This is a genomic window from Sphingomonas antarctica, assembly GCF_965137005.1.
In the GTDB taxonomy this organism is placed as follows: domain Bacteria; phylum Pseudomonadota; class Alphaproteobacteria; order Sphingomonadales; family Sphingomonadaceae; genus Sphingomonas_O; species Sphingomonas_O antarctica.
In genome coordinates this window covers 220,059-265,035 of record NZ_CBCRXM010000004.1, presented here as the reverse complement: position 1 = coordinate 265,035, position 44,977 = coordinate 220,059, and the positions used below count along the sequence as shown (strand labels likewise).

The following is a 44,977-nucleotide window of genomic DNA, read 5'->3' as shown; positions in this document are numbered from 1 at the left end:
CTCGGCCTCCTTCAGGATGCCAATGATCTGCTCTTCCGTGAAATGCTTCCGCTTCATCTGTCCGTCCCTTCGAGGGGCCGGTCTCTAGTTCCAACTGGATGAAGAAACGGGGGTCACGTCAGCTTCGATTCCCTATTTTGGAAGGGAAAAGTTACGCGCCTAGTTTGTCAGCGCGACCGAGGCGTCCGCCGACTGATGGAGCACGCGAACAATCGTGACGATCGCACCATCGTAATCGTAATAGAGCTTGTGGCTGCGGTACGAGATTGCGCGCAGCGGCGGGGCGACGTCGACATAGGGTGAGCCCAGTTCGGCGTAGAGTTCGAGCCGCCCCAAAAGTTCGTCGAGACCGGCAATATACCGGTCGGTTATGTCCCGACCAAAGCGCTCAACGCTGAAGCCGATAATGTCGTCGATGTCGCCGCGCGCGGCGGCGCTGACGTCAACCCGTGCCAAGATGCTTGGCGCGGATTTCGGCCAGCACTTCCCGCGCCGGACGCGGATCGACACCCGAAGCGCGGCCAATGTCGATTTCGGCTTGCAGCCGTGCAAGCTGCTCGCGCCGCTCGCGGTCGCGGCGCATCAGGTCGCGGACATAATCGCTCGCGCTGGCATAGCTGCCCTCGGCGACGCGGGCGTCGGCCCAATCCTTCAGGCCATCGGGGACGGAGATGTTAAGCTGAGGCATGACGCGAATATGCAATTCTGCGCGGATTTGTGCAAGGTTTTTGATGTTTATGCGACGCTAGCAAAAACCCTTTGAGCCGCCGCCTTGCAAGCACCGCGTGATCGCGCTTTATCGTTGGAAATTGATACTGATAGATGGGGAAAATGGGCATGCGCGGAGCTTGGCTGCTAGCTGGAAGCCTGATTGCAACGGCTGCGGAAGCAAAGAAAGACGACGCGCCGATCAATCCAGGCCCCGCTCCCATATCATTCGCCGCCTTTAAAGAATTGGCCGAGCCAGTGTTACTGGCAGGTTTTTTTGATCCGGGCGCTGCCCAAATTACTTGGGATCGAGGTTTAACCGGCGGCTATTGGAAACCAGTTCTTTCAAAGAAAATTCCCGGCTGGTTCACATGTGGCTTGGTCAACGGCAAAAACCGTACCCGATTATCCCCTTGACACACCCTGCACCATTCCCTAGTTAGAGGGCATGACGAAGCGCAGCCCTTCCGCCTCCCCCGAGTTCAACGTCCGCGAGTTCTTCGCGCGCTTCCCGAACGAGGACGCCTGCCTTGAGCACATCATGGCGGTTCGCTTTGGCGGCACGACAATGGATTGCCCTGATTGCGGCACGGTCGGCGTCACGTTCCACAAGCTGCGCGAGCGCCGCGTCTATGCCTGCCCCGAGTGCCGGTTTCAGATCGCGCCGACTGCCAACACCATCCTGCACGACACGCGGACGCCGCTCGTTTCGTGGTTCTATGCCATGTATCTGTTCTGCACGACGCGCCACGGTGTCTCGGGCAAGGAACTGCAACGCCAGCTTGGCGTGACGTATAAGACCGCGTGGCGCATCGGCGACCAAATCCGCAAGCTGACCGAAAAGGCGCAGACCTTTGACGCGCTGCTTTCGGGCCACGTCGAACTGGACGAAGCCTACATCGGCGGTCGCACGTCGGGCGGTAAGCGCGGTCGTGGTGCCCCGAACAAGACCATCGTTATGGGTCTCGTGGCGCGTGACGGTCGTATGGCTGCGCAAGTCATCCCGAACGTCAAGAAAGAGACCCTGCGCGCCGTGGTTCTGGACAAGGTTGAAGCCGGTTCAGTCGTGTCGACCGACGAACTCTACAGCTACAACTTACTCACTGGCGACGGGTATCAGCACGGCACCGTGAAGCACGGTCAGAAGGAATACGCCTACTACGACTACACGACCGGCGTGAACCATCACGTCAACAGCGTGGAGGGCTTCTGGCGGCTGTTCAAAGCGTCGATCCGTTCGACGCACGTTGCGGTCAGCCCAAAATATCTGCCGCGCTATCTGTCGGAGTTTACTTTCCGCGCGAACCACCGCGCGCGGGTGAACGGGATGTTCGATCTTCTGGTCGGCGCACTGTAGCGCCAATCAGTGCATCGAATGCAGCGCGTGGGGCAGGGCCGATGCCGTCCCCCTCAGCTTGGGCAGCAAAGTCTTCAACGCGACCCGCTGCGATAGCTTGGGCAAGTGTGAGGCGCGCGCTCATAAGGAAAGGCGCGCTGCCCGCGTGTAGGCGTCGTCATTCGCCGCCGCCTGTATGATGCTCCCCGTCTGCGCCAAGGCGGTCATCCACGTCCCGTAACCGGTTTTTGAGGCAAGCACCGCAGTTCGCGCAGGCGCGCTTTCCAGCAGCTTGATATCGCCGAATTTTGCCAAGGTGAACGCTACAGATTGAGCCCAGGGCGTGACTGTATCGAACAGCGCAATCATGTCGCCACGCTGCACCCGAACGTCGATCCGCCAATGAGAACTGGACGCTCCCACGAAGTCGATCTCTTTCGCCACGTTCTTATCGCCGAACAGACGTTCCAGCTTTTCAAACACGATAGTTCCAACGTCGGCGCGTTGCCGCTGAAACATGCGGTGAGCGAACTTGATGGCGACTTCCTGTGAGCAGTTTGCGACGGCCTTGATCGCCCCCTGAAGCTGCCCCTCGGTGACCATCACTTCGAATGCACCATCCGGCGTGAGATTAATGCCTGCGGCTTCGGCGATCGGCGCTGCCCGCTTTGAAAACTGGCGGCGGTCAGCGCCCATGATCGAACACTCTTGATATCCGAACCCGAAGTCCGAGACCAAAAAGTGCGGAGCCTCGCGCCGAATCCAAACGACGACCGAACCGCCGCTCGGATAGGTGTTCGACGTGGTGACGAACGACCCGCTCGCTTCATGGCGAACGAACGCGAGCCGCTGGACGGCGTTGGAAACCGCGTCTTCAAAGGCGCTTTTCGTCAAAGTTTCCATGTCAATTCCACACACCCAAATCTAGCACCCATTCGGGCGTTTTGACAACACCTATGCTCTTGATTCTGAACAGATTCCCAACGAACTCAAGGCATTCGGTAAACCCTTGAATATCATGCGAAATGGGTCGCGATATCGGCAAGTTGTCGCGCAATAGCGCGCCGTTGGCTTCGCACCAGTTGTCTTCGAAAGAGTGAAAATGGGAGCCAGTTTGTGTGAAGAACCTTAGCTCGACAGGCCCCCGGCCCTTGTTGTCGTGAGGCTTTTTCGGGTTCCATTCGAAGCGACAAAGCGGCCCGTTGCCGCCGGGTATGTTGGTGCCGTGATACTCAAGCTGAAAGGTCACTTGCTCATCGGGAAGCTGCGCGAGCGCCGTCGCACGGAAAAAGAACTGCTCTTCGACCAGCCCGGCGATCTCAAGGGGCAGCTTCAACTCAAGGCAACGGTTTACGCGAGACCACTCCGCTGGCGCGGCAATCATCTTATCGGCGGTCACCAATTCAGCGAGCGTTTCGGCCATCGACGGGATGCATAAGGGCTGTCGCGCTGCTATGCGAGTCAGGGACAATCAGGGGGCATCTATGATCGGGCTACTGGCAATGGCGGCGGCTTTGGCCGGCTATCCCGAATTGATGAACGTGCGGGGATCGAACGCCAGCGCAGCGGAGGCAACGCAAGCGGCACGACGCTGTCGGGCAAAGGACATTCGACACGATCCGCTGGACGACCGTGAAGCGATGCTTGTGATCGGTCGGCACAATACCAAAGCTGCGGTAGAGTGCACAATCAGCTGGCTCGCGAGAAACGCGCAACGGCTAAAACTGGAACTGGACTTTGTTGGAAATGCCGCCCGCCCCTAGGTGTGTGAAAGGGATAATCGGGAAACCGTATGGGTGGCTATGTCGGCGCGCGGCGTTTTGTGGTCGTCTATAATAACAGCCGTATCGTTTATTCTGAGGTTGGTTCCGGAGATTACGACTTTGTCGGCATAGGATGCGAGAAAGCGATCGCCCAAGGCTTATTGCCGCCAATGTCTGCTCAACAGGCAGCCGCCGTTCCTATCGATCCGTCCAAACCTCGACTTGGAATCGCATTTAAAGCGGTGCCCGATGGCGCATATATCGGGGCAGTGGAGCCAGGAAGTGCAGCATCATCTGCTGGTATCGTGTCAGGCATGGTGATTTCCCACATAAATGCCATTCCGATTAAGGGATTTGACGATGCAACGGTTGGAAAATTGCTACAAGCAGGCGAAGGGGTTACCCTGACCATTATAGGTAAGGGTGACGTGCATTTGAAAAAGGCGCCGATCTTACCTGCGGAAACCTTTTGAGCGGCGATTACCGCGTCAGCTTCTTATACGCCACCCGCGTCGGTCGATCCGCCGCATCACCCAGACGGCGCCGTTTGTCTTCTTCATAACTCTCGAAATTGCCTTCGAACCATTCGACGTGGCTGTTACCTTCGAACGCCAAAATGTGCGTCGCGAGGCGGTCGAGGAAGAAGCGGTCGTGGCTGATGACCACGGCGCAGCCGGCGAAGCTTTCTAGCGCCTCCTCCAATGCGCGGAGGGTTTCGACGTCGAGGTCGTTGGTCGGTTCGTCGAGCAGCAGGACGTTGCCGCCGGTCGCCAGCATCTTGGCCATGTGGACGCGGTTGCGTTCGCCGCCGGATAGCTGGCCGACTTTCTTCTGCTGGTCGGTGCCCTTGAAGTTAAACGCGCCGACGTACGCGCGGGTGTTCACCTCGGCCTTGCCGAAGGTGAAGCGGTCGGCGCCCTGGCTGACTTCTTCCCACACGTTCTTGCCCGGATCGAGCGCGTCACGTGACTGGTCGACATAGCCGAGATGGACGGTCGGGCCGATATCGACACTGCCGGTATCGGGGGTTTCCTGGCCGGTGATCAGCTTGAACAGCGTCGATTTGCCCGCGCCGTTCGCGCCGATGACGCCGACGATGCCGCCGGGCGGGAGCGTGAAGGACAGGTCCTCGAACAGGAGCTTGTCGTCATACGCCTTGCTGACGCCCTTCACCTCGATCACCTTGCCGCCGAGGCGTTCGGGGATCTGGATGAGGATCTGGTTGGCACCCGCACGGCGTTCGCCCTGCTTCTCGACCAGTTCGTCGAACGCGCGGATACGCGCCTTCGACTTGGTCTGGCGCGCCTTGGGCGATTGGCGAATCCAGTCGAGTTCGTCCTTGATCGCTTTCTGGCGACCCTCGTCCTCGCGGTCTTCCTGTTCGAGACGTTTTGCCTTCTTTTCCAGATAGGTGGAGTAGTTTCCTTCGTATGGATAGTAACGCCCGCGATCGAGTTCGAGGATCCAGTTGACGACATTGTCGAGGAAGTAGCGGTCGTGCGTGATCATCAGCACGTTGCCGGGATATTCCTTCAAATGGTTTTCGAGCCACTGGACGCTTTCGGCGTCGAGATGGTTGGTCGGTTCGTCGAGCAGCAGGATCGACGGCTTCTGGATCAGCAGCCGGGTGAGCGCGACGCGGCGGCGTTCACCGCCTGACAGGTTTTCGACCGGCGCGTCGGACGGCGGGCAGCGCAGCGCCTCCATCGCGATCTCGAGCTGGTTGTCGAGCGTCCAGCCATCGACCGCGTCGATCTTTTCCTGAAGCTCACCCATTTCGGCCATCAGCGCGTCGAAATCGGTATCGTCCTGCGGATCGCCCATCTCCGCCGAAATGGCGTTGAACCGATCGACCATGTCGGCCGTTTCGCGCGCGCCGTCCTTGACGTTTTCGAGGACGTTCTTGGTCGGATCGAGCTGCGGTTCCTGCGCCAGATAGCCGACGGTGATGTTCTCGCCGGGCCAGGCTTCACCGGTGAAATCGGTGTCGATGCCGGCCATGATCTTCATCAGTGTCGATTTGCCGACGCCGTTGGGGCCGACGATGCCGATCTTGGCGTCCTGATAGAATTGCAGCGAGATGTTGCTCAACACGGGCTTTTGCGCGCCCGGGAAAGTCTTGGTCATGTCCTTCATGACATAGGCGTATTGCGCGGCCATCGGGTCGGGTCTTTCGGTTCGGTGATGTGGGAAATCGCTTACCGCACATGTAGGGCGCGAGGCGCTTTTTGGCAAACGTCGAGGCGCCGTGGGCAGCAGGAAACCTGATTCACGCAAAGGCGCGAAACCGCGAAGGAATGCATCTTCTTCGCGGCTTCACGCCTTCGCGTGAACACGCCTTCCCTTTGCCTGCCGCGCTGGCTAGCGACTGCGGCATGAAGAGACTCGTCGCGCTTGCGCTTGCCGCCCTGCACTTTCCTTTGATGGCGCAGACCGCGCCCGATGCCGCCGCCGTCGCGCAGCTGCGTGATGGTGCTTTGAACGACACGGTGGCGTGGGATCTGGTCGAGGGGCTGACTTCCGAAATCGGAGCACGGCCCGCAGGATCGGTGGCCGAACGCCATGCGCGCGAGTGGGGAGTCGCAAAGCTCAAGGCACTGGGTTTTGCCAATGTGCATATCGACGAGTTCAAGATCGACGGCTGGGTGCGCGGCGAGGAAGCGGGCGAAATCGTCGGGCCGAATCCGCAGCGGCTGGCACTGGCCGCGCTGGGCCGCAGCGGCGCGACACCGGCGGGCGGGATTACCGCGGAGATAGTGCGGTTCGACAGCCTGGCGCAGCTCCAGGCGGCACCGGCGGGGAGCCTGAAGGGCAAGATCGCCTTCGTCACGCATCGCATGGCCCCAACGCAGGATGGATCGAGCTATGGCGCGTTCGGGCCAATCCGCTTTGCCGGGCCGGGGGTTGCCGCGTCGAAGGGTGCGGTGGCGATCCTGATCCGTTCGGTCGGCAGCGATCATCACCGCATGCCGCACACCGGGGTGACGAATTTCGCCAAGGGCGTTGCCCCCATCCCCGCCGCAGCACTGTCGGTGCCCGATGCGGAGCTGATCGAGCGGCTGACGACGCGCGGGCCAGTGCGAATCCATCTGACGCTGACCCCACGCAACGCTGGCGTGCTGACCTCGGGACAAGTCGTTGCGGAAATCCCGGGCAGCGATCCGGCGGCGGGCGTCGTCGTGATCGGCGGGCATCTCGACAGCTGGGATCTGGCGACCGGCGCGATCGACGATGGCGCGGGCGTGGCGATCACCACCGCCGCTGCCAAGCACATCCTCGATTCAGGGATCAAGCCGCGGCGGACGATCCGCGTCGTGTGGTTCGGCTCGGAAGAAATCGGCGGCGGGCGCGACGGCGATGGCTACCAACAGTCGCACGGTGCCGACAATAATGTGTTCGCCGCCGAATCGGATTTCGGCGCGGATCGCGTGTGGCAATTCAACACCAAGCTGCCGCCGGCGGCTGCAGGGATCAAGGCGCGCCTCGCCGAAGCGCTCGCGCCATTGGGTATCGCTGCGGGACCAGGCGAGGCGCATGGCGGTTCCGACGTCGAGGCCACGATCGCCAAGGGTGCCTGGGTCGTCGATCTGCGTCAGGACGGCACGCGTTATTTCGACACGCACCATTCTGCCGACGATACGCTCGACCGGATCGATCCGGTTCAGTTGCGCCAGAATGTCGCGGCGTGGACGGCGATGCTGGCGGTTGTGGCCAATGCGCCGGAAGCGCTGGCGCCCGCGCCAAAGCCGTAATGCGACTGCAACCATCCGTATTGACGCGCGTTTCTCCACCCGTCATTCAACCGACCGCGGCGGCAAGGGCCGAGCGCGCACTGCATAACCCACAGGGGAATACGCTATGAAGAAATTGGTCCTGATCCTCGGCGCCGCCGGCCTGATGACGCTCGGCGCGTGCGAGAAGAAGACCCCGGCTGAAAACGCCACGCTGGCTGCTGGTGACAACCAGGAAGCCGCGCTGGACAATGCCGGCGAGAACATGGAAGCGGTTGCCGACAACGCGACGACCACCGCCGGCGAAGCGGCTGCGGACAATGCTGCCGACAACCTTCACGACGCGGCCGACGCGGCGAAGGATGCTTCGGTCAACAAGGCCGATGCGATCCACGACGCAGCCAAGAAGTAAGCTTCTCGGTTTCGAATTCGAGGGCGTCGGGAGCACCCCCGGCGCCCTTTTTCGTGCGTGGTGCGCTGGCCATCCAAGCTTTACCGTGCCAAGGGCGTCGATCAGGTCGATCATGCCCCGCATGATCTAGACGATGCCGGGAGCATCGCCTACCTGTTCGATGTCGGGGAGTGGCGCAGCCTGGTAGCGCATCTGTTTTGGGAACAGAGGGTCGCAGGTTCGAATCCTGTCTCCCCGACCATCGCGCGGGCCGCAGCGCAGCAGCGGTCGAGGCGGCCAAGCGCGGCCGACGGCGTCATACGCTAATCGACGACGTGGCTCTGCCACGGCGCATTCAGACTCGGATTGCTCGCCGCGGCAAAGCCGCGTTGTCGGTCGTCGCATGGCGACGCCGTCCGGCATTGGGCGGCTCGCTCTTAGCTCCGCTAATCCGTGCGCGAACTGCGCGGTGGGCCCGGCAGGACTCGAACCCGCAACCAAGCCGTTATGAGCGGCCGGCTCTAACCAATTGAGCTACAGGCCCCACGCGCGTCGCACCTAAAGCCGAAGGCGACACGGGAGTAAATCCCGTGTCGCACATCCAACCGCAGCTACGCGGCGGGCGTTCCTGCTTTCTGATCGAGCCAGGTCATCCAGTAATTTGCGATCTCGGCACGCGGACCTTTGACGAGGCTGAAGACAGTCTTAGCTTCGGCCGCCTGTCCCTGACGCGCGAGGGCAATGCCCAGATGCGTATTGACCGCATCCACATCCACACCGCCCTTTTGCAGCGCGAGGCGATAAAGGGTCGCTGCTTTGGCATCGTCGCCATAGCCGAGATAGGCGTCACCGGTATTCGCGGCGACGCGACCATTGGCGCCTGCCGCCGCCGCTTTTTCGGCAGAGGCAAGCGACGCCCGGTCAGCCGCTACCTTGGAACTGGACGAGGCGTAGATGTCCGCCAAGGCCTTGCTGGTGCGCGGCGCTTTTCCCAGCGCATAGCCTTCGTCGATCACCGCCTTGGCTTCGCCAGGCAGGCCGCGTTGATCGACGTAGAGGGCGTATTCATAATAATCGCGCTCGCCATCGAGCGCCTTGGCTGCGCGCATCAGACGAAAAACGTCGGTTGCGGTGGCTGGGTCGAGTTTTGCGGAGTCACGATACAGAACCAACGCGTCGCGCCAGTTTGTCGGGGTCGGATAAGCCGAGATCAACTGCCGCATATAGCGATTGGTTGTGGGATAGTCCTTGGCCTTGTAGGTCTGCGACACGACGACGCGATACCAGGCTTCGGGTACTGGCTGACCAGCGGCCTTCTTTTCAGCGATCGCCTTGTCCGCAGCGGCAGTACCCTGCGCCGTCTGGCCGGTGCGAAAGCTCGCATCCGCCAGCATGATATTGAGGTCGTCCGCCTTGTAACCGGCATCCGACGCCGGCTTCAGGCGCATCGCCGCCTTGGCGTAATCATTGGCCTGATACGCCGATATACCGCTGTAATAATTGTATTTGCCGGGCGTCTCATTCACCGCGGCACTGCCGCTCGCGATCATGTCATCCAACGCCTTGGATTGTGCCGCCGTGTCCTTGGTCATCTGGGCCAGCGAAAGGCGGAACTGCGCGACGTAAAACTTTTCGTCAGGCGATGAGGCGACGGCTTCGAGCGCGTCGATCTGGGTCTTTGCACCCGCTGCATCCTGCGCCTTCAGCGCCGCCTGAACCGGTCCGGCGGCGGCGCGGAACGGCTTGCTGAATTGCGGTTGGAACGCCGCTGGTGCGGCAGCAGCTGGCGCGTCCTTCTTGGCGGCAAGCGCCGGGCTGCCGGCGGCAAGCGCGGCGACCGCCAGAGCGAGCGTCGATGCGAACTTCATTGTCTTCTCTCCTCAAAGCCTTTGCCCGTGCGCCTACCTTCGCGGGCGGGCCGAAACAAGCGTTGCCGCCATTGACGGGTCAGGTCCTTAACCGCCTTTGAACCGGCATGTTCCCCGGGGTGCTTTTGCTGGCTTCGCGCGCGTGTGCGCGCTAGGGCGCGGAGACCACTAAGAGAGTCTCATTTCACCTCCATGACCGACGCCCCCGTGATCACCGACCCGTCCGACATTTCACCCGTCAACATCGTCGACGAGATGAAGGCGAGCTACCTCGATTATGCGATGTCGGTGATCGTCGCGCGTGCGTTGCCCGACGTGCGCGACGGGTTGAAGCCGGTTCACCGCCGCATCCTGTGGTCGGCCTATGAAAGCGGCTTTGCGTCGAACAAGGCTTACCGCAAATGCGCCCGCATCGTCGGTGACGCGATGGGTAAATACCACCCGCACGGCGACAGCTCGATCTACGACGCCCTCGCCCGCATGACGCAGGATTGGGCGATGCGCGTGCCCCTGATCGACGGTCAGGGCAATTTCGGGTCGATGGATCCCGACACCCCCGCGGCGATGCGCTACACCGAGGCGCGCCTCGCCAAACCGGCCGAGGCGTTGCTCGCGGACATCGACGAAGACACTGTCACCTTCCAGCCCAATTACGACGCCAGCGAGCGCGAGCCGCAAGTGCTCCCTGCCCGCTTCCCGAACCTGCTGGTCAACGGCGCGGGCGGGATCGCGGTCGGCATGGCGACCAATATTCCACCGCATAACCTCGGCGAGGTGATCGACGCGTGTTTCGCCTATATCGACGATGGTGGAGTGACGGTCGAACAGCTTAACGAGATCGTCAAGGGGCCCGATTTCCCGACCGGCGGCATCATCCTCGGCCAAACCGGCATCCGTTCGGCTTATGCCAGCGGGCGTGGTTCGGTCGTGCTGCGCAGTCGTCACAAGCTGGAGGAAGGACGCGGCGACCGGCGTTCGATCATCCTGACCGAAATTCCGTATCAGCAAGGCAAGAATGCGCTGGTCGAAAAAATCGCCGAGGCCGCGAAGGACAAACGGGTCGAGGGCGTCAGCGATATCCGCGACGAATCGAACCGCGAAGGCGTGCGCATCGTCATCGACCTGAAGCGCGATGCGACCCCCGAAGTCGTGCTCAACCAATTGTGGCGGCACACTCCGGCGCAAGGCTTCTTCGCCTGCAACATGCTGGCGATCCGCGGCGGGCGGCCCGAACTCCTCAACCTGCGCGACATGATCGAGGCATTCGTCAAGTTCCGCGAAGAGGTGATCACGCGGCGGTCGAAATTCCGCCTCGCAAAGGCGCGCGACCGGGCGCACATCTTACTCGGGCTGGTGACCGCCGTTGCCAATCTCGACGAAGTGGTGCGGATCATCCGCGGCAGCGCCAGCCCAGCCGATGCGCGTGAAAAGCTGCTCGCGCGGAGCTGGCCGATCGGGGAAATCGCGCCGTATATCGCGTTGGTCGAAGCGATCGAGCCGCAAGCCGATCAGGCCGAATATCGCCTGTCGGAAACGCAGGTTCGCGCGATCCTCGAGCTGCGCCTCAACCGGCTGACCGGGCTGGGGCGCGAAGAAATCGGTGCTGAGCTGCGCACGTTGGCAGATAGTATTGCCGAACTGCTTAGCATACTCGCGGACCGGGTGAAGCTGTACGACGTCATGCGCGGCGAGTTGACCGAAGTGCGCGATGCCTTCGCCACCCCGCGGCGCACCGAAATCGCCGGTTCGGCCGACGGGATCGAGGACGAAGACCTGATCGAGCGCGAGGACATGGTCGTGACCGTGACTATGGGCGGCTATATCAAGCGCACCCCGCTCGAAACCTTCCGCGCGCAGAATAAGGGCGGCAAGGGTCGCGCGGGCATGTCGACCAAGGACGAGGATGCCGTGACGCATCTGTTCGTCACGTCGACCCACACCCCGGTGCTGTTCTTTTCGACCGAGGGTAAGGTCTATCGCATGAAGGTCTGGCGCCTGCCCGAAGGTGGTCCCGCGACCAAGGGCCGGCCGATGATCAACCTGCTGCCGCTCGCGGCGGGCGAGGCGATTTCGACTGTCCTGCCATTGCCCGAGGACGAGGCAAGCTGGGGCGATCTGCACGTGATGTTCGCCACCGCCAAGGGTTCGGTGCGGCGCAATTCGATGGATGCGTTCGCCAATATCCGCACCAGCGGCAAGATTGCGATGCGGTTCGAGGACGGTTCCGACGATCGCCTGATCGGCGTGTCGTTGCTGACCGAGGCTGACGACGTGTTGCTGGCGACCAAGCAGGGCAAGGCGATCCGCTTTGCGGCGACCGATGTGCGCGAATTCCAGAGCCGCGATTCGACCGGCGTACGCGGCGCGCGGCTCGCCCCCGGCGACGAAGTGATTTCGATGTCGGTGCTGCGTGGCTTTACGGCGACCCCGCAGGAGCGCGAGGATTACCTCAAAGCGGCGCCGTGGAAGGAAGGCGAACGCGAGGTCACATTGTCGCCCGAGCGCATGGCCGAGTTCGAGGCGGGCGAGGACTTCATCCTCACCGTCACCGCCAATGGTTATGGCAAGCGCACGTCGGCGTTCGAATATCGCCGCACCAATCGCGGTGGCCAGGGCATCACCAACATCGTCAGTTCGGACCGCAACGGCCCGGTCGTGGCCAGCTTCCCGGCGCATAATGGCGAGCAATTGATGCTGGTCACCGATCAGGCCAAGTTGATCCGCACTACGGTCGGTTCGGTGCGCGTGACGGGGCGCAATACGCAGGGCGTGATCCTGTTCCGCGTCGCCGAAAACGAACACGTCGTCTCAGCCGCGCGGATCGAGGAAGGCGAGGAAGAGGCCGAAGCGGTGCTGACCGATGGGACGCCCGAACTCGCACCCGATGACGGCGCGGTCGTCGGCGGCGACGAGGCCGAGGGCAGCGCAAATTAATTGAGTTTTCTGTCGTAGATCCCTCTCACCTTATTAAGCTCGTCGATCCCCTTCCCCGTGACCGACATAAGAGTTGACGAATATCTGTGCTTCAGCTATTTCTGTAATTACAGAAACGATAGGCTGAGTCGTGAAGCTGCTTTCCCAACCCGAAGTCGAGGCGTTTATCCTTCATTGGGGAGAGATGGGGACACACTGGGGTGTCAACCGCTCGGTCAGCCAGATCCACGCACTCCTATATCTGAGCGACCGCCCGTTGCCTGCCGACGAGATCGTCGATGCGCTCAAGCTGGCGCGGTCCAATGTTTCGACGGGGCTCAAGGAGTTGCAGGGCTATGGCATCGTCCGACGCGCGCATGTCACGGGCGACCGTCGCGATCATTTCGTGGCGGAGACCGATTTGTGGGAAATGCTCATGCGCATTGCCGCTGAACGGAAGCGTCGCGAGATCGACCCAACGATCGGTTTTCTGGGCGAACTGGCGGCGCGCGCCGGCGCGAATGACGACCTGCCCGTTCATGTCCGCGAACGGATCGCGCGGATGCATGAGTTTATTGGGACGCTGGGAGGCTGGTACGAACAGGTTCGGGTGCTGCCCAAGCCGACGTTGGTTTCCTTGATGAAACTCGGTGGCCGGGTGGCACGTTTTGTTGCGCCATTGCGCCGTAAAAAACGTCCAGATGGCTAAGTTTTTTTGCGCGGCAATTTCTGTTTTTACTGAAAGAGGAGAATATCATGACCGAGGTTGCTTATGCTTTGTATCTTGTCGTCACCATCGGTATCACGATCTGGGTCGCCCGTACCCTTTCGAAGAATGGCGAAGTTTTCCTGATCGAATGCTTCGGGCATAATCCGCAGGTTGCGCGTTCGACCAATCATTTACTGGTTGTCGGATTCTACCTCGTGAACATCGGCTTTATCACGCTCACTCTTTCGCTCGGCGCGGAACCGACGACTCCGACGGAGGCAATCCGGTTCCTCAGCTCGAAGATCGGGCTCGCCGTTATCGTGCTGGGTGCGATGCATTTCTTCAATATGGCGATGATTGCGCATTTCGGACGCAAGGTGAATGGATGGCTGACCGATCGTCAGCTGGCAGCGGCGTGAGAGCGGAACGGATCGGTTCGCCGGCAGGCGGCGTTATGCGCGCCGCCTTGCTGGCCGGTCCATTGTTCGTCTGCACCGCAGCATTGGCGTCGCTTTACGGCCAAGTCCCGCATCCGGTGACAGTTTCGGGGAGTAATTTGGGAGGCTTTATCGTGCTGCTGCCCATATCCATGTTTGTCGGTGGCATCATCGGTGGATTTATTTCGGTTGTTGGCGCGTCCGCGATGGTCTTTCTCGGAAATCACCTCGCAATCGCACGACCGCGCGCCTGTTGGGCGATCGTTGGAGGCGCAACAGCCGCGATATTCTGTGGCTTGTATGTGTGCGACGCGGGAAGTGAGCCAATAGCATTCGGGCTGATTGTAACGGGAGCAGCTTGCGGCTGGATGGCAAAGGGGTCGATGTTTTGGACATCCGAAGCGTAGAACCCACCGTCCGCGTTTTGGTCGATGCCGATGCTTGCCCGGTGAAGGACGAAATCTACAAGGTCGCCTGGCGTCATGAAGTGCCGGTCAGCGTGGTCAGCAATTCTCCCTTCCGCGTTCCCGTGCATTCTCTGATCGAGCGGATCATCGTCGGCGACAAATTCGATGAGGCGGATGACTGGATCGCCGAGCGCGCCGGTCCGCTGTCGGTGGTGGTTACCGGCGACATCCTGCTTGCCGACCGGTGCCTGAAAGCGGGAGCGACGGTGATTGCGCATAACGGCAAGCCGTTCACCACCGCCTCGATCGGCCCGGCGATCGCGACACGTGCGATTATGGCGGATTTGCGTGCAGGAATCGGGATTGGCGGTGGCGCGGCGCCGTTCGGCAAGGAGGACCGCTCGCGCTTTTTGCAGGCGTTCGACGGGGCACTGGTCCGGTTGAAACGAACGCGCTAGCAATGCGCATGGCCCTTCGCGGCGCGCTGGCGCTATTCCTGACTGCACTTGCCGCTGCCGCGACCTATTTCATTCTGACCATGCTTGGGCCCGACTGGACAATGTTCGCGCCCGCGACCTGTCTGGCGACGCATTGTTTTTGCGAAATACCGCGCACCGGACAATTGGTGCTGCAGCCTGCAAACAGCTGGTCGTCGCTGTCGTTCGTGTTTGTCGGGCTGTGGGTGATGCTCGCCGGTGGACCGCGTTCGAACCGGACGCCGTTTTGCGGATTTGCCGCGATCTGGTTCGGCCTGACCGCAATCGTTATCGGCATCGGCAGTTTCCTGCTCCACGCAACGCTGACCTTGTGGGGCCAGTTCGGCGACGTGCTGGGAATGTATTTGTTCAGCGCGTTCACGGTTACCTACGCCTTCAAGCGCTGGCGCGAGCTGGGCAGCGTCGCCAGTGCGGCGATCTACCTTGTCATGTGTGCGGTGCTGATCGGGCTGCTGATCGTCGTCCCCGAAACGCGGCGCTGGATGTTCGCAGTGGTCATCGTCGCCGACATCATCGTCGAATTGTGGCTCGCCCGGCCGCACCGTCCGCGCGTCGAGGTGCAATGGTATTTATGGGGCATTGCGTTGCAGGCGGTTGCCTTCACGATCTGGATTTTGGACCAGACCGGGCGGTGGTGCAGCGGGTCGAGTTTGGTGCAGGGCCATGCCATCTGGCATTTTCTCAACGCGGCGGCCTTGTTCACCAGCTACCTTTATTACCGCAGCGAGCGCCGCTTTCGCTGAGTGACGGGGACGCTATAGCGGGGCGATGCATGACATTCAGGTGATTGGCGGCGGGCTGGCCGGATCGGAAGCCGCTTGGCAACTGGCCGAGGCGGGGTTGAAAGTGCGCCTGTCCGAAATGCGCGGGGTCGAAGCCACGCCCGCACACCAGACCGACAAGCTCGCCGAACTGGTCTGTTCGAACAGTTTTCGCTCGGACGATGCGGAGAGCAACGCGGTCGGCTTACTGCACCAGGAATTGCGGACACTTGGTTCATTGATCATGCGCGAGGCGGACAGGCATCGCGTCCCCGCCGGATCGGCATTGGCGGTGGACCGCGACGGGTTTTGCGACGCGGTGACGGCGGCGGTGGCTGATCATGCCAATGTGACCTTGGTGCGCGAACGCGTCGATGCGCTGCCCGAGGGACCGGCGATCATCGCCACCGGACCGCTGACCGGTGCCTTGCTGGCGGAGTCGATCCGCGCGCAGACCGGCGAAGACGCCTTGGCATTTTTCGATGCCCTCGCCCCCATCGTTCATCATCACTCGATCGACATGGACGTTGCGTGGATGGCCGCGCGCTGGGACAAAGGGGGTGCCGATTACATCAATTGCCCGATGGACAAGGATCAGTATTTCGCGTTCGTCGACGCGCTGATCGCGGGGGAAAAGACCGAATATAAGGAATGGGAGGGCGTGCCCTATTTCGAAGGGTGCATGCCAATCGAGGTGATGGCGGCGCGCGGACCGGAGACGCTGCGTTACGGGCCGATGAAGGGGGTCGGGCTCGACAATCCGAAAACCGGGCGCTGGCCCTATGCGGTGGTGCAGCTGCGGCAGGATAATGCGCTGGGCACGCTGTGGAACATGGTCGGGTTCCAGACCAAGCTGAAACATGCCGAACAGGTGCGCGTGTTCCGCACCATCCCGGGACTCGAGAATGCCGAGTTCGCGCGGCTGGGCGGGCTGCACCGCAATACGTTCATCAAGTCGCCGGTACTACTCGACGGCGAGTTAAGGCTGAAATCCGCGCCACACATTCGTTTTGCCGGACAGATTACCGGTTGCGAGGGGTATATCGAGAGCTGCGCCGTGGGCCTTATGGCGGCACGGTTCGCGGCGGGCGAGTTCAGCGCGCCGCCCATGACGACGGCGCTCGGCGCGCTGCTGGGACATATCACGGGCGGCGCGGACGCGGCGACGTATCAGCCGATGAACGTCAACTTCGGACTGTTTCCCCCGCCCCCGCCCGAGGCCAAGAAGAAGGATCGCAAGCGCGCCTACACCGATCGCGCACGTGCCGATCTGGGCGCGTGGCTCAGCTCTCTTCCTCAGCAGGTTGCCGCGTAGGCGGGCAATCGTGCTTCGGCTTGGCTTTGCGGACGACGCGGATGCTGGCGAATTCCGCAGCGTTGAGCTTGCTGTTCTTGTCTTTATCGGCGGCGGCGAATTTCTGGACGCCCTTCACCGCATATTCCTCGAAGCTGAGGCGACCGTCATGGTTCAGGTCGAGCTTGTCGAACCCCTTGCGCCGCCCGGCGAGATATTCGCCTTGGGCGACCGCGCCGTCGCGGTCTTTGTCATAACGGGCAAAGCGTTTTTCCTCGCGGGTTTTTTCGCTCGCCTCGGGTGGCGGCGCGAGTTCGACGCCGCTGCCCGTTGCGGCCAGCGATTGCGGGGCCGCAGGAATGGGCGAGCGGCGGTCGGCGCGCGCATTCCACAGGAACAGTCCTGCGGTAACCAGCACAAGGGTTGCCGCCACACCCGCCAGAAATCGCCCCATCATTCTTCCCCTTCGACAATCAGCCTAGCGCCGCGCGCACCAGCGTCCAGCGGGTGATTGCTTCAGCGCGCGCCAGACGAGCCATCACGCGCAACGGTTTGGGCTGCCCTGACAGGCGTAGCGACAGCGCCGTGTCCGCCATCCGGCGCGCGCGGCTTCGCGTTTCCGTATCGGTGCAGTGACGTGCAAAGTCGGCCAGTGCCCACCCCGCTCCGGTGGCCGCGTGCCCCCCAAGCAGCGCGAATATCGTCGCGCCACGTCCGTTCGCGTAATCCTGCAAGACCGCTTCGTCCAACGGCAGCGGCGAGAGCAAGCGTTCCCAACCATCGATCAGCGGCATCAACTTCGCGCCGAACATGACGACCGCCTCATAGCCATCGCTCCCCGCCACCGGCGCGTCGAGTTGAGTCCGCCACCAAGCCAGCCTTAGCTGTGCCAGCGCAGGATCGCGCGCGCCCGATACGGTTGTGGCCAGCGTTCTGTCGAACCGCAGCAAGGCGGTGAAATCGTTGCGATCTTCACCGCGGACGTAATTCAGCGCCAGCGCTATATCGACGGGCCAAGTGATTGTGGTTGACGGAAAGTTCACTCCGTTCTTTTGCCCGCCCTTATCCATTCATCGTCCAATCGGCGTCCTGCGAATTCAGTCAGGACGCCGTCATGCGCGAATATCCCAAGGTCAACCGATATAGCGGCGTGCTCGGCCGGTTGCGCCGCGACAAGGCCGGATCGACGCTGGCAATCATGGCCGCAGCGATGATTCCAACCATCGTCCTCGCTGGATCGGCGATCGACGTGACACGGATGTACGTGACCAAGGTCCGCCTGCAACAGGCGTGCGACGCGGGTGTGCTCGCCGGGCGAAAGTTCCTGGCGGACAGCAACGCGACGACGCTGGACGCGAACGCGCAGACGCAGGCGCAAAAATTCTTTGGCAACAATTTCAAGCCGGGCTGGATGGGCACCACGTCGGTGCTGTTCACGCCGAGCAAAACGGCGGACAATCAGGTTTCCGGCATCGCCACGGCAACGGTGCCGATGACGGTTATGGCCAGCTTTGGTCAGACGCAGAAGACGCTTAGCACGACCTGCGAAGCGCGGTTCGACGTCGCGGACGCCGACATCATGTTCGTGCTCGACACGACGGGGTCGATGTCCTGCACCCCGGCGGACAATTCGAGCTGTTCGGGTGCCAACGTCAATTACACGCGCGCCGACGGCTCGGCGGGTTTCTACAGCGCGGAAAAGTCCGGATCGAAGATGCAGGCAACGCGCGACGCAGTGCTGGCATTTTACGACACGATGGTCGCCAATGCCGACCCGTCGACGCACATTCGCTACGGGTTCGTGCCCTATAATGCCCAGGTCAATGTCGGAAAGCTGCTGCCGACCAGCTCGCTGGTCACGCAGTGGCATTATCAGAGCCGCCGCGCGGTCGGCGACGTCAATTCCGGATCGCCGGTCGTCGTCACGACGACCGGCGTGGATAGCGTCACGTGCAACGCGCAGAACAACACGCGGTCGCTGCCGCGGCCGACCAACGACTATAAGTTCGACACCAGCAACACCGCTTACACCTACACCTTCAACAGCTGGACAGCGGCGAGCGGCGGCACCTGCAAACTGAATCGCCAGACGGTCACGCCGCGCTGGCGCTATGGCCAATGGGACTTCGACGTCTCCGCCTACGTCAATGGGGCCAGCGTGCAGGATCCGAGCATGTTCACGACATCGATGAACAAATGGCGCGGGTGCGTTGAGGAACGCGATACGACGGCCACAACGACTTTCAACAGCGCGAACCTGCCGCCCGATCTCGATCCCGACATTCCGGCAAGCGACACGACGACCAAGTGGCGTCCGGTGTGGCCCGAAGTTATGTGGTACCGCAACCAGAACGGACCCACGACGAGTGGAACCGCGACGCTCGACCCAAATCCCTATTCGGACAGCACGACGCCGAACGGGATCAGCGGCAGCTTTGACAGCTATAACGACGAAGTGACGTGCATGAAGTCGGCATCGCGGATCGCCACAATGTCCCGCAGTGACATCAGCAGTTTCGTCAACGATGCGGACTTCAAGCCCGCCGGCAGCACGTATCACGATATCGGGATGATCTGGGGACTGCGCCTGCTGTCACCGACCGGGATGTTCGGCGCCGATACCGCTGCCTGGCCAGGGCGCAACTCGCCGAACCGGCACATCATCTTCATGACCGACGGGTTCATGGCACCGACCACGACCGTGTACAGTGCTTATGGTGTCGAACAGCTCGATCGCCGGGTGACCGGCGGAAGTATCGGCAACCAGACCGCCAACCACAATGCGCGGTTCAAGGCCGTCTGTGCTGCCGCCAAAGCGCGCAACATTACGGTTTGGATGATCGCCTTCGGCCGCGGCGGCGGACTGACCCCCGAGATGCAGGCCTGCGCCTCTCCCGGCAAGGCGTTCTACGTCGATAGCGCGCCGCAGCTGACCGACAAGTTCAAGGAAATCGCGACCCAGATCGCACAATTGAGGCTTTCCAAATGAGCAAGCCAGACATCGTCCAGAACGAGGACGGCACGACCATCATCGAATTCGCCGCAGTGCTGCCACTGATGTGCATCGCATTGCTGGGCGGGATGGATTTGTGTCACCGCGAATATGCCCAGTCGATCCTGACCGGTTCGGTCCAGAAGATCGGCCGCGACACGACGCTGCAAGGGGGGGCGGACAATATCGCGATCAACGATGCCAAGGTCAGGGCTTCGGTCCTGCAGATCGCGCCCGACGCCGTCTTCAACTTCTCGCGCACCTTCCTCACACGCTATCGCGATGTTGAGGGGGAGCCGTTCACCGACACGAACGGCGACGGTATTCGACAGGCTGGCGAATGCTATGACGACGTCAATGGCAACAGCCAGTGGGATGCCAACGTCTCGTCAAATGGCAATGGCGGCGCGGACGATGTGGTGCTGTACAAGGTCACGGTTACCTATCCTCGACTGTTTCCGATCGCGAACTTCCTGGGTTGGGATCCCAACCAGACGATCAGCGCCGATACCGCGCTGAAGAACCAGCCTTATGCGACGCAGAATCAGCCGACGGTGGTTGCACGATGCGCCTGATCCGCAAGTTGACCCGGCGCTTTAGGCGCGACGAGCGCGGCATGGCCGCGATCGAGTTCGCCATGTCCCTTGGCGCGGTCGTAACGCTCGGCGTGTATGGCACCGAGATGTCGAATCTCGCGTTGGCACACCTCAAGGTCAGCCAAATGGCGCTGGGACTTGCCGACAACATCTCGCGCGTCGGGCTGAAGAGCGCGCTGGCGCAGCAGCAACTGCGCGAGGCGGACATCAACGACGCGCTGGTCGGCGTGCAGATGCAGGGCGCGGCGATGAGCATGGGCACGCGGGGACGGATCACCATCTCTAGCATCCAGGTCAATCCGCAGGGTGGCCAATGGATCAAGTGGCAGCGCTGCCTGGGTATACGCCAGGGCGCCGGCTGGGATTCGAGCTATGGCGTTCAGGATCAAGGCAGCACGGGCACGAGTTTCACCGGCATGGGGCCCCCGGGACAGGAAGTGACCGCCCCGCCGAATTCCGCGGTGATTTTTGTCGAAATCAATTACGATTACCAGCCAGTGATCAATTTCGGGCTCGATACTGCGCGCAAGCTGACTTATGTCGCCAGTCTGGTGGTGCGCGACAATCGCGACCTGACGACGGTGTACAACCCCAACCCGACCGCGACCTCGATGACCTGCGACAAGCATTTGTCGACAGTACCCAAGCGCGGTTAGCCCGGCAGAGTGAAACCGGGCGGCAGCGACATGCCGCGCGTCACTTCGCTCATCTTGTCGGCGGCGACATTGTCGGCCTTCGCGCGCGCATCGTTGATTGCGGCGGCGACGAGGTCTTCGAGCATGGTCTTCTCGGACGGTTGCATCAGCGAATTGTCAATACTCACGCCGATGATGCGGCCCTTGGCGCTGGCCTTGATCTTGACCAACCCGCCGCCGGACGCGCCTTCGACTTCGACATCGTCTAGTCCGGCCTGGAGGTCGGTCATCTGTTGCTGGACGTTGCTGGCCATTTTCATGATGTCGTCGAGGTTCATGCGGCGTCACTCCGGTTGAGGGTCCAGCCGGTCAGTTCGGCGGACGGAAAAGCTTCGAGCAGGCCGGCGACCAGCGGCTGCGCTTTGACGAACTCCTCGTTCGCCAGCCGCGCGGCATTTTCCTGTTCGAGGAGCGTTGCGGACGCGGGTTCGTCGGCAAGGCCGACCTGCCAGATCATGCCGTCAAATGATTTCAACGCCGCAGTCAGGTCGCGCGCGAAATCGACGGGGAGCGGCTTGGTCGCGCGCAGTGACAATTCGGGCGGGGCATAGCGCACCAAACCGGCATTATCGTGCAGCAACTGCGCCAAGGCGTAGCGCCCGCCCGCTTCGAGCCGCGCGACCAGCGCGCCGAAATCGGCGGGTGCGGTCGATGCGGGCGTCGGGCTGGCCGCAGGTGCGGCAACGCCACCTTCGGCAATACGCCGCGCCAGTTCGCCTGGATCGGGCAATGTCGCGGCATAGACCGCGCGGAGCACCGCCATGTCGGCGGCTTCGCGCGGGTCCGCGGCCTTCACGACCTCGTCATGGCCCTTGAGCAGCATCTGCCACAGGCGATGAAGCGTGCCGTGGCCGAGCTTCCCAGCCCATTCGGCGAGCGCGGCGCGTTCTTCGGCGGGCAGCGCGGGATCGTCGGTTGTGCCAACCTTGGTCACCGTGATGCCGTGAACCAGTTCGAGCAGCCCGCGCACGACGCCCGCAGGATCGACGCCCAGCGCATGCTGTTCACCGAGGATCGCCAGCGCATTCTTGCCGTCGCCATCAAGGATATGCGTCAGCAAGCGGCGCAACGCCCCGCGATCGCTGAGCCCCAACATCCCCTGAACCTGATCGGCAGTGACCTTGCCGCCCGAGTCCATGTCGGCATGCGCCACCGCTTGGTCGAGGATCGACAGACCGTCGCGCACCGACCCTTCGGCGGCGCGCGCGATCATCGCCAGCGCATCGGGTTCGGAGACGACATGTTCCTGCTCGAGGACGTAAGCGAAATGCGAGGCGAGCAAGTCCGCCGGGATGCGGCGCAGATCGAACCGCTGGCAACGCGACAGGACGGTGACCGGCACCTTGTCGATCTCGGTCGTCGCGAAGATGAATTTGACGTGCGGCGGCGGCTCCTCAAGCGTCTTGAGCAGCGCGTTGAACGCGTTCTTCGACAGCATGTGCACTTCGTCGACGATGTAAACCTTGTACCGCGCCGACACCGCCGAATAGCGCACCGCCTCGATGATCTCGCGAATGTTGTCGACCGAGGTGTTCGACGCCGCGTCCATCTCGATCACGTCGATGTGCCGCCCTTCGGCGATCGAGATGCACGGCTCGCAGACGTTGCAAGGATCAATCGTCGGGCCGCCATTTCCCGCCGGGCCGATGCAATTGAGCGCCTTGGCAATCAGTCGCGCAGTCGACGTCTTGCCGACGCCTCGGACGCCGGTGAGTAGGAAGGCATGGGCGATGCGGTCGCGCTTGATGGCGTTACCCAGCGTGCGGACCATCGCTTCCTGCCCGATCAGCTCGGCGAAAGTCTGTGGCCGGTATTTGCGCGCCAGGACGCGATAGCCCGCGTCGCGCGGCTGCATCGGCATGTCGAGGCCGAGGGCGGGGGATTCTTCGGTCACTATGGGGCAGACCTTAGAGTGAGGATGCGGCGTGGCAAAGCCACGTCGTCAGTCAAAGCTGCGCTTTGCTGGCCGCGCTTGCGCGAGGTCGAAATAACGCGGTTATTTCGTGCCCGCGCGACGCGGTGGAAGCCGGAACGACCCGGGACGAAATCGTTGTGGCTGCTTCCTTCCGGATCTGACCAGGTTGGCGACAATCCCGTCCGCCCGACTTCCGGAGGCGCATATGGCGCAACCTCGTCCCGGTTTCAACGCCGTGCGTCGTTGGCACCCGACGGAATACGGACAATCAGCCCGTCGAGGCCATCGTTCAGAACGATCTGACACGCCAGGCGGCTGGTGCGCGTCGCATAGGCGGCGAGGTCGAGCAGGTCTTCCTCATCCTCGCTCGCGGGCGACAACCGATCGAACCATTCGTGCGCGACGATGACGTGGCAGGTCGAACACGCCATCTGCCCTTCGCATGTCCCTTCGAGCGGTTGCCCGGCCGCTTGCGCAACGGTGAGGAGAATTTCCCCCGCAGCAGCATCGACGCGCTGTTCCTGACCGTTCGCGCCGACGAAGGTGATTGCGACCATCAGTTGATCCCCTGTGCTGCTGTGGCCGACAGTATTGCGCCAAGGCCCGTGCGGAGATCGTCCTCGCTGGTATAGCGGCCCCAGCCAAGGCGGATCGAGCTGCGGGCCTGTTGTTCGGTCAAGCCCAAAGCCCGCAATACGTGGCTGGTACGCCCTGATCCGCTGCCGCACGCGCTGCCCAGCGAGAAGGCGACATCGCGGACGTCGGACAGCAGGCGCGTGGCGTTCACGCCATCGCGGCGGATGTTGAGATTGCCCTTGTAGCGATGCGCTGTCGATCCGTTGATCGTCCAGCCGGCAAACATTTCGGTGGCGACGTCCCACAGAAGCGCAACGTGCGCGGCGTCCGCGTTCATCCGGTCCGCCGCAAGATTGGCCGCTGCGCCGAACCCGGCACACAAGGCCGGCGAAACGGTGCCCGAGCGCAGTCCGCCTTCCTGCGCGCCGCCCAAAATCAAGGGCGGCAAATCGATGCCATCACGAATCCACAGCGCGCCGATGCCTTTGGGTCCATGAATCTTGTGCGCGGAGACCGCGATCATGTCCGGCCCCTCCGGGATCCAGAGCCGCCCGAACCCCTGAACCGCATCGCATACCAACCAGCTGCCACAGTCGTGCGCGGCTTCGGCGAACGCTTCGACCGGCTGGATCGTGCCGATCTCGTTATTGACCAGCATCATCGAGACGATGCCGCTTTCGGGCAGCCATGCAGGCGCATCTGCCACGCCGTCTTCGCCGACGGGGATCGATTCGGCGTGGAGCGCTTCGAGGCATTGCAGCCCGGCGGCATGTTCGATCTCGGTGCCGATGGTGCCGCCCGGGCGCAGTTGCGCGCTCTTGAACAAGGCCCAGTTGAGCGCCTCGGTCGCGCCGGAGGTGAAAACGACTCGCCCGCCTTTGGGCAGCAGGGCGGCCACCGCTTCACGCGCCAGTTCAACCGCTACTGCCGCGGTCCGCCCACTGCGATACTGGCTCGACGGGTTGGCATAGCCGCCCGCCGCGTCGTCGGTGCCGGATAGCCAGGGCAGCATCGCATCGCGCGCTTGCGGAGCCAGCGGCGTGGTCGCCTGATAATCGAGGTAAATCACGTCAGTTGCGAACCATTCGCAAAAGTTGCGGATTGCAACCGACGGACCTATAGGATGCCGTAACGAAATTCTCCACAGATTGAGACATCATGCCCGAAGTGATTATTCCGGGGCCGGAAGGCCGCCTCGAAGGCCGTTACCACCCCGCCCCCAAGCGCGCGCCGGTGGCGATCATACTCCATCCGCATCCGCAGGGCGGCGGGACGATGAACAACCGTATCGTCCAGGCGCTGTATCAGGATTTTGTGCGTCGCGGCTTTGCCGTGCTGCGCTTCAACTTTCGCGGCGTTGGCAAAAGTCAGGGCGTGTTCGACAATGGCGTCGGCGAGCTGAGCGATGCGGCTTCGGCGCTCGATTGGGTGCAGCAGGTTCATCCCGAAGCGCAGACGACCTGGGTGGCCGGATTCAGTTTTGGCGCGCTCATCGGCATGCAATTGCTGATGCGCCGCCCGGAGATTCGCGGGTTCATCTCGATCGCGCCACCGGCGAACATGTATGATTTCACGTTTCTCGCGCCCTGCCCTGCCTCGGGCATCATGATCCAGGGGCTGGCGGACGAAGTCGTCACGCCGATCGCGGTGCAAAAGCTGGTCGACAAGTTGCGGACGCAGAAGCACATCACGATCCACCATGACGAGATCAAGGGCGCCAACCACTTCTTCGAGAACGAGATGACCGAACTGATGGGTTCGGTGGACAAATATCTCGATTTCCGCCTGTCGCCCGGATGCACCATCCGGTGAGCGCGGAAGGGGATATCGATCTTCAGGCCGATCCGGCGCTGAAACAACTGACGCTCGACCTGTTTACCGAGATTGCGATCCTCGAGCATCTGATCCGCAACCGCGAGCAGGAGGTCAACGACCTGACCGGTGCGCAGTTCGGCATCCTCAACTATTTTTGCCGTCTGGATCACCCCGAAGCGCGAATTTCGCTGCTGGCGTGGAGTTTTCAGGAAACCGAATCGCGGATTCGCGAACTGGTCGACAGCTTGCGTGCGCACCAATTGGTGGCGGTCAGCGACGAAGCCGATGGTTGCGTGCGGGTCACGCCGGCGGGGCGCGCGAAACATGACGAGACGATCATGCTGATGGCGCCCGAATTCCTGCCGATCGTGCAGGATATCCCGCGGGAGGATCTGGAAGTGACCGTGCGCACGTTGATGGATTTGCGCCGGACGCTGGACAATCTGCCCGACCGCTAGAGCGTCCAAAGCAGCACGTTGGCGAGGATGACGACAGCGCAGACGACCATCAGCACCGCGCGCTTACGGTCGCGCTTCCAACCGACTGCGCCACCCCAGAGCAACCCGAATACGGCGAGCATCGCAATGCCCGGCGCGGCCTTGGCAACGGCCAGCAAGAATGCGTTCATCGGGCGAGCACGCGCGCGAACTGCCCGGCATCGACATTGCCGCCGGAGATCAGCAGCAAGGTCGCATCGTCGGCCTCAACTTTGCCCGCTACCAGCGCCGCCAATCCAACCGCGCCGCCGGGTTCGACGACCAAGCGCAGGCGATCATAAGCGTGGCGCATCGCGGCTTCGATTTCCGCCTCGCTGACGACAACGCCGGTCGCGCCGCGATCCTTGAGGATGCTGAACGTCAGATCGGCGACGCGCTTGGTCTGAAGCGCATCACACGCAGTCCACGGCGCATCGGCGGCGACTTCGACGATTTCGCCCTTGGACAGCGAACGCGCCATGTCGTCCCAGTTTTCAGGCTCTACGATGACAATCCGCGCATCAGGGCAGGCCAGCGACAGTCCCGCCGCCAAGCCGCCGCCACCGCAAGGCGTGATCACCATGGTCGGCTGACGCCCCATTTGCGCCGCGGCCTCGATGCCGGCGCTCCCCTGCCCTTCGACCACCCAGGGATCATCGAAGCTGGGGACCAGCACCGCGCCGCGTTCCTCGGCCAGAGCGGCGGCGATGGCTTCGCGGCTTTCGGTCTGGCGATTGTAGAACACGATGTCCGCACCGAGTTCGCGCGTGCCCGCGATCTTTGCCTTGGGTGCGTCCGACGGCATCGCAATCGTGGCCGCAATACCGAGCCGCTTTGCAGCCCACGCCACGCCTTGGGCATGATTGCCCGACGAGAACGCAACGACACCGTTCGCACGCTCGGCTTCGGTCAGGTTGCTCAACCGCCACCATCCGCCGCGCAGTTTGAACGCTCCCATCGGCTGCAGCGATTCGGCTTTGACGAAGATCGTCCGTCCGTGGAGTTCGAGACGCAGCAACGGCGTTTTCGGCACGACCTTCGCCACGGCTTCGGCTGCGGCGCAAACCCCGGAAAAGCTCGGAATTCTCACGCTTTGGCGCAGCTTTGCGACAAGATCTTTACACGACCCCCGGCGGTTCTTATGTGCGCCTTCCGCTGCCCCATGGGACTTCCACCGCAAGGCAGTGTTTTTGTCACCGGCCGAAAGGCCATTGGAGGTCCCTTGATTTGTACCAGCATCATAGCGCGCTGGGGCTAGCGTCGTCCCTAAAGCCGGTCCAGCCGGTTACGCTCATTCGCCCGCACGCCGCACAGCGTGCCGCCCGATTCTTCGCGGAGAAGTTTCCGGGACGTTCGATCTATGCGGTGAAGGCCAATCCCTCGCCCGACCTGCTGCGGGTGCTGTGGGATAGCGGCATTACGCATTACGACGTGGCGTCGATCGCCGAAGTCCGGCTGGTCGCGGCGACCCTGCCCGGTGCGACCCTGTGTTTCATGCACCCGGTCAAGGCCGAAGAGGTCATTGCCGAGGCGTATCACGAGCATGGCGTGCGGACCTTCAGCCTCGATTCGCTTGAGGAACTCGACAAGATCACGCGCGCCACGCGCGATGCCGAGGATCTGAACCTCTGCGTGCGGCTCCGCGTCTCGTCGGAACATTCGAAGCTGAGTCTCGCCGCGAAATTTGGTGCGGAGCCCTCCGAGATTCGCGAATTGCTGATCGCGACGCGCCAGGCGTCCGATGCCCTCGGCATCTGCTTCCATGTCGGCAGCCAGGCGATGACCCCGGCGGCCTATTCCGAAGCGATGGAGCGCGTTCGTGCGGCGATCGTCGACGCAGGCGTCACGGTCGACATCGTCGATGTCGGTGGCGGCTTTCCGTCGTCCTATCCCGGCATGGAGCCGCCGCCGCTCGAGGCGTATTTCGCCGTCATCCACCGGGCGTTCGAGGACCTGCCGATCAGCTACTCCGCCGAATTGTGGTGCGAACCCGGCCGCGCGCTGTGTGCCGAATACAGCTCGCTGATCGTCCGCGTCGAAAAGCGCCGCGGGGAAGAGCTGTACATCAACGACGGCGCGTACGGCGCGCTGTTCGATGCGGCGCATATCGGCTGGCGTTTTCCGGTCGAGCTGCTCCGCGAAGATCCGAGCCGGGCGCGGGACATGGGGTTCAGTTTCTACGGCCCGACGTGCGACGACATGGACAAAATGGCGGGGCCGTTCATGCTCCCTGCCGACGTCCAGGCAGGCGATTATATCGAGATCGGCATGCTCGGCGCTTATGGTTGCGCGATGCGGACCGGCTTCAACGGATTCGGCTCGATGGGGAGTTTCGAGGTCGAGGACGAGCCGATGACGTCGCTGTATATCGAGCTGGAACAGCCCAAGCGCTCGAACGTCGTTACACTGTAATCAATACCGACAAACGTGGCCGTGCGCGGGCAACCGCGCATGGCCGCGCATTTGCTGTTAGGAAGCCCGAATGACTACCCAGATCAACGACACCCGCAAGGCTGAGCTTCTGTCGACCGAAGTCGAGCATATCGACATCACCAAATTCGATGCGCGCCCGATCGTCGAGGCGATGGGCAAGATGAGCTTTACGTCACGCGATCTGGGCCGCGCTACGGGCATCTACAACCAGATGCTCGACGATCCCGATTGCACGGTATGCTTGGTCATCGCCGGGTCGACTTCGGCGGGCGGGTGCATGGATCTGTACGCCGAACTGGTCCGCTCGGGCATGGTCGACGTAATCGTTGCCACCGGCGCGACTATAGTCGATATGGATTTCTTCGAAGGGCTTGGCCACAAACACTATCAAGCGCTTGAAATTCCTGACGATGACACGCTGCGTTCGCTCTACATCGACCGCATTTACGACACCTATATCGACGAAGAAGCGCTGCAGAACGTCGATCACACGATTTTCGAAATCGCCGAGACGCTGGCCCCGAAACCCTATTCGTCGCGCGCGTTCATCCGCGAGATGGGAAAGTACCTCGTCGAGCATGGCAAGAAGGACAATTCTCTGGTCAAGCTCGCTTACGAGCATGATGTGCCGATCTTCTGCCCGGCGTTCGTGGATTCCTCGGCAGGCTTCGGGCTGGTCAAGCACCAGGTCGACGCGGCCAAGGCGGGCAAGCCATACCTCGTGCTCGACGCGATCGCCGACTTCCGCGAACTCACCCAGATCAAGATCGAGGCGGGCACCACCGGCCTGCTCATGATCGGCGGTGGCGTGCCCAAGAACTTCATCCAGGACACTGTTGTCTGCGCCGAAATCCTCGGTCACGAGGATGTCGCGGTGCATAAATACGCCGTGCAGATCACGGTCGCCGACGTCCGCGACGGCGCTTGTTCGTCATCGACGCTCCAAGAGGCTGCGTCATGGGGGAAGGTCAACACCGGCATCGAACAGATGGTGTTCGCCGAAGCGGGCTCGGTCATGCCGCTGCTAGCCTCGGACGCGTGGCATCGCCATCAGGATCGCATGCGCGAACCCAAGCGCTGGGCGCGGCTGTTCGCCGACACCTAATCCGTTGCATTAGCGAACTGGCCGGTCCACCCTTCCCGTTTCAAGGGGAGGGGAGCCCAAGATGCACGCTGAAATCCTGAAGCCCGTCGCGGTTTTGATCGCCTGGACACTCGTCATATTCGTTCTGATGATCGCGCGGCGCTTCCCGGCGATGAAGGCTGCCGGTATCGACCTGAGCAAAGCGCGTGGCGGCAAGCCGGGGGCGCTCGACGGGGTCGTCCCGGAATCCGCGCAATGGCCCGCGCACAATTATATGCATCTCGTCGAACAGCCGACGATTTTCTACGCCGTTGCACTGCTGCTGGCGATCGTCGGCATGGGCAACGGGCCGAACGCCAATCTCGCCTGGGCCTATGTCGGGCTCCGCATCATCCACAGCCTGATTCAGGTGACCGCGAACATCATAAAATACCGGTTCCTGGTGTTCCTGCTCTCAACAATCGTCCTGACCGCGCTGACGATCCACGCGCTGATGGCAGTGTTCGCATGACCGAGACCACGATCTTTCAGCCGGTCCTCGCCCTGATCATCTGGACGTGGGTGATGTGGGCTTGGATGTACGCCACCCGCCTGCCCGCGATCGGCAAGGCGCCAACGCTCGACGCCAAGACGTGGGTCGGCGGCACCGGGCGGCAGCTCGACGACGCCCTGCCGCCGCGCGTCCAGTGGGTGGCGCACAACTACAATCATTTGTTCGAGCAGCCCGTGCTGTTCTACGCCCTGACGCTAACCATCGCGTTTCTCGGACACGGGCATGGCATAAACACCGCCATTGCCTGGGCCTATGTCGGCATCCGCATCGTCCACAGCCTGTTTCAAGCGCTCGTCAATCGCGTCGTGGTGCGCTTCGTGCTGTTCCTGCTCGGCAGCCTGTGCCTGATGTCGTTGACGGTACACGCGACTTACTATGCGTTCGGCTGGCACGGCACACCGATCGTCAAGCTCGGCTGAAGGCCGCGACCAGTTCGACATGGGTCGACCAGCGGAATTGTCCGACCGGTTTGATCCAGTCGAGCTGGTAGCCGCCGGAAACAAGGATGGCCGCGTCGCGCGCGAAGGTTGCGGGGTTGCACGAGACATAGGCGATGTGTGCGGCCGTGGAGTCCGCGAGTAAGCGGATTTGCTCGACGGCCCCGGCGCGCGGCGGATCGAGAATGACGCCATCGAATGGTGCAAGCTCGTCGGCGGTCATCGGGCGGCGATACAGATCGCGGTGCGCCACTTGCATGCGTCGCGTGGCCAGTAATGCCGCGGCGGCATCGCGCGCGCCCTCGACCGCGAATTTCGTTGTAGGCAGTGCCAGTGCGAAGGTGCCGAGCCCTGCGAATAGATCGGCCACGCGTACGCTGCCCGCCAAAGCCACCGTAGCGCTCGCAATTAACGCCGCCTCGCCATCGGCTGTGGCTTGCAGAAACGCGCCTTCGGGCAGCGTAACAGGAACGCCGCCGAGCGTCATCGTCACCGCCTCTGGCTGCCAACGCAGTTGCGGACCAAGGCCATCGTCGATCGAAAGTCTGGCGAGCGCATGTTCGGCGGCAAAAGCCTGGATCGCTTCGCTGGCGGTGAAGCTGTCGGCGCTAAGGCCCAATGTGACGTCGATCCCCTGATCGCAGCGCGTCAATTGGACCGAGGCGCGCTGACCATGATCGAGGAGCGTGGCGAACAGCCCGCGCAACGGCGCGAGCATGGCGAACAGTTCGGGTAACAGCACGTGGCATTCGTGCAGATCGACGATCGTGTTCGACTTGCCTTCGTTGAAGCCGAGCAATACCTGCTTGCCACGCCGTTCCACGCGCAGTGATGCGCGGCGGCGGGTGTGTGGTGGCGACAGATGCGGTTCGCGGATCTCCGTCGACAGACCCTGTGCCGCAAGCGCCCCCGACACGCGCTCGACCAGATAATCACGATAGGCGGCGTCATCGACATGCTGAAGCTGGCATCCGCCGCAGGCCGGAAAGTGGCGGCATGGCGGCACTTGGTGGTGCGGCCCGGGCGTGATGGTGCCGTCTTCGGCAATTTCGTCGCCCGGTGCAGCGAAGGCGACGTGACGGCCGTCATCGGTAACCCCCTCGCCTCTCGCGGCGATCCGCATGACGACGCTCACGCCTTGGCGACCGCGCGCTTCAAGCTCCACAGCAGGTCGTCGGCGATGAGCGCAGGTCCGGCCAGCTCGGCGGCGCGCGCGTGGAACCAGCATCCGGACCGCACCGCCTCCAGCGTGTCGAAGCCGTGCCATGCGGCCTGGGCGAGCATCGTCGCGATGACGCCAGTCAGGACGTCACCCGTCCCCGCAGTGGCCAGCCACGGCGATGCGGGCGGCATGGTGAGAACACGACCATCCGGCGACGCGATGACCGTTGCGCTACCCTTGAGCAGCACGGTGGCGCCGCTCTGCTTTGCGGCGTGCAAGGCGGCTGCGGCGCGATCGCCTCCAATTTCGCCGAACAGGCGCGCGAATTCGTCTTCGTGCGGGGTCAGGACGCGGGGGTGATCGCTTTTGAGCGCCGTGAGGCCGATCGATAGCAATGTCGTCAGCGCACCGGCGTCGAGCACCACCGCCGTTTCAGACGCAAGGGCGGCCTCGACTTTCTTCCGGCCGAACGCGTCGTCTTCGAGGCCCGGCCCGATCGCGATTGCGCCGACCCGATCGTCTTTGAGCAGATCGGCGTTCCACGACCGTTGGACCATCGCATAGGGTGGCTGGATCTGCGGATCTTCAGTCGCCAGTTCGACATAGCTCGCCCCGCTGCGCATCGCCGCCTGCGCGCACAGATGCGCCGCGCCAGCCATCGTGCCACCAATGACCAGCACCTTGCCGCGGCTGTATTTATTGCTGCCGGCCTCGGGCGGCCGCAGCGCGGGTGGTTCAGATGTCGGCGTAGACATGTTTTTCAGCGCGCGCGCCGGGATGCGTCAGCGCGCCCTGCCACGCCGGACCGACGTTCTGCGCGTAACGCCACAGCGCGCCAGATTGATAATCGTTTTTGCGCAATTTCCACGACTTGCGGCGCGTAGCCATGATGTCGTCCGAAACCTTGAGGTCGATCGTTCCGGCCTCGGCATCGATGGCGATGATGTCGCCATTCTCGACCAGCGCTATCGGTCCGCCATCCGCGGCTTCGGGACCGACATGACCGATGCAGAAACCCCGCGTCGCACCCGAGAAACGTCCGTCGGTGATCAGCGCGACCTTTTCGCCGAGGCCAAGCCCGTAAAGCGCCGCGGTGGTCGACAGCATTTCGCGCATGCCGGGGCCGCCTTTGGGGCCTTCGTAACGGATGACGATAACCTCGCCTTCCTGGATCTGGCGCGCCTCGACTGCGGCGAAGCAATCTTCCTCGCAATCGAACACCCGCGCCGGGCCTTCGAATTGCAGCCGGTGCATGCCAGCGACCTTCACGATGGCACCATCGGGCGCAAGCGAACCGCGCAGGCCGACGACGCCCCCGGTGGGCGAGATCGGCGTCTTGGCGTCGTAAATCACTTTCTGGCCGGGATTCCACGTCACTTCGGCGATGTTCTCGCCGAGCGTGCGCCCCGTAACCGTCATGCAATTGCCGTCGAGCAGACCTTCGCCCAGCAAAGACTTCATCAGCATGTAGACGCCGCCGGCTTCGTACATGTCCTTCGCGACATACTGCCCGCCGGGCTTCAGGTCGGCCATATACGGCGTCGTCTTGAAGACCTCCGCGACGTCGAACAGGTCGAAATCGATCCCGGCCTCATTCGCCATGGCGGGGAGATGCAGCGCGGCGTTGGTCGATCCGCCTGTCGCCGCGACGATGCGCGCGGCGTTGACGAAGGCGTCGCGGGTGCAGATGTCGCGGGGGCGGAGGTTAAGTTCCACAAGCTCCATTACCTGCACGCCCGCAGCATGCGCAATTTGTTCACGTGAGGTGTAAGGAGCTGGAACCATGTTACTGTTTGGTAACGACAAACCGATCGCTTCGGCAACACAGGCCATGGTGTTCGCGGTGTACTGCCCGCCGCATGCGCCGTGGCCGGGGCAAGCGACCTTTTCGAGCGCGTGGACTTCCTCGATCGGGCAGGTCCCGGCGGCGTAGCGGCCAACAACTTCGAAGACGTCGACGACGGTCACGTCCTTTTCCTGGAAGCGGCCCGGCAGGATCGAGCCGCCATAGACGAAAATCGACGGGACGTTGAGGCGCAACTGCGCCATCATCATGCCCGGCAGGGATTTGTCGCACCCGGCAAAGGCGACCAGCGCATCGTAACAATGCCCGCGCACCGACAGTTCGACCGAGTCCGCAATGACCTCGCGGCTGACCAGCGAACTCTTCATCCCCTGATGACCCATGGCGATGCCGTCGGTCACGGTGATGGTGTTGAAACGCCGCGGCATGCCGCCACCGGCCTCGACGCCGCCACGGCAGGCATCGGCCTGAGCATCGAGCGTGGTGTTGCACGGTGCCGAGTCATTCCCCGCGCTGGCCACCGCCACGAATGGCCGAGCGATTTCTTCCTCGGTGAGGCCCATCGCGTAATAATAGGACCGGTGCGGCGCGCGCTCGGGCCCGACCGAGACGTGGCGGCTGGGCAGGCGGGATTTGTCGAAACGCTGGGTCATCGCCGGTCCGCTTGGACAGCGCGGGCGCAACCGTCAATCACCGGACGCAGGATCGCGGCCCATTTGGCAACGCCTGCCCGGCTGTCGATCAGGTCCTGCCGCACTTCGAGGCCGAGATAGGGCGTGCCCGTCTCCTCCCCGTGCCGGTTCATCGTCGCGTTGAGGATTTTGCCCGAATAGGGTTGCTGGTCCCCGGCGATGACACCCGCGGCGTCAAGCAGCGGGATGGCGATGCGCGCGGCGCGATCGTCTTCATTGTAGAGTATACCGACTTCCCATGGGCGTGGCTCGCCCGTCTTGAGGCTGGGCGTGAAGCTGTGCAGGGACAGCAGCATCGCAGGTCGTTCGCTGCCGATGCGTGACGCCAGGGCCTGGTGATAAGCGCGGTAGAACTTCAGCCTGTCTTCTCGTTCGTCATTCCCGCGAAGGCGGGAATCCATCTGCTCGCCATCCTGCGCGCGATCGGGTCCGGAGATGGACCCCCGCCTTCGCGGGGGTGACGAAGTTTGGGTGGGGAAATGGTTGCCGGGGATCGGCACGCCATCGCTCTCCGCCGGGATCAGGCCTGGCGCATCCTCATCCCGGTTGCAGTCGATGACGAGGCGCGAGACCGTCGCGAGGTGCGCGGGATAGCCAAGCTCGACCGCCAGCGCAGCGGCACCGATATCCCAGGCAATGTGCGTGGTCATCAACGCCGGATCGATACCCAGATCAACACCCTCCGGAACGTGGTTCGAAGCATGATCGACGACCGTGAGGATCATCGCAGCACGCTCGCCAGATGCCACCAGTCGGCGGGTACGCGCGCCGCCGCCGCATCACGTGACGTCATGGTGCCGAACAAAGCGAAACAGGTCGCGCCAGAGCCGGACATGCGGACGAGTGCCGCGCCGGGTTGGGCGGCCAGCCATTCGAGCACCTCGCCGATTTGCGGGACGAGCCGGCGTGCGGGCGTTTCGAGGTCGTTGCGGCCGTCGTGCCAGTCACCGAGCGGGCCGCGATCCTTGCCGTCCCAGCTACTGAACACGGCGGCGGTGGAGAGCGGGACGCGCGGGTTGACCAACAGCACGGGTGTTCCGGCAAGCGAGGGCAGTCGCGTCAAGTCGTCGCCCTTGCCGCTGCCGCGCATGGTTCGGGAGACGACGCAGGCGGGTACATCGGCACCGAGTTTCGCGGCGATCTTCGTGAAATCGTCATCCCGGCGCACGCCGGGATCCATCTCTCCGCCTGTGCCATTGCCAGTGCGGGAAAGTGGACCCCGGCTTTCGCCGGGGTGACGGGGGAAGAGGCGGAGGACTGCCGCCGCGTCGGCCGAACCGCCGCCAATGCCGCTGGCGACGGGGAGGTTCTTGGTGAGGTGAAGTGCCGCCGTGACGCCAATCGCGCGGGCGGCATCGAGGACGAGGTTATCGGTGGTGGCGAGTCCGGCCGCAAAAGGGCCGTCGATGGTGAGCGTGAGTTCTTCCGCTGGTTTTGCCGTCACGATGTCACCGTCCGCGCAAAATGCGAACACGGTTTCGATGTCGTGGTAGCCGTCTGAACGCTTGCGACGGACGTGCAGCGCGATGTTGATCTTGGCGTAGGCGGTTTCGGTGTGGTTCATATTATGGCTCTTGCGCAAAAGGCCGCCGTGGCAAAGCCACGCCGTCGGTCGGCGCTCACCGCGCCGCCGGCCGGACACGCCTTAAGGCGCGGCGCTGCTTCGCTACGCCTTGCCCGGCGTGTCACATATTCGGATAATTCGGTCCCCCACCCCCCTCGGGCACCACCCAGTTGATGTTCTGCGTCGGGTCCTTGATGTCGCACGTCTTGCAGTGGACGCAGTTCTGGGCGTTGATTTGCAGTCGCTGGCCGCTGGGGTCCGCCGCGTCCTCGACGAATTCGTACACGCCGGCGGGGCAATAACGCTGTTCGGGACCGGCATAGAGCGGCAGGTTGATCGCCGTCGGTACGTCCGCGTCCTTGAGCGTCAAATGGATCGGCTGATCTTCCTCGTGATTGGTGTTCGACAGGAACACCGAAGTCAGCTTGTCGAAGCTGAGCACGCCATCGGGCTTGGGATAGGCGATCGGTTGTTTCAAGTCGCGGCGCCACAGGCTCTTGTGATCGGCATGGTGCTTCATTGTGATCGGCAGGCCGATCTTCAGCGTGCGCATCCACATGTCGATGCCGCCGACCAGCGTGCCCAGCGTGCCGCCGAATTTGGCGACTGCGGGCTCGGCATTCTTCACCATCTTCAATTCATCGGCGATCCATGACGAGCGCACGGCGGGTTCGTAGCCTTCGAGTACGTCGCTTTTGCGCCCGGCGGCCAGCGCCTCGGCGGCATGTTCCGCCGCGAGCATGCCGCTCTTCATCGCGGTATGGCTGCCCTTGATGCGCGGCACATTGACGAAGCCGGCACTGCATCCGATCAGCGCGCCGCCCGGAAACGCCAGTTGCGGCACTGACTGCCACCCGCCCTCATTGATCGCGCGCGCGCCATAGGAGACGCGTCGGCCGCCCTGCAGGATCGCGGCAATCTCCGGGTGATGCTTCCAGCGCTGGAATTCCTCGAACGGCGATATCCACGGGTTCGAATAATCGAGCGCCACGACGAACCCCAAAGCGACCTGGTTGTTCGCCTGATGATACAGAAACCCACCGCCCCAGGCATCGTTTAGCGGCCAGCCCTGGGTGTGGATGACGCGGCCCGGCACATGCTTGGCGGGATCGATATCCCAAAGCTCTTTCAAACCAATTCCATAGACTTGTGGCTCGCACTTCGCTTCGAGATCGAAGATGCGCTTGAGCTCTTTGGTCAAATGGCCGCGCGCACCCTCGGCAAAGAAAGTGTAGCCGGCATGGAGTTCGAGGCCGGGCTGGTAATCCGCCTTGTGCGTCCCGTCGCGCGCCACGCCCATATCGCCGGTCGCGACGCCTTTGACCGAGCCGTCGTCATGGAACAGAATCTCGGCGGCGGCGAAGCCGGGGAATATCTCGACGCCGAGCCCTTCGGCCTGCTCCGCCAGCCAGCGGCACAAATTGCCCAGGCTACCGGTGAAATTGCCGTTATTGCTGAGCAACGGCGGCATCATCAGATGCGGCAGCGGGTATTTCTTCTTGGCGCTCAACACCCAATGGAGATTGTCGGTGACGGGTACCTCACCCATCGGACAGCCATCGGCCTTCCACGTCGGCAGCAATTCGTCGAGCGCCTTGGGGTCGACCACCGCCCCCGACAATATGTGCGCGCCGATTTCCGAGCCCTTTTCGAGGACGCAGACCGACGCGTCGGGGGCGACCTGCTTGAAACGGATCGCCGCGGCGAGCCCGGCGGGGCCTCCGCCGACGATCACCAGGTCATAGGGCATCGATTCGCGTTCGCTCACGGTCTTCCTCCGGGGTCGCGAGTGCGGCTCGTCCCGCCTCGCAAACGACTGGTCCGGCAACGGCTTGGCCACCGATTGACGCGCCCGTCAACCGCGGGCTTGCTAGGGTCGTGGGGTTGGGAACGATCACAGCGGACATCGACAGTGCCTATGCTTGGTGGCGGACGGCGGGTGTCGAGGACTGGGCGGGCGAGAGTCCGGCGATCTGGTTCGAGGAGCCGAAGCTGGCCCGCGTCGCCAGGCCGCGCGCCGATGCGGTGCGCGAGGAAGCCGCGCCCGCCCTTGTGGCGATCCCCGAAACGCTCGAAACGCTGACCGAATGGTTGATGGCGAGCGATGTCTTCGCCAGCGTCGGCCCGCGCACGCGGCGGCTGGCACCGGCCGGTCCGGTCGGCGGCACGATGATCGTCGTCGATATGCCCGAATTGGTCGACGTCGATGCCGGGCGGCTGTTCGCCGGCCCGCTCGAGGCACAGGTCGATGCGGTGTTGAAGGCGGTCGGAGTGACGCGTGACGAGGTCTATCTCGCCACCATGCTGCCGGGGCGGACACCCGACGGGCGCTTTCCTCCTGCCTTGCTGCCGACCGCGACCGAGGCGCTGCAACGCCATGTCGCGCTGGTGCAGCCCACCAAAATCTGGGCGATGGGCGATGTAGCAGCGCAGGCGCTGTTCGCGACGCGCGTCAATCCGAAGCGGCGCGAGTTGCTTGCGTTCGAAGACATTCCCGGGATCGCGACGATCCATCCCCGCTTGCTGCTCGACGATCCCGATCGCGAGCGGCGCAAGGCGATGTGGCCGCTGATGCAGCTGCTGTTTCCCAAGGACGATGCATGAAGCTGACATACGCCCTGTCGTTGCTGTGCGCTTGTGCGGCGCCTGCGCTCGCGCAGAAGCCTGCGCTGACGCCGCAATTGTTGCCGCAACAGCGGGCCGATTACGGCGTGGTCTTTGCCGCCATCAAGGCGAGTGACTGGACGGGTGCCAGCGCCAAGCTCGATGCGATGGGCATCGGGCCGTTGCACGCCGAGGCGCGCGCGCTGATCCTGACCGCGAAGAATTCGCCCAAGGCAGAGGCCGATCAGCTGGCGGCGGCGGCATTTGCCGCGCGCGATCTGCCCGAGGGGGCGATACTGGTGCGGCTGGCGACGACGCGCGGGGCCGCGGCGGTGCCGCAATTGCCCGAAGTGCGCGATCTGCGCTGGCTGGGCAGTGCGCCGCGCCGCGGCCGGACGGCGACGGTGGGCGGCGATGCGGTGGCGCAAAGCCTCGGGCCGCAACTGCTGCAGATGATCAAGGACGATCGCCCCGCCGATGCCGAAGCGTTGATCGCCGGCCGCGAAGGCGATTTCCAGGCCGAGCCGCTGACCGAATGGCGCCAACGGGTCGCCTGGTCCTATTTCCTGACCGGCAATGACGTCGCCGCGCGCGCGCTCGCTGCCAAAGCCCGCACCGGCTATGGCGAATGGGCGGCGCAGGCCGATTGGGTCGAGGGTCTGGCGGCATGGCGTCAGAAGGATTTCGGCGCGGCACTGGCGGGTTTCGATGCGGTGGCCCGCCGCGCTGCGGACAGCGAAATGGTCGCCGCCGGGCATTTCTGGGCGGCGCGCGCGGCGATGGCGGCGGGACGGCCGGAACAGATCCAGCCGCATCAGCGCGCCGCGGCGCAATTGGGCGAGACGTTTTACGGCATGCTGGCGCAGGCGGCGCTCGGTCTTGCCGCCAAGGGCGACGATGATGGCGCGGGGCAATTCGCGGTGGTTGCCGGTCGCCCGGCGGTCGCAGCAGCCATCGCGCTCAGCGAAATCGGTGAAAGCGAGCGGGCGGATTCCTTACTCCGCTGGCAGGCGCGCATCGGCCTCCCCGCCGAACACGCCACGTTGACGTTGATCGCTGGCAAGCTGGGGCTGCCCGCGACGCAATTATGGTTGGCGCATAATGGCCCCGCCGGTGCGCGGACGACGATCGAAGGGCGCTATCCTTCGCCCGAGACTTGGGCACCGGAGGGCGGCTGGCGCGTCGATCGCTCACTGGTGTTCGCTCATGCCCTCCAGGAATCGAACTTCCGCGCCGACGCGGTGAGCAAGGCGGGCGCGCGCGGTCTGATGCAGGTGCTGCCGACCACCGCCGCGCTGATTCAGCGGACGACCGGTTTGATAGTGTCGGGCGGGCTCAACTCACCCGCCGCCAACATGGCATTCGGTCAGAAGTATATCGAGCAACTCGCCGATATGGCGGCAACCGGCGGCGCACTGCCCAAAGTCATTGCCGCTTATAACTGCGGCCCGGCCCCGGTCGCGCGCTGGAACGTCAACTCCGCAGCGCAGGGCGATCCGCTGCTTTACATCGAGAGCATTCCCTATTGGGAAACGCGCGGATACGTCGCGACGGTGCTGCGCAATTATTGGATGTATCAGCAACAGGCTGGCAAGCCGACGATCAGCCGCGATGCCCTGCTCCAGGGCAGCTGGCCGACATTGCCACGCGAAGGAACGCAACTCGCGTCACGTTGACGATGTTCCCATAATGTTCCATACTGCGTCCCATGTCGGATGCGCGTGCACATCGGGGGGCGACCCGCAACGACGTGCCGCAACGCTTCAACTTGGCGGCGCGCGAGGCTGATGGCGATTGGCTCGACGGACGCGAGGAACTGGACGGCGCCCCGCCCCCGCTGAGGACTACGGTAACGATCGAGCGTCCCCGCACGATCATCACCCACAACAAATCGCCCGACGTGCCGTTCGACCGCTCGATCAACGCCTATCGCGGCTGCGAACATGGCTGCATCTACTGCTTCGCGCGGCCGACCCACGCCTATCATGATTTGTCGCCGGGAATCGATTTCGAGACGCGGCTGTTCGCCAAACCCGATGCCCCGGCCCTGCTCCGGGCCGAACTGGCCAAGCGCGGTTACGTCTGCGCGCCGATCGCGATGGGCACCAACACCGATCCGTATCAACCGGTAGAGCGCGACTGGCGGATCACGCGTCAATGCGTGGAAATATTGGCCGAATGCGACCATCCGCTGATGATCACCACCAAGTCGGACCGCGTAACGCGCGACCTGGACCTGCTCGGGCCGATGGCGGCGAAGGGGCTGACGGGCGTGATGATTTCGGTCACCTCGCTCACGCCAAAAATCGCCATGACGATGGAGCCCCGCGCCCCTGCCCCGCGCCGCCGCCTCGCCGCGATCGAGGCGTTGAGCAAGGCGGGGGTGCGGGTGCAGCTGTCGATTTCCCCCATCGTGCCCGGCATTACCGATGGCGAGATCGAGGCGATCGTCGCAGCGGGCGCGGCGGCGGGCGCGCGGCGCGTGTCGTTCATCCCGGTGCGGCTGCCCTATGAAGTGGCCCCGCTGTTTCGCGCCTGGCTCGATGAACATTTCCCCGATCGTGCGGGCAAAGTGATGTCGATTATCCAGTCGATCCGCGGCGGACGCGACAACGACCCGCGCTTCGGCGAACGGATGCGCGGGCAAGGCGCATGGTACGACCTGATCCGTACACGCGTGAAACTCGCGGCGAAAAAGCACGGGCTCGATCAGCCTTATGTGCCGTTGCGTACCGATTTGTTCCGCCCGCCGGCCGGGCCGCAGGGTGAGCTGTTCTAGCGACCGACCGCAAACGCGCCGCGATATTGCGGTTTGACCCGCGCGAGGATCGCCGGGGTCACCGGCAGGGTCACTTCGTAGGTGCCCTCGGCATAGCTCCCCGCATTGTACGGCGCGATGAGGAAGCCGATGCGGTTGATCCGTCCGCCGCCGCTCGATCCGAGGATCAGAACTTCCTGCGCGGGGTCGATACAGTCGTCGAACATGCTCTTGCCACGCACCACCGGTTCCCCGCGTCGCTTGCTGCGCTCGCGGTCGAGCAGGTCGCAGAACGACTTGCGCACCGAGGCGTAAAGCGCCTTGGGATCGGCGAAAACGTCAGCGGGCTGCCGCCGCATGCGCGTCGCCTTGTCCCACAACAGCGAGTCATAGCCCGAATTGCCGTGCGCGCCGCCGGTATAAGCCCAACTCAATCGTGACAGGCTGAGGAAGCGCGGGGTGTCCGTCACCACCTGCCATGTCATGTCGGCGTCATAGGGGTGGTATGGAAAACCGTCCTTCTTCGCTTCGCGTTGCGCCGCCATGGCCTCGGCGGCGAATTTGGTGCGTCCACGTGCCTTGTCCGCCTCCAGCCATGCGCGCAGCGGCGGTATGGCGCGCGCCTGGGCCGGGTAGGCGTAACTGAACTTGTACGCCGGTTCGGCCGCCGCCACACAGGTCATGGCAATGAAGACAACAGGCACGAAGCGCATCATACATCCTTTGCGGCTGGCTTCGGCGGCACACCGGGCTTAGCGCGGCGAGCATGACCGATTTCGCCGTGCTCCTCCAGCCCGACAAGGGCCAGCCCGCCACCCCTCTACACGTCGTCGATACGACGGGGCTGGATGCGTGGCTCGCAACGCAACCCGCCCCGGTTCGCGCAATGCTGAAGGCGACGGGGTTCAAGGCGGCGGCGGACAGCGTCGCGATGGTGCCGCATGACGGCGCGATGATCGCGGTAGCCGGCGTCGCCGATGCGACCGCGCTCCGCCCCTGGTCGCTGGCGCGCGCAGCGGACACGCTGCCCGAGGGGGCATATCGACTGGCCAATGGAGCGCCGGGCGACGCCGCGCTCGGCTGGTTGCTCGCGCATTACCGCTTCGACCGGTACAAAAAGGACGAGGTCGCCAAGGGGGCACGCATCCTGCTGACCAACGATCCGGCGCGGATCGACGCGATGGTCGGCGAAGTTCAGGCGGTCGCTCTGGTCCGCGACATGGTCAACACGCCCGCCGCCGACATGGGTCCTGCGGAGATTGCCGCCGAAGCCGAAAGGCTCGCCAAGGCGCATAATGCGACGGTGACGATCGTCGAAGGCGCCGAACTGGAGCGCGGCTACCCGATGATCCATGCCGTCGGTCGCGCCGCCGCGCGCAGCCACGCGCCGCGCCTGGTCGAATTGCTGTGGGGCGATGAACGGCATCCGCGCCTCGCCATCGTCGGCAAGGGCGTGGCGTTCGATTCGGGCGGGCTCGACATCAAGCCCGGGTCGGGCATGCGGCATATGAAAAAGGACATGGGCGGCGCGGCGCACGCCATCGCGCTGGCCGGGCTGATCATGCGCGCGCGGCTGAAGGTGCGGCTGCATTTGCTGATCCCGACCGTCGAGAATGCCATTGCCGGCAACGCCTTTCGCCCCGGCGACGTGCTGACCAGCCGCAAGGGGCTGACCGTAGAGGTGACCAACACCGATGCGGAAGGGCGCCTGATCCTCGGCGATGCCCTGACCCGCGCCTGCGAAACGCCGCCCGCCTTGCTGATCGATTTCGCGACATTGACCGGTGCCGCGCGCGTGGCGCTGGGGCCAGACCTGCCCGCGACCTTCAGCAACGACGACGACCTGGCGGCGGATGCGCTGGCGGCGGGGATTGCCGCCGACGATCCGCTGTGGCGACTGCCGCTGCACGACGGTTACGACGACTCGATGAAGTCCGACGTCGCCGATCTCACCAATTCCCCCGATGGCGGCATGGCGGGCGCGGTGATGGCGGCGTTGTTCCTCCGCCGCTTCGTCGAGCCCGGAATCCCGTGGCTGCATCTCGATACGTTCGCATGGATGCCGTCCGCCAAACCGGGGCGTCCGCGCGGCGGAGACGCCCTCGGCCTGCGTGCCATATGGGGACTATTGCGACGCAGGTTCAACTAAGGCTCGTTTCGCTCCGCAACCGATCCCTGTCTGCTTCGTTAACAAGGACGAGGAGAAGCAGGCGTGGCGCAGTTTCCATTGACCACCTGGATGCAGACATTGGTGGATTACGTGCGCTCTGGCGAACCCGATCTGACCAACCGCCAGATGGCGTTGCTGCTCCTCGTTCACCTCACCAACGGCCCGCATACGGTGCGCGGTCTGGCGCGCGGATTGGGGGTGTCTAAGCCCGTGGTGACGCGCGCCTTGAACCGGCTGGGTGCTCTGGGCTATCTGCGCCGCCAGCGCGACGAAAGCGATCGTCGCAATATTTTCGTGTTGTTGACGACGGAGGGGGCGAAGTTTCTTGAACAATTCGGACGCCTCATCGCCGTCGATCGCGGGCAGCGCATCGCCGCGTGAACGGCTGAGGCTCAGCGGCCCGTCGGTCAAACTCGACCCGACGACGCATGCGGTTCGCGGCGATATTGCCGACCTCGAACTCGCGCACGAGGTGTTTGCGCCACATTACGCCCGCGCTCTGGCGTATCGGACGAAGGCCGCAGCCATCGTTCGTGCCGAATCGGGTGAAGATGCCGAGCAACGTGCGCAGCTTGCGGCGGGCGATGTTTTTTGCGTCCTCGACATCAGCGGCGGTTATGCATGGGGAAAGACCGAGGACGGCACGCCCGGCTATGTCGTGATGACCGCCCTCAGCCAGTCATGACGCGCGTGTTCATCGACGGCGCGTCGGGAACCACCGGGCTGGAGATCGAGGCGCGGCTGGCCGAACGCCCCGAGTTCGAGCTGTTGATCCTCGATGACGTCCATCGCAAGGATATCGGCGCCCGGCGTGAGGCGCTGAACCAGGTGGATGTCGCCATCTTGTGCCTGCCCGACGACGCCGCGCGCGAAGCGGTGGCACTCATCGAAAGCGCCCACACCCGCGTGATCGACGCATCGAGCGCCTATCGCGTGGCGGACGGCTGGACTTACGGCTTTCCCGAACTTGGGTTCGACGTCGCAACTGCGCAGCGCGTGACCAATCCGGGCTGTTATCCGACGGGGTTTCTCGCGCTGATTGCGCCCCTGGTTCGCGCAGGACTGATCCCGCAGGACTGGCCGCTCGCTGTCAATGCCGTGTCGGGCTATTCGGGGGGCGGAAAGGCGTTGATCGAGCGTATCGGCGCCGAACCCGCGCTGGCGCACCGCACATACGGGCTAAACCTCGATCATAAACACATCCCAGAGATGCAGGTGCATGCGGGGCTGGCCCACGCGCCGATTTTCGCGCCCGCGGTGACGCGCGCCTTTCGCGGGATGATCGTCGAGGTGCCGCTCCACCTCGCGGCTTTGCCCGCAAAGCCTTCGCGCAGGGCGATCCTCGATGCGCTATTCGCCGCTTATCCGGGTAGCTCGATCGTCACGGTCCGCGACGACCAGCCTGGCGAACTGCTGCTCAACGAAGGCGCCGCGCCGTGGGACGGTCTCGATCTTTACGTCTGCGCGGACGCGGGTGAAATGCAGGCGCGCCTGATCGCGGTGCTCGACAACCTTGGCAAGGGCGCCAGCGGGGCTGCGGTCCAGAGCCTCAATCTGATGTGCGGCCTGCCCGAAACCGCGGGACTGCGGCTCTAGGCACTGACCGGCGGGCGCAGATTGGCCCACGGCAGCGCTTGTTCCAACTCATAGGCCAGTTCCAGCAACGTCCGCTCATCGCCGATCTTCGCGCCGAATTGCACCCCCACCGGCAACCCGCCGGGCAAACCGCCGGGCACGCTCATCGCCGGGCCGCCGGTGACGTTGAACGGCTGCGTCCAACCGACATAGGCGTTGAGGCGCTCGGTCATCGCGTCGATCGGTACGGTGCCCGAGACA

General features: G+C 63.4%; 51 protein-coding genes, 2 tRNA genes and 1 other RNA gene (1 of these 54 running past the window's edge). 30 read left to right on the top strand and 24 right to left on the bottom strand.

Going from position 1 to position 44,977, the window contains the following annotated elements:
• Positions 1 to 159: 159 nt before the first annotated feature.
• Both ACM9ME_RS06860 and ACM9ME_RS06855 read right to left on the bottom strand, forming a co-directional pair.
• Positions 160 to 456 carry a type II toxin-antitoxin system RelE/ParE family toxin gene (locus ACM9ME_RS06860; RefSeq protein WP_415642689.1) on the bottom strand — a complete coding sequence of 99 codons (297 nt, stop codon included), beginning with the start codon at positions 454 to 456 and terminating at the stop codon, positions 160 to 162.
• Positions 443 to 688 carry a type II toxin-antitoxin system ParD family antitoxin gene (locus ACM9ME_RS06855; RefSeq protein WP_415642688.1) on the bottom strand — a complete coding sequence of 82 codons (246 nt, stop codon included), beginning with the start codon at positions 686 to 688 and terminating at the stop codon, positions 443 to 445. The genes ACM9ME_RS06860 and ACM9ME_RS06855 overlap by 14 nt, the downstream gene beginning before the upstream one ends.
• 143 nt (positions 689 to 831) lie before the next feature.
• Between ACM9ME_RS06855 and ACM9ME_RS06850 the strand changes: the two genes are divergently transcribed.
• Both ACM9ME_RS06850 and ACM9ME_RS06845 read left to right on the top strand, forming a co-directional pair.
• Positions 832 to 1,125, top strand: a complete 294-nt coding sequence (locus tag ACM9ME_RS06850) for a hypothetical protein (protein ID WP_415642687.1) — start codon at positions 832 to 834, stop codon at positions 1,123 to 1,125.
• 31 nt (positions 1,126 to 1,156) lie between these two features.
• A complete protein-coding gene (locus tag ACM9ME_RS06845) occupies positions 1,157 to 2,065 on the top strand; it encodes an IS1595 family transposase (protein WP_415642686.1) in 909 nt (302 codons plus the stop codon).
• Positions 2,066 to 2,185: 120 nt separating this feature from the next.
• Here ACM9ME_RS06845 and ACM9ME_RS06840 read toward each other — a convergent pair whose 3' ends face one another.
• Positions 2,186 to 2,947 carry a hypothetical protein gene (locus tag ACM9ME_RS06840; RefSeq protein ID WP_415642685.1) on the bottom strand — a complete coding sequence of 254 codons (762 nt, stop codon included), beginning with the start codon at positions 2,945 to 2,947 and terminating at the stop codon, positions 2,186 to 2,188.
• A 1-nt stretch (position 2,948) separates the two neighbouring features.
• Positions 2,949 to 3,467 carry a hypothetical protein gene (locus tag ACM9ME_RS06835; protein ID WP_415642684.1) on the bottom strand — a complete coding sequence of 173 codons (519 nt, stop codon included), beginning with the start codon at positions 3,465 to 3,467 and terminating at the stop codon, positions 2,949 to 2,951.
• Between the two features lie 61 nt (positions 3,468 to 3,528).
• On the opposite strand from ACM9ME_RS06835, the gene ACM9ME_RS06830 reads away from it, so the two are divergent.
• Together ACM9ME_RS06830 and ACM9ME_RS06825 are read left to right on the top strand one after the other, a co-directional pair.
• Positions 3,529 to 3,807, top strand: a complete 279-nt coding sequence (locus tag ACM9ME_RS06830; RefSeq protein WP_415642683.1) for a hypothetical protein — start codon at positions 3,529 to 3,531, stop codon at positions 3,805 to 3,807.
• A gap of 29 nt (positions 3,808 to 3,836) precedes the next feature.
• A complete protein-coding gene (locus ACM9ME_RS06825; protein ID WP_415642682.1) occupies positions 3,837 to 4,280 on the top strand; it encodes a hypothetical protein in 444 nt (147 codons plus the stop codon).
• 7 nt (positions 4,281 to 4,287) lie between these two features.
• Here the strand turns inward: ACM9ME_RS06825 and ettA are convergent, their stop codons facing one another.
• Positions 4,288 to 5,967 carry an energy-dependent translational throttle protein EttA gene (ettA, locus tag ACM9ME_RS06820; protein WP_415642681.1) on the bottom strand — a complete coding sequence of 560 codons (1,680 nt, stop codon included), beginning with the start codon at positions 5,965 to 5,967 and terminating at the stop codon, positions 4,288 to 4,290.
• 215 nt (positions 5,968 to 6,182) lie between these two features.
• Here ettA and ACM9ME_RS06815 point away from each other — a divergent pair, with 215 nt between their 5' ends.
• The 3 genes from ACM9ME_RS06815 (at position 6,183) to ACM9ME_RS06805 (ending at position 8,191) form a co-directional block, all read left to right on the top strand.
• Positions 6,183 to 7,559, top strand: a complete 1,377-nt coding sequence (locus tag ACM9ME_RS06815) for a M20/M25/M40 family metallo-hydrolase (protein ID WP_415642680.1) — start codon at positions 6,183 to 6,185, stop codon at positions 7,557 to 7,559.
• 106 nt (positions 7,560 to 7,665) lie between these two features.
• On the top strand, positions 7,666 to 7,950 hold the full coding sequence (locus ACM9ME_RS06810; protein WP_415642679.1) for a hypothetical protein: 285 nt from the start codon (positions 7,666 to 7,668) through the stop codon (positions 7,948 to 7,950).
• A gap of 164 nt (positions 7,951 to 8,114) precedes the next feature.
• A tRNA-Pro gene (locus ACM9ME_RS06805) sits at positions 8,115 to 8,191 on the top strand.
• A gap of 208 nt (positions 8,192 to 8,399) precedes the next feature.
• Here the strand turns inward: ACM9ME_RS06805 and ACM9ME_RS06800 are convergent.
• Together ACM9ME_RS06800 and ACM9ME_RS06795 are read right to left on the bottom strand one after the other, a co-directional pair.
• Positions 8,400 to 8,473: transfer RNA gene (locus ACM9ME_RS06800), tRNA-Ile, on the bottom strand.
• A 67-nt stretch (positions 8,474 to 8,540) separates the two neighbouring features.
• Positions 8,541 to 9,797: a hypothetical protein gene (locus ACM9ME_RS06795; protein WP_415642678.1), complete on the bottom strand. Its 1,257-nt coding sequence runs from the start codon at positions 9,795 to 9,797 to the stop codon at positions 8,541 to 8,543.
• Positions 9,798 to 9,989: 192 nt separating this feature from the next.
• On the opposite strand from ACM9ME_RS06795, the gene gyrA reads away from it, so the two are divergent.
• The 7 genes from gyrA (at position 9,990) to trmFO (ending at position 16,836) form a co-directional block, all read left to right on the top strand.
• Positions 9,990 to 12,731 (top strand): DNA gyrase subunit A, encoded by a 2,742-nt coding sequence (gyrA, locus tag ACM9ME_RS06790; RefSeq protein WP_415642677.1) that lies wholly within the window; start codon positions 9,990 to 9,992, stop codon positions 12,729 to 12,731.
• A gap of 130 nt (positions 12,732 to 12,861) precedes the next feature.
• The gene (locus ACM9ME_RS06785) at positions 12,862 to 13,419 is read left to right on the top strand and encodes a GbsR/MarR family transcriptional regulator (protein ID WP_415642676.1); all 558 of its coding nucleotides are present in this window, start codon (positions 12,862 to 12,864) and stop codon (positions 13,417 to 13,419) included.
• Positions 13,420 to 13,466: 47 nt separating this feature from the next.
• The gene (locus tag ACM9ME_RS06780) at positions 13,467 to 13,838 is read left to right on the top strand and encodes a hypothetical protein (RefSeq protein ID WP_415642675.1); all 372 of its coding nucleotides are present in this window, start codon (positions 13,467 to 13,469) and stop codon (positions 13,836 to 13,838) included.
• A 35-nt stretch (positions 13,839 to 13,873) separates the two neighbouring features.
• Entirely contained in the window at positions 13,874 to 14,263 is a 390-nt protein-coding gene (locus tag ACM9ME_RS06775; protein WP_415642674.1) for a hypothetical protein, read from the top strand.
• Positions 14,245 to 14,721, top strand: coding sequence for a YaiI/YqxD family protein (locus ACM9ME_RS06770; protein ID WP_415642673.1), 477 nt, complete (start codon positions 14,245 to 14,247; stop codon positions 14,719 to 14,721). Before ACM9ME_RS06775 ends, ACM9ME_RS06770 begins: the two co-directional genes overlap by 19 nt.
• A gap of 2 nt (positions 14,722 to 14,723) precedes the next feature.
• Positions 14,724 to 15,503: a ceramidase domain-containing protein gene (locus ACM9ME_RS06765; RefSeq protein ID WP_415642672.1), complete on the top strand. Its 780-nt coding sequence runs from the start codon at positions 14,724 to 14,726 to the stop codon at positions 15,501 to 15,503.
• Positions 15,504 to 15,528: 25 nt separating this feature from the next.
• On the top strand, positions 15,529 to 16,836 hold the full coding sequence (gene trmFO / locus ACM9ME_RS06760) for a methylenetetrahydrofolate--tRNA-(uracil(54)-C(5))-methyltransferase (FADH(2)-oxidizing) TrmFO (RefSeq protein ID WP_415642671.1): 1,308 nt from the start codon (positions 15,529 to 15,531) through the stop codon (positions 16,834 to 16,836).
• On the opposite strand, the gene ACM9ME_RS06755 is transcribed toward trmFO, so the two are convergent.
• Both ACM9ME_RS06755 and ACM9ME_RS06750 read right to left on the bottom strand, forming a co-directional pair.
• Complete coding sequence (locus tag ACM9ME_RS06755; RefSeq protein ID WP_415642670.1) at positions 16,805 to 17,269, bottom strand: EF-hand domain-containing protein; 465 nt, start codon at positions 17,267 to 17,269, stop codon at positions 16,805 to 16,807. The genes trmFO and ACM9ME_RS06755 overlap by 32 nt on opposite strands.
• 19 nt (positions 17,270 to 17,288) lie before the next feature.
• A complete protein-coding gene (locus ACM9ME_RS06750) occupies positions 17,289 to 17,858 on the bottom strand; it encodes a squalene/phytoene synthase family protein (protein ID WP_415642669.1) in 570 nt (189 codons plus the stop codon).
• A gap of 71 nt (positions 17,859 to 17,929) precedes the next feature.
• Here ACM9ME_RS06750 and ACM9ME_RS06745 point away from each other — a divergent pair, with 71 nt between their 5' ends.
• Genes ACM9ME_RS06745 through ACM9ME_RS06735 form a run of 3 tightly spaced genes read left to right on the top strand, consistent with a single transcriptional unit; the run spans position 17,930 to position 21,059 of the window.
• Entirely contained in the window at positions 17,930 to 19,804 is a 1,875-nt protein-coding gene (locus ACM9ME_RS06745) for a Tad domain-containing protein (protein WP_415642668.1), read from the top strand.
• The gene (locus ACM9ME_RS06740) at positions 19,801 to 20,382 is read left to right on the top strand and encodes a TadE/TadG family type IV pilus assembly protein (protein WP_415642667.1); all 582 of its coding nucleotides are present in this window, start codon (positions 19,801 to 19,803) and stop codon (positions 20,380 to 20,382) included. Before ACM9ME_RS06745 ends, ACM9ME_RS06740 begins: the two co-directional genes overlap by 4 nt.
• Before the next feature lie 41 nt (positions 20,383 to 20,423).
• Positions 20,424 to 21,059, top strand: a complete 636-nt coding sequence (locus ACM9ME_RS06735) for a hypothetical protein (RefSeq protein ID WP_415642666.1) — start codon at positions 20,424 to 20,426, stop codon at positions 21,057 to 21,059.
• Here the strand turns inward: ACM9ME_RS06735 and ACM9ME_RS06730 are convergent.
• From ACM9ME_RS06730 to ACM9ME_RS06710, 5 genes are all read right to left on the bottom strand, one after another.
• The gene (locus ACM9ME_RS06730; RefSeq protein WP_415642665.1) at positions 21,056 to 21,376 is read right to left on the bottom strand and encodes a YbaB/EbfC family nucleoid-associated protein; all 321 of its coding nucleotides are present in this window, start codon (positions 21,374 to 21,376) and stop codon (positions 21,056 to 21,058) included. The two genes, ACM9ME_RS06735 and ACM9ME_RS06730, sit on opposite strands and share 4 nt — an antisense overlap.
• Positions 21,373 to 22,953: a DNA polymerase III subunit gamma/tau gene (locus ACM9ME_RS06725; protein WP_415642707.1), complete on the bottom strand. Its 1,581-nt coding sequence runs from the start codon at positions 22,951 to 22,953 to the stop codon at positions 21,373 to 21,375. The genes ACM9ME_RS06730 and ACM9ME_RS06725 overlap by 4 nt, the downstream gene beginning before the upstream one ends.
• A gap of 160 nt (positions 22,954 to 23,113) precedes the next feature.
• An RNA gene (gene ffs, locus ACM9ME_RS06720) (signal recognition particle sRNA small type) lies at positions 23,114 to 23,211 on the bottom strand.
• Positions 23,212 to 23,240: 29 nt separating this feature from the next.
• Complete coding sequence (locus tag ACM9ME_RS06715) at positions 23,241 to 23,570, bottom strand: 2Fe-2S iron-sulfur cluster-binding protein (RefSeq protein ID WP_415642664.1); 330 nt, start codon at positions 23,568 to 23,570, stop codon at positions 23,241 to 23,243.
• Positions 23,570 to 24,658 (bottom strand): cysteine desulfurase family protein, encoded by a 1,089-nt coding sequence (locus tag ACM9ME_RS06710; protein WP_415642663.1) that lies wholly within the window; start codon positions 24,656 to 24,658, stop codon positions 23,570 to 23,572. Before ACM9ME_RS06710 ends, ACM9ME_RS06715 begins: the two co-directional genes overlap by 1 nt.
• An 89-nt stretch (positions 24,659 to 24,747) precedes the next feature.
• On the opposite strand from ACM9ME_RS06710, the gene ACM9ME_RS06705 reads away from it, so the two are divergent.
• Together ACM9ME_RS06705 and ACM9ME_RS06700 are read left to right on the top strand one after the other, a co-directional pair.
• Entirely contained in the window at positions 24,748 to 25,401 is a 654-nt protein-coding gene (locus ACM9ME_RS06705; protein ID WP_415642662.1) for an alpha/beta hydrolase, read from the top strand.
• The gene (locus tag ACM9ME_RS06700; protein WP_415642661.1) at positions 25,398 to 25,862 is read left to right on the top strand and encodes a hypothetical protein; all 465 of its coding nucleotides are present in this window, start codon (positions 25,398 to 25,400) and stop codon (positions 25,860 to 25,862) included. Before ACM9ME_RS06705 ends, ACM9ME_RS06700 begins: the two co-directional genes overlap by 4 nt.
• Here ACM9ME_RS06700 and ACM9ME_RS06695 read toward each other — a convergent pair.
• Positions 25,859 to 26,032: a hypothetical protein gene (locus ACM9ME_RS06695; protein ID WP_415642660.1), complete on the bottom strand. Its 174-nt coding sequence runs from the start codon at positions 26,030 to 26,032 to the stop codon at positions 25,859 to 25,861. The two genes, ACM9ME_RS06700 and ACM9ME_RS06695, sit on opposite strands and share 4 nt — an antisense overlap.
• The gene (locus ACM9ME_RS06690) at positions 26,029 to 26,970 is read right to left on the bottom strand and encodes a threonine ammonia-lyase (RefSeq protein ID WP_415642659.1); all 942 of its coding nucleotides are present in this window, start codon (positions 26,968 to 26,970) and stop codon (positions 26,029 to 26,031) included. The genes ACM9ME_RS06695 and ACM9ME_RS06690 overlap by 4 nt, the downstream gene beginning before the upstream one ends.
• A gap of 137 nt (positions 26,971 to 27,107) precedes the next feature.
• On the opposite strand from ACM9ME_RS06690, the gene ACM9ME_RS06685 reads away from it, so the two are divergent.
• The 4 genes from ACM9ME_RS06685 (at position 27,108) to ACM9ME_RS06670 (ending at position 30,369) form a co-directional block, all read left to right on the top strand.
• Complete coding sequence (locus tag ACM9ME_RS06685) at positions 27,108 to 28,292, top strand: type III PLP-dependent enzyme (protein WP_415642658.1); 1,185 nt, start codon at positions 27,108 to 27,110, stop codon at positions 28,290 to 28,292.
• 70 nt (positions 28,293 to 28,362) lie between these two features.
• Positions 28,363 to 29,418, top strand: coding sequence for a 1,9-bis(guanidino)-5-aza-nonane synthase (locus ACM9ME_RS06680; RefSeq protein ID WP_415642657.1), 1,056 nt, complete (start codon positions 28,363 to 28,365; stop codon positions 29,416 to 29,418).
• Positions 29,419 to 29,479: 61 nt separating this feature from the next.
• On the top strand, positions 29,480 to 29,908 hold the full coding sequence (locus ACM9ME_RS06675; protein ID WP_415642656.1) for an MAPEG family protein: 429 nt from the start codon (positions 29,480 to 29,482) through the stop codon (positions 29,906 to 29,908).
• A complete protein-coding gene (locus tag ACM9ME_RS06670; protein WP_415642655.1) occupies positions 29,905 to 30,369 on the top strand; it encodes an MAPEG family protein in 465 nt (154 codons plus the stop codon). The genes ACM9ME_RS06675 and ACM9ME_RS06670 overlap by 4 nt, the downstream gene beginning before the upstream one ends.
• Here ACM9ME_RS06670 and ACM9ME_RS06665 read toward each other — a convergent pair.
• From ACM9ME_RS06665 to ACM9ME_RS06640, 6 genes are all read right to left on the bottom strand, one after another.
• Entirely contained in the window at positions 30,356 to 31,510 is a 1,155-nt protein-coding gene (locus tag ACM9ME_RS06665; protein ID WP_415642654.1) for a class I SAM-dependent RNA methyltransferase, read from the bottom strand. The genes ACM9ME_RS06670 and ACM9ME_RS06665 overlap by 14 nt on opposite strands.
• A gap of 8 nt (positions 31,511 to 31,518) precedes the next feature.
• On the bottom strand, positions 31,519 to 32,304 hold the full coding sequence (locus ACM9ME_RS06660; protein WP_415642653.1) for an NAD(P)H-hydrate dehydratase: 786 nt from the start codon (positions 32,302 to 32,304) through the stop codon (positions 31,519 to 31,521).
• Entirely contained in the window at positions 32,285 to 34,006 is a 1,722-nt protein-coding gene (gene ilvD / locus ACM9ME_RS06655) for a dihydroxy-acid dehydratase (RefSeq protein ID WP_415642652.1), read from the bottom strand. The genes ACM9ME_RS06660 and ilvD overlap by 20 nt, the downstream gene beginning before the upstream one ends.
• Positions 34,003 to 34,770: an N-formylglutamate amidohydrolase gene (locus tag ACM9ME_RS06650; protein ID WP_415642651.1), complete on the bottom strand. Its 768-nt coding sequence runs from the start codon at positions 34,768 to 34,770 to the stop codon at positions 34,003 to 34,005. Before ACM9ME_RS06650 ends, ilvD begins: the two co-directional genes overlap by 4 nt.
• A complete protein-coding gene (locus tag ACM9ME_RS06645; protein WP_415642650.1) occupies positions 34,767 to 35,609 on the bottom strand; it encodes a 4-(cytidine 5'-diphospho)-2-C-methyl-D-erythritol kinase in 843 nt (280 codons plus the stop codon). Before ACM9ME_RS06645 ends, ACM9ME_RS06650 begins: the two co-directional genes overlap by 4 nt.
• Before the next feature lie 121 nt (positions 35,610 to 35,730).
• The gene (locus ACM9ME_RS06640; RefSeq protein WP_415642649.1) at positions 35,731 to 37,377 is read right to left on the bottom strand and encodes an electron transfer flavoprotein-ubiquinone oxidoreductase; all 1,647 of its coding nucleotides are present in this window, start codon (positions 37,375 to 37,377) and stop codon (positions 35,731 to 35,733) included.
• A gap of 116 nt (positions 37,378 to 37,493) precedes the next feature.
• Here ACM9ME_RS06640 and ACM9ME_RS06635 point away from each other — a divergent pair, with 116 nt between their 5' ends.
• Genes ACM9ME_RS06635 through ACM9ME_RS06625 form a run of 3 tightly spaced genes read left to right on the top strand, consistent with a single transcriptional unit; the run spans position 37,494 to position 40,992 of the window.
• On the top strand, positions 37,494 to 38,213 hold the full coding sequence (locus ACM9ME_RS06635; protein WP_415642648.1) for a uracil-DNA glycosylase family protein: 720 nt from the start codon (positions 37,494 to 37,496) through the stop codon (positions 38,211 to 38,213).
• Entirely contained in the window at positions 38,210 to 39,889 is a 1,680-nt protein-coding gene (locus tag ACM9ME_RS06630) for a lytic transglycosylase domain-containing protein (RefSeq protein WP_415642647.1), read from the top strand. Before ACM9ME_RS06635 ends, ACM9ME_RS06630 begins: the two co-directional genes overlap by 4 nt.
• Before the next feature lie 32 nt (positions 39,890 to 39,921).
• Positions 39,922 to 40,992: a PA0069 family radical SAM protein gene (locus ACM9ME_RS06625; protein ID WP_415642646.1), complete on the top strand. Its 1,071-nt coding sequence runs from the start codon at positions 39,922 to 39,924 to the stop codon at positions 40,990 to 40,992.
• Here ACM9ME_RS06625 and ACM9ME_RS06620 read toward each other — a convergent pair.
• On the bottom strand, positions 40,989 to 41,684 hold the full coding sequence (locus ACM9ME_RS06620; RefSeq protein ID WP_415642645.1) for a DUF4163 domain-containing protein: 696 nt from the start codon (positions 41,682 to 41,684) through the stop codon (positions 40,989 to 40,991). The genes ACM9ME_RS06625 and ACM9ME_RS06620 overlap by 4 nt on opposite strands.
• Before the next feature lie 53 nt (positions 41,685 to 41,737).
• Here ACM9ME_RS06620 and ACM9ME_RS06615 point away from each other — a divergent pair, with 53 nt between their 5' ends.
• The 4 genes from ACM9ME_RS06615 to argC all read left to right on the top strand — a co-directional run bounded on the left by ACM9ME_RS06615 (position 41,738) and on the right by argC (position 44,737).
• A complete protein-coding gene (locus ACM9ME_RS06615; protein WP_415642644.1) occupies positions 41,738 to 43,120 on the top strand; it encodes a leucyl aminopeptidase family protein in 1,383 nt (460 codons plus the stop codon).
• 90 nt (positions 43,121 to 43,210) lie between these two features.
• Complete coding sequence (locus ACM9ME_RS06610; RefSeq protein WP_415642706.1) at positions 43,211 to 43,522, top strand: MarR family transcriptional regulator; 312 nt, start codon at positions 43,211 to 43,213, stop codon at positions 43,520 to 43,522.
• Entirely contained in the window at positions 43,467 to 43,826 is a 360-nt protein-coding gene (locus ACM9ME_RS06605) for an SH3 domain-containing protein (RefSeq protein WP_415642643.1), read from the top strand. Before ACM9ME_RS06610 ends, ACM9ME_RS06605 begins: the two co-directional genes overlap by 56 nt.
• The gene (argC, locus tag ACM9ME_RS06600; protein ID WP_415642642.1) at positions 43,823 to 44,737 is read left to right on the top strand and encodes an N-acetyl-gamma-glutamyl-phosphate reductase; all 915 of its coding nucleotides are present in this window, start codon (positions 43,823 to 43,825) and stop codon (positions 44,735 to 44,737) included. The genes ACM9ME_RS06605 and argC overlap by 4 nt, the downstream gene beginning before the upstream one ends.
• On the opposite strand, the gene ACM9ME_RS06595 is transcribed toward argC, so the two are convergent.
• Positions 44,734 to 44,977 carry the 3' portion of an amidase family protein gene (locus ACM9ME_RS06595; protein WP_415642641.1) on the bottom strand. Its footprint extends 1,139 nt past the window's final position, so only the last 244 of its 1,383 coding nucleotides appear in the window; the start codon falls outside the window, past its right edge — the gene reads right to left on this strand; it ends in the stop codon at positions 44,734 to 44,736. The two genes, argC and ACM9ME_RS06595, sit on opposite strands and share 4 nt — an antisense overlap.

Bases quoted from the DNA above. Each gene is read 5' to 3' on its own strand.
- ACM9ME_RS06815 (WP_415642680.1), top strand. From the start codon at position 6,183: ATGAAGAGACTCGTCGCGCTTGCGCTTGCCGCCCTGCACTTTCCTTTG.
- ACM9ME_RS06680 (WP_415642657.1), top strand. From the start codon at position 28,363: ATGACTACCCAGATCAACGACACCCGCAAGGCTGAGCTTCTGTCGACC.
- ACM9ME_RS06775 (WP_415642674.1), top strand. From the start codon at position 13,874: ATGCGCGCCGCCTTGCTGGCCGGTCCATTGTTCGTCTGCACCGCAGCA.
- gyrA (WP_415642677.1), top strand. From the start codon at position 9,990: ATGACCGACGCCCCCGTGATCACCGACCCGTCCGACATTTCACCCGTC.
- ACM9ME_RS06740 (WP_415642667.1), top strand. From the start codon at position 19,801: ATGAGCAAGCCAGACATCGTCCAGAACGAGGACGGCACGACCATCATC.
- ACM9ME_RS06855 (WP_415642688.1), bottom strand. From the start codon at position 688: ATGCCTCAGCTTAACATCTCCGTCCCCGATGGCCTGAAGGATTGGGCC.
- ACM9ME_RS06705 (WP_415642662.1), top strand. From the start codon at position 24,748: ATGCCCGAAGTGATTATTCCGGGGCCGGAAGGCCGCCTCGAAGGCCGT.
- argC (WP_415642642.1), top strand. From the start codon at position 43,823: ATGACGCGCGTGTTCATCGACGGCGCGTCGGGAACCACCGGGCTGGAG.
- ACM9ME_RS06650 (WP_415642651.1), bottom strand. From the start codon at position 34,770: ATGATCCTCACGGTCGTCGATCATGCTTCGAACCACGTTCCGGAGGGT.
- ettA (WP_415642681.1), bottom strand. From the start codon at position 5,967: ATGGCCGCGCAATACGCCTATGTCATGAAGGACATGACCAAGACTTTC.
- ilvD (WP_415642652.1), bottom strand. From the start codon at position 34,006: ATGACCCAGCGTTTCGACAAATCCCGCCTGCCCAGCCGCCACGTCTCG.
- ACM9ME_RS06725 (WP_415642707.1), bottom strand. From the start codon at position 22,953: ATGCAGCCGCGCGACGCGGGCTATCGCGTCCTGGCGCGCAAATACCGG.
- ACM9ME_RS06630 (WP_415642647.1), top strand. From the start codon at position 38,210: ATGAAGCTGACATACGCCCTGTCGTTGCTGTGCGCTTGTGCGGCGCCT.
- ACM9ME_RS06835 (WP_415642684.1), bottom strand. From the start codon at position 3,467: ATGGCCGAAACGCTCGCTGAATTGGTGACCGCCGATAAGATGATTGCC.
- ACM9ME_RS06695 (WP_415642660.1), bottom strand. From the start codon at position 26,032: ATGAACGCATTCTTGCTGGCCGTTGCCAAGGCCGCGCCGGGCATTGCG.
- ACM9ME_RS06825 (WP_415642682.1), top strand. From the start codon at position 3,837: ATGGGTGGCTATGTCGGCGCGCGGCGTTTTGTGGTCGTCTATAATAAC.
- ACM9ME_RS06765 (WP_415642672.1), top strand. From the start codon at position 14,724: ATGCGCATGGCCCTTCGCGGCGCGCTGGCGCTATTCCTGACTGCACTT.
- ACM9ME_RS06675 (WP_415642656.1), top strand. From the start codon at position 29,480: ATGCACGCTGAAATCCTGAAGCCCGTCGCGGTTTTGATCGCCTGGACA.
- ACM9ME_RS06665 (WP_415642654.1), bottom strand. From the start codon at position 31,510: ATGCGGATCGCCGCGAGAGGCGAGGGGGTTACCGATGACGGCCGTCAC.
- ACM9ME_RS06615 (WP_415642644.1), top strand. From the start codon at position 41,738: ATGACCGATTTCGCCGTGCTCCTCCAGCCCGACAAGGGCCAGCCCGCC.
- ACM9ME_RS06670 (WP_415642655.1), top strand. From the start codon at position 29,905: ATGACCGAGACCACGATCTTTCAGCCGGTCCTCGCCCTGATCATCTGG.
- ACM9ME_RS06795 (WP_415642678.1), bottom strand. From the start codon at position 9,797: ATGAAGTTCGCATCGACGCTCGCTCTGGCGGTCGCCGCGCTTGCCGCC.
- ACM9ME_RS06780 (WP_415642675.1), top strand. From the start codon at position 13,467: ATGACCGAGGTTGCTTATGCTTTGTATCTTGTCGTCACCATCGGTATC.
- ACM9ME_RS06620 (WP_415642645.1), bottom strand. From the start codon at position 41,684: ATGCGCTTCGTGCCTGTTGTCTTCATTGCCATGACCTGTGTGGCGGCG.
- ACM9ME_RS06830 (WP_415642683.1), top strand. From the start codon at position 3,529: ATGATCGGGCTACTGGCAATGGCGGCGGCTTTGGCCGGCTATCCCGAA.
- ACM9ME_RS06755 (WP_415642670.1), bottom strand. From the start codon at position 17,269: ATGGGGCGATTTCTGGCGGGTGTGGCGGCAACCCTTGTGCTGGTTACC.
- ACM9ME_RS06610 (WP_415642706.1), top strand. From the start codon at position 43,211: ATGCAGACATTGGTGGATTACGTGCGCTCTGGCGAACCCGATCTGACC.
- ACM9ME_RS06845 (WP_415642686.1), top strand. From the start codon at position 1,157: ATGACGAAGCGCAGCCCTTCCGCCTCCCCCGAGTTCAACGTCCGCGAG.
- ACM9ME_RS06660 (WP_415642653.1), bottom strand. From the start codon at position 32,304: ATGTCTACGCCGACATCTGAACCACCCGCGCTGCGGCCGCCCGAGGCC.
- ACM9ME_RS06625 (WP_415642646.1), top strand. From the start codon at position 39,922: ATGTCGGATGCGCGTGCACATCGGGGGGCGACCCGCAACGACGTGCCG.
- ACM9ME_RS06730 (WP_415642665.1), bottom strand. From the start codon at position 21,376: ATGAACCTCGACGACATCATGAAAATGGCCAGCAACGTCCAGCAACAG.
- ACM9ME_RS06840 (WP_415642685.1), bottom strand. From the start codon at position 2,947: ATGGAAACTTTGACGAAAAGCGCCTTTGAAGACGCGGTTTCCAACGCC.
- ACM9ME_RS06850 (WP_415642687.1), top strand. From the start codon at position 832: ATGGGCATGCGCGGAGCTTGGCTGCTAGCTGGAAGCCTGATTGCAACG.
- ACM9ME_RS06715 (WP_415642664.1), bottom strand. From the start codon at position 23,570: ATGGTCGCAATCACCTTCGTCGGCGCGAACGGTCAGGAACAGCGCGTC.
- ACM9ME_RS06645 (WP_415642650.1), bottom strand. From the start codon at position 35,609: ATGAACCACACCGAAACCGCCTACGCCAAGATCAACATCGCGCTGCAC.
- ACM9ME_RS06735 (WP_415642666.1), top strand. From the start codon at position 20,424: ATGGCCGCGATCGAGTTCGCCATGTCCCTTGGCGCGGTCGTAACGCTC.
- ACM9ME_RS06745 (WP_415642668.1), top strand. From the start codon at position 17,930: ATGCGCGAATATCCCAAGGTCAACCGATATAGCGGCGTGCTCGGCCGG.
- ACM9ME_RS06810 (WP_415642679.1), top strand. From the start codon at position 7,666: ATGAAGAAATTGGTCCTGATCCTCGGCGCCGCCGGCCTGATGACGCTC.
- trmFO (WP_415642671.1), top strand. From the start codon at position 15,529: ATGCATGACATTCAGGTGATTGGCGGCGGGCTGGCCGGATCGGAAGCC.